At 67.8% G+C, this 56202-nt stretch carries 53 protein-coding genes and 1 tRNA gene (2 of these 54 cut by a window edge); 35 read left to right on the top strand and 19 right to left on the bottom strand.

Translation table 11 applies throughout. From position 1 onward, the window contains the following. The 3 genes from D5084_RS11910 to D5084_RS11920 all read right to left on the bottom strand — a co-directional run. Positions 1–196, bottom strand: the start of a protein-coding gene (locus tag D5084_RS11910; protein WP_128515714.1) for a VOC family protein. It extends 419 nt beyond the left edge of the window; 196 of the gene's 615 nt are visible here — the first part of the coding sequence; its start codon is at positions 194–196; its stop codon lies off the left edge, out of view. After that, a complete protein-coding gene (locus D5084_RS11915) occupies positions 193–1764 on the bottom strand; it encodes a Ppx/GppA family phosphatase (protein ID WP_128515715.1) in 1572 nt (523 codons plus the stop codon). The genes D5084_RS11910 and D5084_RS11915 overlap by 4 nt, the downstream gene beginning before the upstream one ends. Before the next feature lie 125 nt (positions 1765–1889). Beyond that, positions 1890–2105 carry a DUF6324 family protein gene (locus D5084_RS11920; protein WP_128515716.1) on the bottom strand — a complete coding sequence of 72 codons (216 nt, stop codon included), beginning with the start codon at positions 2103–2105 and terminating at the stop codon, positions 1890–1892. Positions 2106–2254: 149 nt separating this feature from the next. On the opposite strand from D5084_RS11920, the gene D5084_RS11925 reads away from it, so the two are divergent. Then, positions 2255–2331: transfer RNA gene (locus D5084_RS11925), tRNA-His, on the top strand. A gap of 127 nt (positions 2332–2458) precedes the next feature. On the opposite strand, the gene D5084_RS11930 is transcribed toward D5084_RS11925, so the two are convergent. The 3 genes from D5084_RS11930 to D5084_RS11940 are packed head-to-tail and all read right to left on the bottom strand — an operon-like array spanning position 2459 to position 5444. Next, the gene (locus tag D5084_RS11930; protein ID WP_128515717.1) at positions 2459–3544 is read right to left on the bottom strand and encodes a type 2 periplasmic-binding domain-containing protein; all 1086 of its coding nucleotides are present in this window, start codon (positions 3542–3544) and stop codon (positions 2459–2461) included. Between the two features lie 52 nt (positions 3545–3596). Next, entirely contained in the window at positions 3597–4934 is a 1338-nt protein-coding gene (locus D5084_RS11935; protein WP_128515718.1) for a TRAP transporter large permease, read from the bottom strand. Beyond that, positions 4935–5444: a TRAP transporter small permease subunit gene (locus D5084_RS11940; RefSeq protein WP_128515719.1), complete on the bottom strand. Its 510-nt coding sequence runs from the start codon at positions 5442–5444 to the stop codon at positions 4935–4937. It lies immediately after the preceding gene. A 360-nt stretch (positions 5445–5804) separates the two neighbouring features. Here D5084_RS11940 and D5084_RS11945 point away from each other — a divergent pair, with 360 nt between their 5' ends. From D5084_RS11945 to D5084_RS11965, 5 genes are all read left to right on the top strand, one after another. Then, the gene (locus D5084_RS11945; protein WP_202910057.1) at positions 5805–7187 is read left to right on the top strand and encodes an NAD(P)/FAD-dependent oxidoreductase; all 1383 of its coding nucleotides are present in this window, start codon (positions 5805–5807) and stop codon (positions 7185–7187) included. Further along, a complete protein-coding gene (locus D5084_RS11950) occupies positions 7180–8388 on the top strand; it encodes an NAD(P)/FAD-dependent oxidoreductase (RefSeq protein WP_128515720.1) in 1209 nt (402 codons plus the stop codon). Before D5084_RS11945 ends, D5084_RS11950 begins: the two co-directional genes overlap by 8 nt. After that, positions 8385–9818: an FGGY family carbohydrate kinase gene (locus tag D5084_RS11955; RefSeq protein WP_128515721.1), complete on the top strand. Its 1434-nt coding sequence runs from the start codon at positions 8385–8387 to the stop codon at positions 9816–9818. Before D5084_RS11950 ends, D5084_RS11955 begins: the two co-directional genes overlap by 4 nt. Before the next feature lie 115 nt (positions 9819–9933). Next, positions 9934–10953 carry a GlxA family transcriptional regulator gene (locus D5084_RS11960; protein WP_162302427.1) on the top strand — a complete coding sequence of 340 codons (1020 nt, stop codon included), beginning with the start codon at positions 9934–9936 and terminating at the stop codon, positions 10951–10953. 111 nt (positions 10954–11064) lie between these two features. After that, positions 11065–13374: a Tex family protein gene (locus D5084_RS11965; RefSeq protein WP_128515723.1), complete on the top strand. Its 2310-nt coding sequence runs from the start codon at positions 11065–11067 to the stop codon at positions 13372–13374. Between the two features lie 57 nt (positions 13375–13431). Here the strand turns inward: D5084_RS11965 and tldD are convergent, their stop codons facing one another. Continuing rightward, complete coding sequence (gene tldD / locus D5084_RS11970; RefSeq protein ID WP_128515724.1) at positions 13432–14853, bottom strand: metalloprotease TldD; 1422 nt, start codon at positions 14851–14853, stop codon at positions 13432–13434. 50 nt (positions 14854–14903) lie between these two features. After that, entirely contained in the window at positions 14904–15713 is an 810-nt protein-coding gene (locus D5084_RS11975) for an alpha/beta hydrolase (RefSeq protein WP_162302428.1), read from the bottom strand. Positions 15714–15888: 175 nt separating this feature from the next. Here D5084_RS11975 and coxB point away from each other — a divergent pair, with 175 nt between their 5' ends. The 11 genes from coxB (at position 15889) to D5084_RS12030 (ending at position 26064) form a co-directional block, all read left to right on the top strand. After that, positions 15889–16800 carry a cytochrome c oxidase subunit II gene (coxB, locus tag D5084_RS11980; RefSeq protein WP_128515726.1) on the top strand — a complete coding sequence of 304 codons (912 nt, stop codon included), beginning with the start codon at positions 15889–15891 and terminating at the stop codon, positions 16798–16800. Between the two features lie 69 nt (positions 16801–16869). Further along, entirely contained in the window at positions 16870–17814 is a 945-nt protein-coding gene (cyoE, locus tag D5084_RS11985; protein ID WP_128515727.1) for a heme o synthase, read from the top strand. A gap of 1 nt (position 17815) precedes the next feature. Next, positions 17816–18010 (top strand): cytochrome c oxidase system small membrane protein, encoded by a 195-nt coding sequence (locus tag D5084_RS11990; protein WP_128515728.1) that lies wholly within the window; start codon positions 17816–17818, stop codon positions 18008–18010. After that, positions 18007–18597 (top strand): cytochrome c oxidase assembly protein, encoded by a 591-nt coding sequence (locus D5084_RS11995; protein WP_128515729.1) that lies wholly within the window; start codon positions 18007–18009, stop codon positions 18595–18597. Before D5084_RS11990 ends, D5084_RS11995 begins: the two co-directional genes overlap by 4 nt. A gap of 28 nt (positions 18598–18625) precedes the next feature. Beyond that, complete coding sequence (locus tag D5084_RS12000; RefSeq protein ID WP_128515730.1) at positions 18626–19429, top strand: cytochrome c oxidase subunit 3; 804 nt, start codon at positions 18626–18628, stop codon at positions 19427–19429. A gap of 65 nt (positions 19430–19494) precedes the next feature. Continuing rightward, positions 19495–20163 carry an SURF1 family protein gene (locus D5084_RS12005; RefSeq protein ID WP_128515731.1) on the top strand — a complete coding sequence of 223 codons (669 nt, stop codon included), beginning with the start codon at positions 19495–19497 and terminating at the stop codon, positions 20161–20163. A gap of 10 nt (positions 20164–20173) precedes the next feature. After that, a complete protein-coding gene (gene thrC / locus D5084_RS12010; protein ID WP_128515732.1) occupies positions 20174–21562 on the top strand; it encodes a threonine synthase in 1389 nt (462 codons plus the stop codon). Between the two features lie 136 nt (positions 21563–21698). Continuing rightward, positions 21699–22958 (top strand): M16 family metallopeptidase, encoded by a 1260-nt coding sequence (locus tag D5084_RS12015; protein ID WP_128515733.1) that lies wholly within the window; start codon positions 21699–21701, stop codon positions 22956–22958. Further along, entirely contained in the window at positions 22958–23542 is a 585-nt protein-coding gene (locus tag D5084_RS12020; RefSeq protein ID WP_128515734.1) for a GNAT family N-acetyltransferase, read from the top strand. The genes D5084_RS12015 and D5084_RS12020 overlap by 1 nt, the downstream gene beginning before the upstream one ends. Positions 23543–23801: 259 nt before the next feature. Further along, positions 23802–24602: an MBL fold metallo-hydrolase gene (locus D5084_RS12025; RefSeq protein WP_128515735.1), complete on the top strand. Its 801-nt coding sequence runs from the start codon at positions 23802–23804 to the stop codon at positions 24600–24602. Positions 24603–24654: 52 nt separating this feature from the next. Further along, on the top strand, positions 24655–26064 hold the full coding sequence (locus D5084_RS12030; RefSeq protein ID WP_128515736.1) for an FAD-binding oxidoreductase: 1410 nt from the start codon (positions 24655–24657) through the stop codon (positions 26062–26064). 284 nt (positions 26065–26348) lie between these two features. On the opposite strand, the gene D5084_RS12035 is transcribed toward D5084_RS12030, so the two are convergent. From D5084_RS12035 to D5084_RS12050, 4 genes are all read right to left on the bottom strand, one after another. Beyond that, positions 26349–26888 (bottom strand): adenine phosphoribosyltransferase, encoded by a 540-nt coding sequence (locus D5084_RS12035; protein WP_128515737.1) that lies wholly within the window; start codon positions 26886–26888, stop codon positions 26349–26351. A gap of 10 nt (positions 26889–26898) precedes the next feature. Next, entirely contained in the window at positions 26899–27765 is an 867-nt protein-coding gene (locus D5084_RS12040; RefSeq protein ID WP_128515738.1) for an S-methyl-5'-thioadenosine phosphorylase, read from the bottom strand. Between the two features lie 226 nt (positions 27766–27991). Further along, positions 27992–29140 carry a benzoate/H(+) symporter BenE family transporter gene (locus D5084_RS12045; RefSeq protein ID WP_128515739.1) on the bottom strand — a complete coding sequence of 383 codons (1149 nt, stop codon included), beginning with the start codon at positions 29138–29140 and terminating at the stop codon, positions 27992–27994. A gap of 580 nt (positions 29141–29720) precedes the next feature. After that, positions 29721–29936 carry a DUF1127 domain-containing protein gene (locus tag D5084_RS12050; RefSeq protein ID WP_128515740.1) on the bottom strand — a complete coding sequence of 72 codons (216 nt, stop codon included), beginning with the start codon at positions 29934–29936 and terminating at the stop codon, positions 29721–29723. Positions 29937–30185: 249 nt separating this feature from the next. Between D5084_RS12050 and D5084_RS12055 the strand changes: the two genes are divergently transcribed. The 13 genes from D5084_RS12055 (at position 30186) to D5084_RS12115 (ending at position 43017) form a co-directional block, all read left to right on the top strand. Beyond that, positions 30186–31253, top strand: a complete 1068-nt coding sequence (locus D5084_RS12055; RefSeq protein ID WP_128515741.1) for an Mrp/NBP35 family ATP-binding protein — start codon at positions 30186–30188, stop codon at positions 31251–31253. 68 nt (positions 31254–31321) lie between these two features. After that, positions 31322–31798 (top strand): VOC family protein, encoded by a 477-nt coding sequence (locus D5084_RS12060; protein ID WP_128515742.1) that lies wholly within the window; start codon positions 31322–31324, stop codon positions 31796–31798. A 4-nt stretch (positions 31799–31802) separates the two neighbouring features. Then, positions 31803–32402 (top strand): dihydrofolate reductase family protein, encoded by a 600-nt coding sequence (locus D5084_RS12065; protein WP_128515743.1) that lies wholly within the window; start codon positions 31803–31805, stop codon positions 32400–32402. Positions 32403–32416: 14 nt separating this feature from the next. Further along, positions 32417–32872, top strand: coding sequence for a VOC family protein (locus D5084_RS12070; protein ID WP_128515744.1), 456 nt, complete (start codon positions 32417–32419; stop codon positions 32870–32872). 43 nt (positions 32873–32915) lie between these two features. Beyond that, positions 32916–33530, top strand: coding sequence for a TetR/AcrR family transcriptional regulator (locus D5084_RS12075; protein ID WP_128515745.1), 615 nt, complete (start codon positions 32916–32918; stop codon positions 33528–33530). A 663-nt stretch (positions 33531–34193) separates the two neighbouring features. Then, positions 34194–34700, top strand: coding sequence for a division/cell wall cluster transcriptional repressor MraZ (locus D5084_RS12080; RefSeq protein ID WP_128515746.1), 507 nt, complete (start codon positions 34194–34196; stop codon positions 34698–34700). A 31-nt stretch (positions 34701–34731) separates the two neighbouring features. Beyond that, positions 34732–35724 (top strand): 16S rRNA (cytosine(1402)-N(4))-methyltransferase RsmH, encoded by a 993-nt coding sequence (gene rsmH / locus D5084_RS12085; protein WP_128515768.1) that lies wholly within the window; start codon positions 34732–34734, stop codon positions 35722–35724. A gap of 1 nt (position 35725) precedes the next feature. Continuing rightward, complete coding sequence (gene ftsL / locus D5084_RS12090) at positions 35726–36082, top strand: cell division protein FtsL (protein ID WP_238382630.1); 357 nt, start codon at positions 35726–35728, stop codon at positions 36080–36082. Next, a complete protein-coding gene (locus D5084_RS12095) occupies positions 36079–37875 on the top strand; it encodes a peptidoglycan D,D-transpeptidase FtsI family protein (protein WP_128515747.1) in 1797 nt (598 codons plus the stop codon). Before ftsL ends, D5084_RS12095 begins: the two co-directional genes overlap by 4 nt. 11 nt (positions 37876–37886) lie before the next feature. Continuing rightward, positions 37887–39368, top strand: a complete 1482-nt coding sequence (locus D5084_RS12100) for a UDP-N-acetylmuramoyl-L-alanyl-D-glutamate--2,6-diaminopimelate ligase (protein WP_128515748.1) — start codon at positions 37887–37889, stop codon at positions 39366–39368. After that, positions 39368–40804 carry a UDP-N-acetylmuramoyl-tripeptide--D-alanyl-D-alanine ligase gene (locus D5084_RS12105; protein WP_128515749.1) on the top strand — a complete coding sequence of 479 codons (1437 nt, stop codon included), beginning with the start codon at positions 39368–39370 and terminating at the stop codon, positions 40802–40804. Before D5084_RS12100 ends, D5084_RS12105 begins: the two co-directional genes overlap by 1 nt. Further along, entirely contained in the window at positions 40805–41887 is a 1083-nt protein-coding gene (gene mraY / locus D5084_RS12110) for a phospho-N-acetylmuramoyl-pentapeptide-transferase (protein ID WP_128515750.1), read from the top strand. Positions 41888–41952: 65 nt separating this feature from the next. Further along, the gene (locus D5084_RS12115; RefSeq protein ID WP_128515751.1) at positions 41953–43017 is read left to right on the top strand and encodes an endonuclease/exonuclease/phosphatase family protein; all 1065 of its coding nucleotides are present in this window, start codon (positions 41953–41955) and stop codon (positions 43015–43017) included. Positions 43018–43020: 3 nt separating this feature from the next. Here the strand turns inward: D5084_RS12115 and D5084_RS12120 are convergent, their stop codons facing one another. Next, positions 43021–43827 carry an FkbM family methyltransferase gene (locus D5084_RS12120; RefSeq protein ID WP_162302429.1) on the bottom strand — a complete coding sequence of 269 codons (807 nt, stop codon included), beginning with the start codon at positions 43825–43827 and terminating at the stop codon, positions 43021–43023. 232 nt (positions 43828–44059) lie between these two features. On the opposite strand from D5084_RS12120, the gene D5084_RS12125 reads away from it, so the two are divergent. Together D5084_RS12125 and murD are read left to right on the top strand one after the other, a co-directional pair. Then, positions 44060–45604: a tetratricopeptide repeat protein gene (locus D5084_RS12125; protein WP_238382631.1), complete on the top strand. Its 1545-nt coding sequence runs from the start codon at positions 44060–44062 to the stop codon at positions 45602–45604. A gap of 93 nt (positions 45605–45697) precedes the next feature. Beyond that, positions 45698–47101 (top strand): UDP-N-acetylmuramoyl-L-alanine--D-glutamate ligase, encoded by a 1404-nt coding sequence (murD, locus tag D5084_RS12130; protein ID WP_128515754.1) that lies wholly within the window; start codon positions 45698–45700, stop codon positions 47099–47101. 77 nt (positions 47102–47178) lie between these two features. Here murD and D5084_RS12135 read toward each other — a convergent pair whose 3' ends face one another. The 6 genes from D5084_RS12135 to D5084_RS12160 form a co-directional block, all read right to left on the bottom strand. After that, a complete protein-coding gene (locus D5084_RS12135) occupies positions 47179–48237 on the bottom strand; it encodes a Gfo/Idh/MocA family protein (protein ID WP_128515755.1) in 1059 nt (352 codons plus the stop codon). After that, complete coding sequence (locus D5084_RS12140) at positions 48237–49022, bottom strand: ThuA domain-containing protein (protein ID WP_128515756.1); 786 nt, start codon at positions 49020–49022, stop codon at positions 48237–48239. Before D5084_RS12140 ends, D5084_RS12135 begins: the two co-directional genes overlap by 1 nt. Positions 49023–49080: 58 nt before the next feature. After that, positions 49081–50082 carry an ABC transporter ATP-binding protein gene (locus D5084_RS12145; RefSeq protein ID WP_128515757.1) on the bottom strand — a complete coding sequence of 334 codons (1002 nt, stop codon included), beginning with the start codon at positions 50080–50082 and terminating at the stop codon, positions 49081–49083. A 4-nt stretch (positions 50083–50086) separates the two neighbouring features. After that, positions 50087–50920, bottom strand: a complete 834-nt coding sequence (locus D5084_RS12150; protein ID WP_128515758.1) for a carbohydrate ABC transporter permease — start codon at positions 50918–50920, stop codon at positions 50087–50089. Then, the gene (locus D5084_RS12155; RefSeq protein ID WP_128515759.1) at positions 50917–51867 is read right to left on the bottom strand and encodes a carbohydrate ABC transporter permease; all 951 of its coding nucleotides are present in this window, start codon (positions 51865–51867) and stop codon (positions 50917–50919) included. The genes D5084_RS12150 and D5084_RS12155 overlap by 4 nt, the downstream gene beginning before the upstream one ends. Before the next feature lie 107 nt (positions 51868–51974). Beyond that, entirely contained in the window at positions 51975–53252 is a 1278-nt protein-coding gene (locus D5084_RS12160) for an ABC transporter substrate-binding protein (RefSeq protein WP_202910058.1), read from the bottom strand. 448 nt (positions 53253–53700) lie between these two features. Here D5084_RS12160 and D5084_RS12165 point away from each other — a divergent pair, with 448 nt between their 5' ends. The 3 genes from D5084_RS12165 to D5084_RS12175 all read left to right on the top strand — a co-directional run. Next, complete coding sequence (locus tag D5084_RS12165) at positions 53701–54819, top strand: extracellular solute-binding protein (RefSeq protein ID WP_155523134.1); 1119 nt, start codon at positions 53701–53703, stop codon at positions 54817–54819. 173 nt (positions 54820–54992) lie between these two features. Continuing rightward, a complete protein-coding gene (locus D5084_RS12170; RefSeq protein ID WP_128515761.1) occupies positions 54993–56075 on the top strand; it encodes an ABC transporter ATP-binding protein in 1083 nt (360 codons plus the stop codon). 4 nt (positions 56076–56079) lie between these two features. Then, positions 56080–56202, top strand: partial view of an ABC transporter permease gene (locus D5084_RS12175; RefSeq protein ID WP_128515762.1) — the 5' portion only. It continues 813 nt past the right edge of the window; 123 of the gene's 936 nt are visible here — the first part of the coding sequence; it begins with the start codon at positions 56080–56082; its stop codon lies off the right edge, out of view.

Genomic DNA, 56202 nt, shown 5'->3' on the forward strand with positions numbered 1-56202 from the left:
CGGGTTTCGGGGCGGCGGGGTCGATGGCGATGACTTCGAGGTAGAGGTCGCCCAGCGAGAGGAGCCGGTTGTGCGTGCCCATGTGCGGGTGCTTGCCGCCGCCTGCCAGCGGGGCGCCAAGCGCCATTTCCACCCAGGCGGCACCCTCTTCCAGCGTGGCGGCCGAGACGGCGAGGTGGTCGAGCGACAGGCTCATTCGGTGGCTTTCAGCACGACCTTGGTCGTGGCCTTGAGGGACAGGGCAAGGGCGGCGAAGCGGGCCTGGGCGACCTCGCCAAAGAGGCCGAGGCCGTCTTCGGTGAGCGCAAGGGTCAGCTGGCGCTTCTTCGGGTTCCAGCGGAGTTCCCCGGCCCTGGACGGGTCGCCGATCGAGAACATGGCGCCGAAGCGCATGGCCTTGCCCAGCGATTCGGCCGCCTGGATGTCGGTTTCGGACAGAAGGCGGAACAGGGGCTCCATCCGGCTGCCCGCGCGGCTGTTCTTGTAGCGGTGAAGAAGGGCGAGGCCCAGGAAGACGCGGCCGGGATGGTCGAGCCCGCCGAGGTTGGCGCGGGTGGCGTTGTCGAAGCAGGCCTCGGCCCGGTAGTCGGGGTGGGCGCGCCAGGTGGTGTCGTGCAGCAGGCAGGCGGCCTTGACGAGGCGGAGGCGGTCGGGGGAGGCACCCTTGAACAGGGGTTCGAGGAAGGCGAAGAGCTTTTTCCCGAAGCCGGGGATGCGGGCCTGGGTCAGTTCGGTCATCCGCGCGGCCTCGATCAGCGGATCGCGGGCGCGGAGTTTTTCCGGCATCTGTTCGTAGAGGAGACCTTCGCGGATGCCGTAGGCGGAGACGTCGATTTCCGAGGGTTTCAACACGCGGATGATCTCGCGCAGCACTTCGCAGGCGAGGGGGACAAGCTCCATCCGTTCGGCGCTGGTGCCGGTGCGGCCCCGCAGGGCGGGCAGGTCGGTCGTGGCCAGCCAGTCGAGCGTGGCCAGCAGGTTGTCGGGCGTCATGCGGTATTCGTGCAGGACGGTCAGCGGGTAGTTCCGCCGTTCCATGTCCAGACGCGCGATGACCCGCCAGGAGCCGCCGACGAGATAGATGCGGTCGTTGTCGGGCTTGATGTCCTTGACGGCGGCCTCGAGGATCGCGTCGATGTGGGCCTTGCGCTTCCTGGGCTCCGCGGAGATCTGTTGCAGCCGGAAGGGGCCGAGCGGGGTGGAGACGCGCTTGCCCACGCGGCCGTTGCCGATGCGGGCAAGCTCCATCGAGTTGCCGCCGATGTCGCAGACGATGCCGGTCGCCTCGGGCCAGCCAAGCAGCACGCCCTGGGCGGACAGCCGCGCCTCTTCGTCGCCGTCGATGACATGCAGTCTGAGGCCGGTTTCGCGCAGGACCTGGGCCTGAAACTCGGGGCCGTCCTCGGCCTCGCGGGTGGCGGCAGTGGCGACGACGGTGAAGGGGTTGATGTCCATCCCGCGCGCGAGAATCGAGAACCGCTTGAGCGCGGCCAGCGCGCGCTCCTTGCCTTCGGGGTTGAGCCGGCCGGTCTGGGCAAGCCCCTTGCCAAGGCCGCACATGATCTTTTCGTTGTAGAAATAGGCGGGCGAGCGGGCAGCCCCGTCGAAGACCACCATGCGGACCGAGTTCGAGCCGACATCCACCACGCCGACGCGGGACAGCGCGCGGACCGAGGGGTCGTCGAACAGGGGTTTGCCGAAAGGACCCCAATCGCCCGCGTCGTCGTCATCATCGGGCAGGGGGGCAGGTCCGTCTGCGGCCATGGAAGACTCCTCCGGGGTCGTGCGGCGGTATGGTGACGGGGCGAGGGGGTTCGGTCAACCGTAAGGGCGGGCCAAAACTCTTCGAAGAGTTTTGCAAATTCCTTCGAAGGAATTTGGCCCCGCGTCTAGCGTTTCTTCGGCTTGCCGCCACCGGCGCCCAGGGCGCGCGCGGCCTCGGCGGCGGCGCGCAGTTCCTCGGCGATTTCCTCGGCTTCCTCGGGGTCGAAGTCCAGCGGCAGGTCGATCCCGCCCTCGGCCTCGATGAAGATGCGCACCATGCCGGCGTCGGTGGGGCCGATCTGGAGGTTGGCGGCGATGTCACTGGGGGAGTTGATGCCCATGGGAATGCTCCGGCTTTGCCGTTCGGGTAACGGGCGGCGCGGCGCGGCGCAAGGAAAAACGTCGCGCCAGAGCGTGAGGCGCCGCCCTTTCGGCCGCTTGTATTGGCGCTTGCATTCGGTGGGGAGCGGGGCTAAATCGCGCCCCAAGTGCCGCCTTAGCTCAGTTGGTTAGAGCACCAGATTGTGGATCTGGGGGTCCCCCGTTCGAGCCGGGGAGGCGGTACCACCGAATCCAGAGGGCCCGGGCATGGCTGTCCCGGGCCCTTTGCATTGTGGCGTCCCGCGCCGGACATCCGGTCGGGCAAGGACAGGGGTGCGGGCCGCACCGGTCGGGCGCGGCCCGGGCAGGGCCCTCAGCGGTAGGGATAGCCCGCCTTCTCCATCGTGTCGGCGTATTTCTTGAACGCCGCGACCACCTTGGCCGAGCGCGGCGAGGAGGCCGCGATCTCGTCCCAGAAGCCGTTCGCGTCGGACACGACCTGCGCCCATTCCTCCTCGGGCAGCGCGGTCAGTTCCATCTTCTCGCCTTCGACGCGCAGCTTCGCCTCGCCGCCCCAGTACCAGACGTTGCGGTAGTAATGCGACTGGTCGATGGTAATCTTGAACAGTTCCTGCAAGTGCGGCGGGACCTTCTGCCAGCTGGCGGTGTTGGCGAAGTAGCTGCCGAACCAGGCGCCGGTGACCGAGTTCGTCAGCGCATATTTGCAGACATCGGCCCAGCCGACCTCGTAGGCTTCGGTGAAGCCGCACCAGGCCACGCCGTCGAGTTCGCCCGTCTGCATCGCGACTTCCACGTTGTCCCACGGGATCGTCACCGGGATGAGGCCATAGCGCGACAGGAAGCGCCCCGCGGTCGGCACACCGAAGACGCGCAGGCCGTTCATGTCGGCAAGACTGCGGATCGGCTTGTTTACGGTGAAGATGTGCAACGGGTCCCAGGCGCCGCAGGACAGCCAGGTGACGCCCTCGACCTCGGAATAGGCCTCCTCCCAGATCTCCTGCAGCCCGTAGTAGCGGAACAGCGCCGGCACATCGAGGCTGAAGCGGGTGGCGAAGGGGAAGTAGCCGCCGAAGACCGAGATATCGACCGGCGAGGCCATCGTCGCCTCGTCCGACTGCACCGCGTCCAGCGTGCCGTTCTGAAGCGCGCGGAACAGGTCGGCGGTGGGGACCAGCTGGTCGGCGTAGTAAAGCTCGATCTCCATCTCGCCGTTGGCGGCGGTGTTGAAGGCCTCGATCTGCGGCTTGATGACATGGGCGCCGAGGGGTGCGCCGGAATAGGTTTGCAGGCGCCACTTGATCGGGCCGGTCTGGGCGATCACGGCCGGTGCGGCCAGAGTGGCACCGGCCACGGCGCCGGCGCCCATCACGGACTTGCGCAGGAAGTTCCGGCGCGAGGCGAGGATCGCCTCGGACGGGCTGGGTTTCTTCTCGGTCATCGTCGTCTCCTTGTTGTTTGCGGGCTTCTTCGGCCCTTGGGTGGTGGTCTTGTCAGCCCCGCACGTTCAGCTGCTGCGGCAGCCAGAGCGCGATCTGCGGGAAAATCATCAACAGCACGATGGTCAGCACCATCATCGCCGCGAAGGGCCAGATGGAGCGGTAGATGTCGGGCAGGGTGATCTCGCGCGGGGCGAGCGAGCGCATGAGGAACAGGTTGTAGCCGAAGGGCGGCGTGATATAGGCGATCTGGCAGGTGATGGTGTAAAGCACCCCATACCAGATCAGCTGGTTGTCGAAGCCGAGATCGAGGCTGGCCACCAGCGGGATGTAGAGCGGGGCCACGATCACCAGCATCGCGGTGTCGTCGAGGAACATCCCCAGGAGCAGGAAGCTGAGCTGCATCATGATGATGATGGCCCAGGGGCTCAGGTGCCACTGGCCGATGAACAGGTTCTCGATCGCCTTCACCGCGCCCAGCCCGTCGAAGACCGCGCCGAAGGCCAGGGCGGCCAGGATCAGCCAGAGGAACATGCAGGACACCGCCAGCGTCTTCATCGAGGTCTCGCGGATCAGCCGCCAGGAGAAGCGCCCCTTCGCCAGCGCGGCGAGCGTCGCACAGGTCGCCCCCACGGCCGAGCTTTCCACAAGGCTGGTGTAGCCGGACACGAACAGCCCGGTCATGAAGAAGAAGATCAGGAAGGGGATGATCCCGGCGCGGGCGAGGGCCAGCTTCTGGCCGAAGGGCATGTTCAGTTCCTCGGGCGGGACGGGCGGGGCGAGTTTCGGGTTCAGTTTCGCGCGGATCATGATGTAGGCGATGAACATCGCGGCCATCAGAAGGCCCGGCATCAGCCCGGCGAACCACAGTTTCGACACCGGCTGCCGTGCGATCATCCCGTAGAGGACCAGCACCACCGAGGGCGGGATCAGGATGCCCAGCGACGAGCCGCCCTGCACCACGCCGGAGATCAGCACCTTGTCATAGCCCCGCCGCAGCATTTCCGGCAGGGCGATGGTTGCGCCGATGGCCATGCCCGCGACCGACAGCCCGTTCATCGCCGAGATGATGACCATGACGAGGATCGTGCCGACGGCCAGGCCCCCGGGCAGTCGGCCGAACCAGACATGCATCATCTTGTAGAGATCTTCGGCGATCCCGCTCTCGGCCAGGATGTAGCCCATGTAGATGAACATGGGCAGCGTCAGCATGGCATACCAGTTGAACAGCTTGAACACCTGGTTGTAGGGCAGTTCGATCGCCCCGTTGCCATACAGCAGCAGCGAGGCCCCCGCCGCGACAAAGCCGATGGCGGCAAAGACGCGCTGGCCGGTGACCAGCAGAAGCGCCATCGAGGCGAACATCAGCAGAGCGATCAGTTCGTAGGACATCTAGAGGCGCTCTCCACGGATGGTCGCGATGTGCTTGAACACCAGCGCGAAGGCCTGGAGCAGCATGAGGACGAGACAGACGGTCAGAAGCGCCTTGATCGGGATGACCGAGGGGTTCCACATCGAAAATCGCTTTTCATTGGTCTGGATGGCGTATTGCAGCGACGAGATCGAGCCCACCAGCATCACGCCCAGGTAGAAGATCATGCACCAGACGGTGACCAGATCCAGCTTCGCCTTCCCCCGGTCCGACAGGTTCGCGTACCACAGGTCCATCCGCACATGTTCGTTGTTCTTCATCGTGATCGGGCCGCCCATGAAGTAATAGGCCGCCAGGGTGAACTGGGTGAACTCGATGGCCCAGTGGACCGGGATGTTGAGGACGTTGCGGGTCACCGCATCCAGGAGAAGCGTCGCGCCCATGACGAAGATCAGCGCGGCGGCCAGGTAACCCACATAGTCGGACACCTTGTCGACGACCCTTACATAGGCGCGGATCACCCCCAGCACGATAGCCTCGCCGAAAGACCCCGGTTCCTGTTCATTGTTTCCGTCCTGTTTCCATCCCTGCCGTGATCCGGGTCGGGGCCGTTCGGCCAGGCGCACGGGCGACCGTCCGATGCAAGGTGACACCGCGCTGCACGCATCCGGATCAACACTTCCCCACTCTGCCAGCGACCCGTCCTGTCCCCAGACAGACGAGGGGCCGCCGATCCTTCCCTCCATAGCCGACCGCGCAAGTCGCCCGAGGTCAATCTTTTTTTGACCGCGCGGTGAAAATTCTTGCATCTCACGGCATGGCTGCGCTTGACGGAGGGGCAGGCCGTCCCTTTCATGGCGGTCAGATCCCGATGAGCCCGAGGAAGCGTCTTGCCCGAACCCCTGCCCGGTTTCGATGTGGCGGTGATCGGCGCCGGCGTGGTCGGCTGCGCCCTCGCGCGGGCCTTCACGCTGGCCGGTGCCCGGGTGGTGGTGCTGGAAAAGGCGGCAGATGTGCTGGACGGCGCCTCCAAGGGCAATTCGGCGATCCTGCACACCGGATTCGATGCGCCCGAAGGCTCGCTGGAACTGGCCTGCGTCCGCGAGGGCTATCGGCTGTATCACGAGATTCACGACCGTCTCGGCCTGCCGGTGATTCGATCCGGGGCCATGGTGCTGGCCTGGACCGAGGAGGAAGAGGCCAGCCTGCCCGCGCTGATGGCGCAGGCGGTGGCCAACGGCGTCACCGATGTCGCCCCGCTGACCGGAGCCGAAGCCCGCGCGCTGGAGCCGCAGCTTTCGCCCAGGGTGCGGGCGGGGTTCCGGGTTCCGGGCGAGCATCTGATCGACCCCTGGTCTGCCGCGCATGGCTATCTGTTGCAGGCCCTGGCCAATGGCGCGGTGCTGATGCGGCAGGCCGAGGTCGTGTCGGGCCATCGTGCGGGCGGTGCCTGGCGGCTGGCGACGACGGCGGGGACGGTCTCGGCGTCCCTGGTCATCAACGCCGCGGGGCTTTGGGGCGACGAGGTCGACCGGCGCGTGACGGGGGAAAGCTGGTTCACGATCAGGCCGCGCAAGGGCCAGTTCGTGGTCTATGACAAAAGCGCGGCAGCCTTGGCGGGACATATCCTGCTGCCGGTGCCGACGAAGATCACCAAGGGAATCGTCGTCTGCCGAACGGCCTTTGGCAACCTTCTGGTCGGCCCGACGGCCGAGGAGCAGGAGGACCGCATCCACGCCTCGGTCGAGCGCGAGACCTTGCAGGCGCTGATGCGGCGGGGCTGCGAGATCCTGCCCGCCCTGGCCGGGCACGAGGTGACGGCGGTCTATGCCGGTCTGCGGCCTGCGACCGAGGAAAAGGAATACCGCATCCGCACCGATCTGGCCGAGGGCTATATCTGCGTCGGCGGCATCCGGTCGACGGGGCTGTCGGCTGCGCTGGGCATCGCGGCCCATGTCCTGCGGCTGGCGGGGCGGGACGACGTGCCCTTGGCCGATCCGAAATGGCCGAAGATGCCCAACCTCTCGGTCGAAGGCGCGCGGGACTGGCAATCTGCGGGGCATGGCGGGGTGGTCTGCCACTGCGAGCTTGTCACCCGGCGCGAGATCGAGGCTGCGCTGACCGGCCCTCTGGCCGCGGGCAGTCTGGCGGGGCTGAAGCGGCGGACCCGGGTGACGATGGGGCGCTGTCAGGGCTTCTACTGTTCGGCCGAACTGGCGCGGCTGACCGAGGGTCGGCTGGCGCAGCCCATGCTGGGGGCGGCGCATGACTGAGGTGATCGTCATCGGCAGCGGTCCCGCCGGTCTTGCAGCGGCGACCGAACTGGCCAGGGCGGGGCGACAGGTGACGGTGCTGGAGCGTGAGGCGGAGGCGGGCGGGATTCCGCGCCATTGCGGCCACTATCCCTATGGTCTGCGCGAGTTTCACCGCCTGCTGCGCGGCCCCGACTATGCGGCCCGGCTGCGCGAGGCGGCGCTGAAGGCGGGCGTGGTGATCCGGACCCGGACCACGGTCACAGCCCTGCGGCCGGGTGGCGAGGTCGAGATCACCGACGACAGCGGCGTGGCAACGCTGGCCGCACGGGCGGTGCTGCTGGCGACGGGCGTGCGCGAGACCAGCCGCGCGGCCCGGCTGATCGGGGGCGACAAACCCGGTGGGGTCCTGTCCACGGGCGCGTTGCAGGGGATCGTCTACCTGAACCATCAGTCCCCGTTCCGCCGCCCGGTCATCCTTGGCACCGAGCTTGTGGCCTTCTCGGCCCTGCTGACCTGCCGCCATGCCGGGATCAGGCCCCTGGCGATGGTCGAACCGAACGCCCGGATCACCGCACGCTCTCCCGCCATCTGGCTGGCCCGGCTGATGGGCGTGCCGGTGCATCTGCAGTCCGACATCACCCATATCCATGGCCGCGCGCAGGTCGAAGGCGTCACTCTGGCGACACCGGCGGGCAGGCGCGAGCTGGCGACGGATGGCGTGATCGTCACCGGCGGGTTCCGCCCCGATGCGATGCTGCTGCGCGCCAGCCATCTGGAGGTCGATGCGGGCTCGGGCGGGCCGGTGATCGACCCCTGGGGCCGGCTCTCCGATCCCGCCTATTTCGCGGCGGGCAACCTTTTGCGCGGGGTCGAGACGGCAGACTGGTGCTGGGACGAGGGGCGCCGCACCGCAGGTGCCATCCTTGCCGCGCTGGAGGGCCGTCTGCCGCAGCCGGAGGGAAGCAGGATCAGCCTGGACCATCCCGCCCTGCGGCTGGCGGTGCCTCAGGTCGTTGTCGCGGGCGGGGCAGAGGTGGTGCATCGGCGGTTGCAGATAAGGCTGGACCGGCCGGTGAGGGGGCAGCTGCGCCTGATGCAGGCGGGGCGCGTGGTCAGCGCCGCGCGCGTGGACAGCCTGCCGGAGCGGCGCCTGTCGCTGGCCTTGCCGCAAGCGCCGGGGTCCGGCCCGCTGACCCTGTCGATCCGGGAGAAACCGTGAAGGTCGCCGCCATCGACCAGGGCACGACCAGCACCCGCGTCCTGCGGCTGGACGCGGGCGGAGCGTTGCACCCGGTCCTGTCCCTGTCCCATGCCCAGACCTACCCCGCCCCCGGCCATGTCGAGCAGGACGGCGAAGAGCTTCTGGCCAATGTCCGCGCCTGTCTGGAGGCGGCGGGGGCGGACGCCTTCGGGCTGGCCAATCAGGGTGAAAGCTGTCTGGCCTGGGATGCGCGCGACGGCCGCCCGATCTGCCCGGTCATCACCTGGCAGGACGACCGGACCGCGGATGTGACGGCGGCCCTGGCGCGGCAGGGCGCGGGTCCGCTGGTGATGGAGCGGGCGGGATTGCCGCTGGATCCCTATTTCTCGGCCTCCAAGCTGGGCTGGATCCTGCGCCATGTTCCGCGCGCGGCAGAGCTTGCCCGACGGGGGCAGCTTCGGCTTGGCACCACGGATGCCTTCTTCCGCGACCGGCTGACCGGGCGGTTCGAGACCGACATCGCCACGGCCTCGCGCACGTCGCTGATGCACCTTGCGACGGGCAGTTGGGACCCGGAGCTTTGCGCTCTGTTTGGCGTTCCGGTGGACTGCCTGCCGGCGATCGGCCCGACCTCGGGCGACCTTGGGGTGCTGCCGGGGGGGGCGAGGCTTGCGGCCTCGATCGTGGACCAGCAGGCGGCGCTGTATGGCCACGGCTGCCGGACGCCGGGGGATGCCAAGGTGACATTCGGCACCGGGGCCTTCGTGCAATGCCTGACGGGGGCCTTGCTGCGGCCCGAAACGCCGGGGCCCCTGCCCACGGTTGCCTGGCAGCGGGCGGGTGAGGCGGTGACCTATGCTCTGGACGGCGGGGTCTATGCGGCCGGATCGGCGGTCAACTGGGCCCGGGAGCTTGGGCTTTTTGCCGAGTTCGAGGCGCTGGGCGGTTTTGATCGCCCGCCCGCCATCGACCGGGGGATCGTCTTTGTCCCCGCGCTTGCCGGGCTGGGCTGTCCGCACTGGAACCGCGCGGCGCGGGGGGCCTGGCTGGGGATGTCGCTTGCCGACGGCAAGGCCGACCTCGTTCAGGCGCTGCTGGAAGGGATCGCCCTGCGCACCGCCGAGGTTCTTGCCGCGATGCGCGCGCTGCATCCGTTCCGGGGGCCGGTGTCCGTGGACGGAGGCCTGTCGCAAAGCGCCTATTTCGTGCAGTTCCTGTCCGAAGTGGCCGGATGCGACCTATTCCTGTCCGACGAGACGGAACAGACCGCCGCCGGACTTGCCCGCATGGCGGCCGAGGCCGTGGGTCTGGTGGACCTGCCGGACCCGCGACAGGGGCGGCAGGTGGCGGGATCGGACCGGGACCGCGCAGGCCGCCTTGCGCGCTTTGCCGCAGCGTTGCAGGCGGTCGACGCCTACGCCGGTCATGCAGCCGGTTCTTCCACCTGAGGTCCGGCATCGGCATATCGGCCTCTCTGATCCGGGCCGGACCGATTGACAGATGCCGCGCAGAGGCACAGAAGCGGGCATGTCGCATTTTTCCCGGACCGAAGGATGCCCGCCGATGACCCGTGCCGACCGCGATCCGGGCCGCGCCCGGTCCGGTGCCGTCATCCCGCGCGGGGTGGCGCATGTCCGGCTGGAGGGGCCGGTCGTCACCCGCGACTTCGCCTTTCTGGTGCTGCCGCGGTTCACGTTCCTCGCCTTCGCCTCGGCCATCGACCCGCTGCGGATCGCCAACCAGCTGACGCAACAGCCGCTGTATCGCTATCGTCTGGTCAGCATGGATGGCGGACCGGTCGAAAGCTCGGCCGGGGTGCGGGTCGAGGTGGATCAGGGGCTGGAGCCGCTGAGCCGCGAGACGACGGCGATCGTCTGTTCGGGAACCGATGCCAGTCAGGCGGCGGACAAGCGCGTGCTGGCCTGGCTGCGCGAGCATTCCCGCAAGGGCGGGGGCCTGGGGGCGATCTGCACCGGGGCCTATACGCTGGCGCGGGCGGGTCTGCTGGGCGAGGACGCCCCGGCGGTGCATTGGGAGAACCGGCCGGCCTATCGCGAGCTGTTCGACGTGGAACCGCTGGAGCAGATCTATGTCATCGGCACGCGGCATTTCTCGTGCGCGGGGGGCGAGGCGGGGGTGGACCTGATGCTGGCGCTGATCGCCCGCGACCACGGGCAGAAGCTGGCCGATGCGGTGGCCGAGATGTGCCTGCATTCGCGCCGGCGCGAGGCGAGCGCGACGCAGAAGAAGGTCTATCCTGCCCCGATGCTGGCCCGGCATCCGGCGGTGGCCCGGGTGATCGCGGCGATGCAGGCGAATATTGCGACTCCGCTGGACCGCGAGGCGCTGGCCCGTGTTTTCGGCCGGTCGCCCCGGCATCTGGAGCGTATTTTCCGGGCCGTCGTGCAGGAGACCCCGAAGAGCTATTACCTGGGTCTGCGGCTGGAAGAGGCGCGGGACCTGTTGTCGGACACGACGCTGTCGATCCTCGAGGTGGCGGTGGCGACCGGGTTCAACTCGCGGTCCAGCTTTTCCAAGGCCTACAGGAAGCGGTTCGGGCAAAGCCCGGCCCGGACGCGGTAGCGGCCCGCTCTCTGATCCGCGCGCGGCAGGCGGGGATCCGCGCGCGGCAGGCGGGGTTCACCCTGATCCGGTCGGCGGCTAAGGTGCCCGCCCCAAGTCCTGAGGATTCGCATGAGCCCGACGTCTGACTCTCCCCAGATCGCCCGCCTGATCGCCACGGAAATCGGCGCCTCGCCCCAGCAGGTCAGCGCGGCGGTGGCGCTTCTGGACGGGGGCGCCACGGTGCCGTTCATCGCACGCTACCGGAAAGAGGTGACGGGGGGCCTGGACGACAGCCAGCTGCGGAAACTGGAGGAACGGCTGGCCTATCTGCGCGAGCTGGAGGCGCGGCGGGGGGCGATACTTGCGTCGATCACCGAGCAGGGCAAGCTGACGGAGGACCTCGCGCGGGCGATTGCCGGGGCGGTGACGAAGGCCGAGCTGGAGGACATCTACCTTCCGTTCAAGCCCAAGCGCCGCACCAGGGCGATGATCGCCCGCGAGGCGGGGTTGCAGGGGCTTGTGGATGCGATCCTGGCGGATCGGTCAGCCGATCCGTCGGTGCTGGCGGGCGGGTTCCTGTCGGAGGGCTTCCCCGACGCCAAGGCCGCTCTGGAGGGGGCACGGGACATCATTGCCGAGGGGCTGGCCGAGGATGCCTCGCTGCTGGGGCGCCTGCGCGACCACATGCGCAAGGTGGGCCGGCTGGTGGCGAAGGTCGTGCCGGGGAAAGAGGCGGCGGGGGCGAAGTTCGCGGATTACTTCGCGCATGCCGAGGAGTTCTCGCGCGTGCCGAGCCACCGGGCCCTGGCGATGTTCCGGGGGCGGAACGAGGAGGTGCTGACCCTGGACCTGGAGGTCGATGCCGAGGCGCCGCGCGGGGAAAGCCCGGCGGAGCGCGCCTGCGGGGCGGCGGTCGGTGCAGGGGGCTCTGGTCCGGGCGACAAATGGCTGCGCGAGGCGGCGGCCTGGGCCTGGCGGGTGAAGATCCGCACCAGCCTGACGCTGGACCTGATGGCCGAGCTGCGCGAGGCGGCGGAGGCCGAGGCGATCCGGGTTTTCGCGCGGAACCTCAAGGACTTGCTCCTGGCCGCCCCTGCGGGGGGGAAGGCCACGATGGGGCTTGACCCCGGCATCCGCACGGGTGTGAAGGTTGCGGTGGTGGATGCGACGGGGAAGGTCGTGGCGACGGATACGGTCTATCCGTTCCAGCCGAAAATGGATGTGAAGGGCGCGCAGATGGCGCTGGCCCGGCTGATCGGCCAGCATGGGGTGAAGCTGATCGCCATCGGCAACGGCACGGCCAGCCGCGAGACGGAAAAGCTGGTGGCCGATCTGCTGTCGGTGCTGCCGGGGCCGGAAAAGCCGGTGAAGGTGGTGGTCTCGGAGGCCGGGGCGAGCGTCTATTCGGCCTCGGAACTGGCGGCGAAGGAGTTTCCCGATCTGGACGTGTCGTTGCGCGGGGCGGTGTCCATCGCGCGGCGCTTGCAGGACCCCCTGGCCGAGCTGGTGAAGATCGAGCCGAAGGCGATCGGCGTGGGGCAGTACCAGCATGACGTGGACCAGCACCGGCTGGCGAAGTCGCTGGACGCGGTGGTCGAGGATGCGGTGAACGCGGTGGGGGTGGACCTGAACACCGCCTCGGCGCCCCTGCTGGCGCGGGTGTCGGGCGTGGGGCCCGGGCTGGCCGAGGCCATCGTGGCGCATCGCGATCAGAACGGTCCTTTTGCGACGCGCAAGGATCTGCTGAAGGTCGCGCGGCTGGGGCCGAAGGCCTTCGAGCAGGCGGCGGGGTTCCTGCGGATCACCGGCGGGCCCGAGCCGCTGGATGCCTCGTCGGTGCACCCGGAAGCCTATGATGTGGCGCGCAAGATCGTCGCGGCCTGCGGGCGGGACATCCGCAGCCTGATGGGCGACGGGGCGGTGCTGAAGCGGCTGAACCCGGCCGATTTCGTGGATGACCGGTTCGGGTTGCCGACGGTGAAGGACATCCTGGCGGAATTGGAGAAGCCCGGGCGCGATCCCCGCCCAAGCTTCAGGACGGCGACGTTCACCGACGGAGTGAACGAGATCACCGACCTGAAGCCCGGCATGGTGCTGGAAGGCACCGTCACCAATGTCGCGGCCTTCGGGGCCTTTGTGGACATCGGCGTGCATCAGGACGGGCTGGTGCATGTGAGCCAGCTGTCGGACAGCTTCGTCAGGGACCCGCATGCCGTGGTGAAGGCGGGCGATGTGGTCAAGGTCCGGGTGGTCGAGGTCGACGTGGCGCGCAAGCGCATCGGGCTGACGATGAAATCGGATGGCGGGGCGAGCGCGAAGGATCAGGTGCGCGAGCGGGGGCCGGGGCCGCAGAAGCCGGTGCGGGGGCCGATGCAGAGCGGGCCGCAGGGCGGGGGGAACGCGTTCGCGGAGGCCCTGAAGGGCAAGTTCGGGCGGTAGGGGCCAAAATCCTTCGAAGGATTTTGCAAGACTTTTCGAAAAGTCTTGCGCCCTCGGTCAGGCCGCAGCGCCGCCCACGGTCAGGCCCTGGATCAGAAGGGTCGGCTGGCCGACGCCGACCGGCACCCATTGCCCGGCCTTGCCGCAGTTGCCGATGCCGGGGTCGAGCGACAGGTCGTTGCCGATGGCGCGGATGCCCTTCAGCGCGGTCGCGCCGTCGCCGATCAGGGTGGCACCCTTCACCGCCTCGCCCACCACGCCATTGCGGACGCGGTAGGCCTCGGTGCAACTGAACACGAACTTGCCTGAGGTGATGTCCACCTGGCCGCCGCCGAAGCCCACGGCGTAGATGCCGTCCCTGAGGGAGGCCACGATCCCCGCCGGGTCGTCCTTGCCCGCCAGCATGTAGGTGTTGGTCATCCGCGGCATCGGGATATGGGCGAAACTTTCCCGCCGCCCGTTGCCGGTGGGCGCCACACCCATCAGCCGCGCGTTCTGCCGGTCCTGCATGTAGCCTGTCAGCACGCCGTCCTCGATCAGGACGTTCCTGCCCGAAGGCGTGCCTTCGTCGTCGATGGAGATGCTGCCGCGCCGGTCGGGGATCGTCCCGTCATCAAGGACAGTCACGCCCTTGGAGGCGATCTGTTTCCCCATCAGCCCGGCAAAGGCCGAGGTTTCCTTGCGGTTGAAGTCGCCCTCCAGCCCGTGGCCGATGGCTTCGTGAAGCAGGATGCCGGGCCAGCCGGGGCCGAGGACCACGTCCATCACGCCGGCGGGGGCCTCGACGGCGCCGAGGTTGACGCGCGCGATGCGCAGCGCCTCGGCGATCATCGGTTTCCAGGTCTCGGGGGCCATCAGCTCGGCCAGCCCGTGCCGCCCGCCCTTGCCCATGCCGCCCTGTTCGCGGCGGCCGTTTTCCTCGATCATCACCGAGACGTTGATCCGGGCCATCGGGCGGATGTCGGACAGACGCGTGCCTTCGGGGCGGAGGATCTCGACCTCTTGCAGGCTGGCCGAGAGGGTGGCCGAGACCTGCACCACGCGGGGGTCAAGGGCCCGGGCATAGGCGTCGATCTCGCGCAGAAGCTCGATCTTCACCGGGAAGGCGGCATCGGCCATCGGGTCGTCGGGGCGGTAGAGGCGGGTATTGGTGCCGCGCGGCGGGGGGGCGAGGGTGCCGCCACCGGCGCCCACCGCAAGGCGGGCGGTTTCCGCGGCGCGGCGCAGCGCGGTTTCGGTGATCTCGGTCGAATGGGCGTAGCCTGCGACCTCACCCCTCACCGCGCGCAGACCGAAGCCCTGAGAGGCGTCATAGGTCGCCTGTCGGATGCGGCCGTCGTCCAGCACGATCGATTCTGCCCGGCGCCGTTCGAGAAACAGCTCGCCATCGTCGGCCCCGTCGGTCGCGGCGCGCAGGGTGGCAAGGGCGGCAGCCTCGTCCAGATGGGTGTCGAAGGGGCGGAAGGGGGCGTCGGTCATGGGGGCCTCGTCAGGTCAGGCGTCAGAGATGGGCCGGAGCGGGGGCAGGGTCAAGGACCTGTGGTCCGGTCGAGGAATTCGACCTCATGCGCCCAGGTGGCGGGCGAGAACAGCGCCTCGTGGCCGACGGGGCCGAGGGACAGGAAGGTCTTCGGTTCGCGGGCCAGATCGAACAGGCGCTTGCCGAAGCCCTGCGGGATCACCCGGTCTGCCTCGCCGTGCAGGATCAGGAGGGGGGCGTTGATCGCGGCGATGTGGTCGCGGGAGCGGTACTGGTCCTTCATCAAGAGGCCCACCGGGGCCCAGGGATAGGCGCGGCGGGCGATGTCGACGGCGGCGGAATAGGGCGCCTCGAGGATCACGGCACCCACGGGGTTCGCGGCGGCGGTCATCACGGCGGGGCCGGTGCCGAGGCTTTCGCCGACAAGGACGATGCGGTCCGGCGGCAGGCCCTGCGCGCGCAGATGGTCGTAGGCGGTCTTGGCGTCGATCAGAAGCCCGGCTTCCGTAGGCCGCCCGGAGGAGCCGCCATAGCCGCGCCAGCTGACAAACGCCGTGCCGTATCCGCGCGCCTGGTAGAAGGCCAGCCGGTCGGCACGGTCGGCGATCTCGCCCGCGTTGCCGTGCAGGAAAAGGATGGTCGGCCGGTCGCCGGTGGCCGGACTTTGCCACAGCACCAGCGTCTCGCCATCGGGCGTGGTCAAGGTGACGGGGGTCACGCCGGTCAGCCCGACAGCCCCGGGCGCAGGATCGCGGCGCGTGGGAAAATACTGCAGGTCGCGCTGGAAGGCATACATCCCCGACAGGGCCACGGCATAGACCAGGCCGAAGGTGACGAGGGTCAGCTTGACGAAGGACACGGGCATCATCCCTGGGCCTTGGGCGCGACGGCAAGCGCGGATTTGTCGCGTCGGTTTTGCTTGTCGCGGCCAAGCTAATATGGTTTGAGGACCAAGGGAAACATCGGGATTCCGACCGTCGGATCGGGGTTCCGGGAAAGCGGCGAAAAGTCGCGACGTGAACGGGAACAAAAACATGCGTCTTTCGAACGTGATCGGCGGAATCGCCTCGGCAGGGTTGACCTCTTTCGTGGCTGGGCAGGCCCTTGCACAGCAGGCCCTTGAAATCATCGGCCAGCCCCAGCCGGGCGGGATGGGCTTTCAGCCCTCCGGGACCGAGCTCAAGCATGACATCGTCTGGCTGGACACGATGATAAACTACATCATCGCCGGCATCGTCATCCTCGTGACCTCGCTGATCATCTACACGATGGTCCGGTTCAACCGCCGCGCCAACCCGACCCCGGCGCGCTTTACCCACAACAGCCCGCTGGAAGTGGCCTGGACCCTGATCCCGATCGTGATCCTGGTCTTCATCGGCGCCTTCTCGCTGCCGATCCTGTTCAAGCAGCAGGAAATTCCGGTGGGCGACGTGACGATCAAGGCCACGGGCAACCAGTGGTACTGGTCTTACGAATATGTGGACGAGGGGATTGCCTTCGACAGCTACATGATCGGCTCTCCGGCGACCGGCGGCGCGAACATGCTGACCCCCGAGGTCGAGGCCCAGCTGAAGGAGGCGGGCTATTCGAAAGAGCAGTTCCTGCTGGCCACCGACACGGCGGTCGTGGTTCCGGTGGGCAAGGTCGTCGTGGTGCAGGTGACCGCGACCGACGTGATCCATTCCTGGAAGATCCCGGCCTTCGGCGTGATGCAGGACGCGGTCCCGGGCCGCACCGCCGCGCTGTGGTTCAAGGCGGATCGGGAAGGCATCTACTTCGGCCAGTGCTCGGAGATCTGCGGGCAGATGCATGCCTACATGCCGATCACCGTGAAGGTCGTCTCCGAGGCGGCCTATGCGGAGTGGCTGGCAAAGGCCAAGGCGGGCGATGTGCAGCTGTCGCATCTGGCCCAGCCGACCGAAACCAGGGTCGCCGCGAACAACTGAGCCTTCGGCCAGCCTTCCGGGTGCGGCCCGGCCGGACGGTCGGGCCGACCCGCCTGAAATGGAACAAGCATGAGCGACACAACCGCATATCAGGGCGCGACTGCCACCCCGCATGAGCCGGGGTTCGGCGATTATGTCCAGCTTCTGAAGCCGCGCGTGATGTCGCTGGTGGTGTTCACGGCGCTGGTCGGGCTTCTGGTCGCGCCGGTCGGGCTGCACCCGGTCGAGGCCTTTGCGGCGATCCTGTTCATCGCGCTGGGGGCAGGGGCCAGCGGCGCGCTGAACATGTGGTGGGATGCCGACATCGACGCGGTGATGAAGCGGACCGCGCGGCGTCCGGTGCCGGACGGCCGCGTCCAGGCGGGCGAGGCGCTGGCGGTGGGTCTGGGCCTGTCGGGGATCAGCGTCGTGATGCTTTGGCTGGCGACCAACTGGGTCGCGGCGGCGCTGCTGGCCTTCACAATCTTCTTCTATGCCGTCGTCTATTCCATGTGGCTGAAACGGACGACGCCGCAGAACATCGTGATCGGGGGGGCGGCCGGGGCCTTTCCGCCGATGATCGGCTGGGTGGCGGCGACGGGCAGCGTCTCGGTCGAGGCTTGTCTGATGTTCGGCCTGATCTTCATGTGGACCCCGCCGCATTTCTGGGCGCTGGCGCTGTTCATGAAGGAAGACTATCACACCGCAGGCGTGCCGATGCTGACGGTGACGCATGGCCGCAAGGCGACGCGGGCCCATATCCTGGTCTACACGCTTCTTCTTGTGCCTGTGGCCCTGGGGGCGGCGCTGACCTCGATCGGCGGGCCGCTGACGCTGGCGGTGGCCGTCGCGCTGAACGCCTGGTTCGTGATCGGAGCCTGGCGCATCTGGAAGCGCGACGAAGCCGTGGCCGAGGCCGACAGATACGCGGTCGAGAAGGCGTTCTTCCGGTTCTCGCTGCTGTATCTTTTCCTGCACTTCGCGGCCTTCCTGGTGGAAGCGGCGCTGAAGTCCGCCGGACTGGGAGGCTGGTAGGATGACATTCCGCCCGGAACACGACCTGCACAAGCGCCGGTTCAGCCGGAACCTCGGGGTCGGGCTGACGCTGGCGGCCTTCGTGGCGCTGGTCTTTGCGCTGACCGTGGTCAAGGTCAAGCGCGGCGAGCCGATGCAGGGGTATGACCATACGTTCCAGCCGGCCATGCTTCCGAAACAGGAGGCCAAACCATGATCTTCCCGCGTCTCACCGGACCGAACCGGACCGCCGCGCAACTGGTGGTCGTGGCCCTGACTATGCTGGGTCTGTCCTTTGCCGCCGTGCCTTTCTACGACTGGTTCTGCCGGGTGACGGGCTACGGCGGCACGCCACAGGTGGCCGAGGTCGCCCCGGACCAGATCCTGGATCAGAAGGTGCGCATCCGCTTCGACGCCAGCGTGGAGGCCGGGATGCCATGGACCTTCAAGCCCGTGGCCCGCAGCATGGACATCCGCATCGGCGAGACCGGCCTGGCCTTCTACGAGGCGCACAATCCGACCGACCGGGTGATCGCGGGCACGGCAAGTTTCAACGTGTTCCCGGATACGGCGGGCGGCTATTTCACCAAGATCGCGTGCTTCTGCTTCACCGAGCAGGTGCTGCAACCGGGCGAGACGGTGCAGATGCCGGTGACATTCTTCGTCGACCCGACGATGGTCGATGACCCGGACGCGAAGTTTGTGCACGAGATCGTGCTGAGCTATACCTTCCACGAAACGCCGCTGCCCGAAGACCAGGCAGCCCTGCAATCCGCCGCGGACGACGCATCCGCGGTGAACTGAAGACCAGACAACGAGGGAAATCCCGGCCATGGCCCACGCAAAGAACCACGATTACCACGTCCTGCCGCCATCGATCTGGCCCCTGATGGGGGCTGTCGCAGGCTTCGTGATGCTGTTCGGCGCGGTCCTGTGGATGCACGGTTCGGGCCCCTGGATGGGCCTGATCGGTTTTGCCGGCGTGCTTTATGTCATGTACGCCTGGTGGTCCGACGTGGTGCACGAAAGCCAGGTCGGCGACCATACTCCGGTCGTGCGGATCGGGCTGCGCTATGGCTTCATCCTGTTCATCATGTCCGAGGTGATGTTCTTCGCGGCCTGGTTCTGGACCTTCTTCAAGCACCGCCTCTATCCGATGGGGCCGCAATCCCCGGCCGTCGATGGCGTCTGGCCGCCCGCGGGGATCGAGACCTTCGACCCCTGGCACCTGCCCTTCATCAACACGCTGATCCTGCTTCTGTCGGGCTGTGCCGCGACCTGGGCGCACCATGCCCTTGTGCACGAGAACAACCGCAGGGATCTGAAGAACGGCCTGATCCTGGCCATTGCGCTGGGCATCGTCTTCACCTTCATGCAGGCCTACGAATACAGCCACGCGGCCTTCGGGTTCGCGGGCAACATCTATGGCGCGTCCTTCTTCATGGCGACGGGCTTCCACGGTTTCCACGTCATCATCGGGACGATCTTCCTGACCGTCTGCCTGATCCGCGCCTACAAGGGCCATTTCACCCCGGAAAAGCATGTCGGTCTCGAGGCTGCGATCTGGTACTGGCACTTCGTCGACGTGGTCTGGCTGTTCCTGTTCGCCACCGTCTACGTCTGGGGCCAGGGCTGACCTATCTCCTTTGACCGAACCTGGCGCGGGCCTTCGGGCCTGCGCTTTCATTTCCGGGGGTCGCCATGCGCCGTTACGCCTTTCCCGTCCTGATGGGCATCGTCGGGGTCGCGGTTCTGCTGAACCTCGGCTTCTGGCAGTTGCGCCGGATGGAGGAGAAGCGGGTCTATCTGGACGAGATCGAGGCGCGGATCGGCAATGCCCCCATCCCGCTGCCTGCCGCGCCGGAGGAAGCCCGCGACAAGTTCCAGGCGGTGGTGGCCGAGGGGCGGTTCACGGGCGAATATCTGGAGGTGCTGGCGGGCCAGAAGGGCGCAAGTCCCGGGGTGCTGGTGATCGAGGCCTTCGATCTGGGCGGGGGGCGGCGGATCATGGTGCAGCGCGGCTTCATCGAGGATGACTTGCGGTCGGTTCCGCGCGCGCCGCACGAGGCGCGGGTAGAGGGCAACCTGCACTGGCCGCAGGACACCAACAGCTTCACGCCGCCCCCCGACGAAAGGACCGGGCTCTGGTTCGCGCGCGACGTGCCCGCGATGGCCAGGAAGCTGGGAACGGAACCGACACTGATTGTCGCGCGTGAGCCAACCGGTGACGGGATCGCGCCGGTTCCGGTGGACACTTCGGGTATACCCAACGACCATTGGGGCTATGCGATCCAGTGGTTCCTGCTCGCGGCGACCTGGGCGGGGATGACAGGGTTCCTGCTGTGGCGTATCAGGACGCGGAAGGTGTGAAGGCGACATGATGCAGTATATCTCGACCCGCGGTGCGGCTCCGGTTCTGGGTTTCGGCGAGGCGATGATGACGGGCCTTGCCCGCGACGGCGGGCTTTATGTGCCCGAAACGGTGCCCGTGCTGACCCGGGCCGAGATCGCCGCGCTGGCGGGGGCGCCTTATGAAGAGGTCGCGTTCAAGGTGATGCGGCCCTATCTGGGCGGATTCTTCGGGGACGATGAGTTCCGGGGGCTGATCGCCCGTGCCTATCAGGGCTTTCACCACGCCGCCCGCGCGCCGATGGTGCAGCTGGGGTCGAACCATTTCCTGCTGGAGCTGTTCCACGGGCCGACGCTGGCCTTCAAGGACTTTGCCATGCAGCTGATCGGGCAGATGATGCAGGCGGCGCTGGCGCGGACGGGCGAGCGGATCACCATCGTCGGCGCGACCTCGGGCGACACGGGCTCGGCGGCGATGGAGGCGTTCCGGGGCCTCGCCAACGTCGATGTGTTCATCCTCTTCCCGCATGGGCGCGTGAGCGAGGTGCAGCGGCGGCAGATGACGACTCCGTCCGAGGCGAATGTGCATGCGCTGGCGCTGGACGGGGACTTCGACGACTGCCAGGCCCGCGTGAAGGATATGTTCAACGACTTCGCCTTCCGCGATGGCGTGCGGCTGGCGGGGGTGAACAGCATCAACTGGGCGCGGGTCCTGGCACAGGTGGTCTATTATTTCTACGCCGGGTGCGCGCTGGGTGCGCCGCACCGCGCGGTCAGCTTTACCGTGCCCACGGGGAACTTCGGCGACATCTTCGCGGGCTATATCGCCAGGCAGATGGGACTGCCCATCGACAGGCTGGTGATTGCGACGAACCAGAACGACATCCTCGACCGGGCCTTGCGGTCGGGAGAATACCGGACGAACGGGGTCAAGCCCTCGATCAGCCCGTCGATGGACATCCAGGTCTCCTCGAACTTCGAACGCGCGCTGTTCGACGCCTATGGGCGGGACGGTGCGGCGGTGGCGACGCTGATGGGCGAGTTGAAGGCGGGGGGCTTCCGCATCAGCCAGGGGGCGATCGAGGCCCTGCGGGCGACCTTCGCCTCGGGCCGCTGCGACGAGGACGAGACGTTGGCGGTGATTGCGCGGCATTTCAAGACCACCGGGGAGCTTCTCTGCCCGCATTCCGCCGTGGGGGTGAAGGTGGCCGAGGAGCATCTGGGCGGGGCCCCGATGATTACCCTGGCAACCGCGCATCCGGCGAAGTTCCCCGATGCGGTGGAACGCGCCACGGGCATCCGGCCCGGCCTGCCGCCGCATATGGCGGACCTCTTCGACAAACCGGAACGGATGACGCGGGTGCCGAACGACCTGGGCGCCTTGCAGGCGCTGGTGCGCGACCGGATCGCTCGTCGGTGACTTCGTCCCTCCTCGCTGCGGTCGCGCCGTCCGACGAGACGCCGAAGGCGCGCCAAAAGGCGTCCCGTGCGCCCCTTTTCCTGCCCGCGCCGGGGATGTATCACCGGGCGAGCCGACCGAACTTCTGGATCCAATCTTGACCCAACGCCTGCACACCCTGCCCAACGGATTCCGCATCGTCACCGAGGCGATGCCGGGGCTGCAATCCGCCTCCGTGGGCCTTTGGGTCGAGGCCGGGGGGCGGCACGAGCGGCCCGAACAGAACGGGATCGCGCATTTCCTGGAGCATATGGCCTTCAAGGGCACCCGCCGCCGGTCGGCGCTGCGGATCGCCGAGGAGATCGAGGATGTGGGCGGCTACATCAACGCCTACACCAGCCGCGAGATGACGGCCTATTACGCCCGCGTCCTGTCGGGCGATGTGGTGATGGCGCTGGACGTGATCGCGGACATCGTCCTCAACCCCCTGTTCCGCAAGGCCGACATCGAGACCGAGCGCCATGTGATCCTGCAAGAGATCGGCCAGGCGCTGGACACGCCCGACGACATCATCTTCGACTGGCTGCACGAAGTCAGCTATCCCGATCAGCCCTTCGGACGCACGATCCTGGGGCCGGAGGAACGGGTGGCCAGCTTCCGCAAGGCGGATTTCGAGAGCTTCACGGGCGCGCATTACGGGCCGGACCAGATGATCCTGTCGGCGGCGGGGGGCGTGGACCACGATGCCATCGTCGCGGCGGCAGAGCGGATCTTCGGCGGGCTGAAACCCGTGGGCCGGTCGAAGGTCGAACCCGCTCGCTTCATCGGGGGCGAGCGGCGCGAGGTGAAGGACCTGGAGCAGGTGCATTTCGCCCTGTCCTTCGAGGCTCCGGGCTACCGCGACGACAGGGTCTACACCGCGCAGGTCTATGCGACCGCGATGGGCGGCGGCATGTCCAGCCGCCTGTTCCAGAAGATCCGCGAGGACCGGGGCCTGTGCTATTCGATCCACGCCCAGTCCGCCGCCTATGAGGATACCGGGCAGGTGACGATCTATGCCGGCACCTCCGAGGACGAGATCGGGGAATTGACTCGCCTGACGGTGGACGAGCTGAAGCGCGCCGCCGAGGACATGAGCGAGGCCGAGGTCGCGCGGGCACGGGCGCAGTTGAAGGCGGGGCTGCTCATGGGGCTGGAAAGCCCGTCCTCCCGCGCGGAACGCAACGCCCGGCTGTTGTCGATCTGGGGCCGCATCCCGGCGGTTGCCGAAGCGGTGGCGAAGATCGACGCCGTGGATACCGGTGCGGTGCGAAGCTATGCGGCGGATCTTGCGGCGGCACGGTCGGCGCTGGCGATCTACGGGCCGGTGGCCAAGGCGCCGGGCATCGACGAGGTCCGCAGGGGTCTGGGCGGCTGATGCTGGGACTGAAGCGCCGCGTCCGGGTCGAGACCGAGCGGATGACGCTGCGGCTGCCCGAGCATGGCGACTGGCGGCAATGGTCCGAACTGCGCGAGGCCTCGGCCGAGTTTCTGGTGAAATGGGAGCCGGTCTGGTCGAACGACCACCTGACGCGCCGCGCCTTCACCAACCGGGTCTACTGGGCGCAGCGGGCCGAGGCGCAGGGCACCGCGCTGCCGATGCTGCTGATCCGGCGCGCGGACCAGCAGCTTCTGGGCGCCTTGACGCTGGACAACATCCGCCGGGGGCCGTCGCAGACCGGGACCTTCGGCTACTGGATCGGCGCCCCCTTCGCCCAGCAGGGCTACATGCGCGAGGCGATCCTGGCGCTGACGCATCATGCCTTCACCCGGCTGGACCTGTCGCGGCTGGAGGCGGCCTGCCTGCCCGAGAACGTCGCCAGCCGAGGGGTGCTGGAGAAATGCGGCTTCAAATACGAAGGCGTGGCGCAGAGCTACCTTCAGATCAACGGGCGCTGGCGCAACCATGTGCTGTACGCCAACCTGCGCAGCGACCGGCGCGGGCGGACCGACGTCGGCTGAGGGCGGCGGCTGAGGGCGGCGGCGCGGGCGCTGGCCCTGCCGGGGAATGCCTGACACATCGGGTCGCGCCTGCATATGCCCGGGGGGCCATGGGCGCCCGAACCTCGCGGAGCGGCTGCCAGGGCTTGTGCCTTCGCCGACGACCGCGCGGAATCTGCGCAGGCTGGACGCCGTGGCCATGCTCGCGCATCCGTGATCCGGGCATGGCGTGACCCGGGCGCAATCCGGGTTACCCTTTGCCCGATCCCGGAGGTGACCGATGCGTCTGCTTGCCGCCCTTGCCCTGCTTGCCGCCCCGGCCTGGGGGCAGGATCGGATTACGTCGCATTGCATCGCGCTGGCGCAAGCGGAGCCCGCGGTGGTTCCGGTGGCGCTTCACGACGGGCTGGAGCCGGACGCGGTCCTCATCCGCTATATCGATCATGCAAGTTTTGCCATCGTCACGGCGGACGGCACGGTCGCGGTGACGGATTACACGGGCTATCTTGGCTCGGCGGATCTGGTGCCGGACGTGGTGACGATGAACAATGCCCATTCGACGCACTGGACCGCAGCACCCGACCCGCGCATCCCCCATGTGCTGAAAGGCTGGCCCGAAACCGGACGTCCGGCCGACCACAGGCTGGACCTGGGCGCGATGCTGGTGCGCAACGTCACCACCGACACGCGCGGGCCGTTCGGCGAGGGCGCGCGGCGGGACGGCAATTCGATCTTCATCTTCGAGGCCGGGGGGCTGTGTATCGGCCATCTTGGCCATCTGCACCAGATCCCCACGGACGCGCAATATGCCGCGATCGGGCGGCTGGATGTGGTGATGGTGCCGGTGGACGGCGGCTATACGATGCGGCTTCAGGACATGACGGGGGTTGTCAGGCGCCTGCGGTCCTCGGTGGTGATTCCGATGCACTGGTTCAGTCGCGGATCGCTGGACGCCTTCCTGTCCGACATGCAGGGCCAGTTCACCGTGGTCGAGACCGGCGGGGCGCAGATCGCGCTGTCGCTGGGCAATCTGCCGTCGCAGCCGACGATCATGGTGCTGGAGCCGGCCTATATCGACTGATCTCTGGCCCCCGCTGGCTGTGCAGGCTAGCAAGGCGCAAGGAGGCCCCCCGATGCTGAACCCCTGCGATCGCGCATTCATCGACCGTCTTGCCCGGGACTTGCCCGAAGGGGTGCTCTCGGCGCCCGAACCGCGGCATCTGGAAGAGCCGCGCGGGCGGTGGACCGGGCAGGCGGGTGTCTTGGCGCGGCCGCGGACGACCGCGGAGGTGGCGGCGATTGTAAGGGCCTGTGCGACGGCGCGGGTCGGCGTGATCCCGTGGTCCGGGGGCACGGGCCTGGTCGGCGGGCAGATCATGACCTCGGGGCCGGCGCCGCTGCTCATGTCGCTGGAGCGGATGGCGGCCTTGCGCGGGGTCTGGCCGGAAGAGAACGCGATGGTCGTCGAGGCGGGGATGATCCTGGCCGATGTGCAGGCCGAGGCGGCGAAGGTCGGGCGGCTGTTCCCCTTGTCGCTGGCCTCCGAGGGCAGCTGTCGGATCGGGGGAAACCTTGCCGCGAACGCCGGGGGGACGGCCGTCCTGCGCTATGGCAATGCGCGGGATCTGTGCCTGGGGCTGGAGGCCGTGCTGCCCGACGGCAGCGTCTTCAACGGCTTGAGCCGGCTGCGGAAGGACAATGCGGGTTATGATCTGCGGCATCTGCTGATCGGGTCCGAGGGGACGCTGGGGGTGATTACCGCCGCCAGTCTGAAGCTGTTCCCGCAGCCCGCCGCGCGGGTGGTGGCGCTGGTGTCGGTGCCCTCGCCTGCGGCGGCGCTGGATCTCTTGGCGCTGTGCGGTGACCGGGCGGCGGGGATGGTCTCGGCCTTCGAACTGATCCACCGGATGGGCTTCGACTTTCTGGAAGAGACCGGGTTCGACCTGCGCCCGCCCTTCGATCCGGTGCCGGAGTGGCTGGTGCTTCTGGAACTGGAACTGCCCGCCGGGCTGGAGGCAGAGGCGACGATGGCGGGGCTCTATGCGGCGGCCTCGGAGGCGGGGCTGGTGACGGACGGGGTGATCGCCACGTCACAGGCGCAAGGCGCGGCGATCTGGGCGCTGCGCGAGACCATTCCGCTGGCCAACCGCAAGGTGGGGGCGGTGTCGAGCCATGACATCTCGCTGCCCCTGTCGGCAATCCCGGGGTTCATCGAGGCGGCGCCGCGCGCGATCGCGGGGCTGGGGGCGTTCCGGGTGAACTGTTTCGGGCATCTGGGCGACGGCAACCTGCACTGGAACGTCTTTCCCGAACGCGGTCACGGGAAGGCCGAGCATGAGGGGGTGCGGGACCAGGTGAAGCGGGTGGTGCATGACCTGGTGCACAGCCTGGGCGGGTCGGTCGCGGCAGAGCACGGGGTCGGGCGGCTGAAGGTTGCGGACCTTGCGCGCTATGGCGATCCGGGGAAGCTGGCGGCGATGCGCGCGATCAAGGCGGCGCTGGACCCCATGGGCATCATGAACCCGGGGGCGGTCCTGGGCTGAGGGGCCGCTCGTCGTCGGCTGCGCTGCTCCTCGCCTGGGCAGGTCGGGCGGGGACAAAGAACATCCCCGCCGCAGGAAACCTGCGACGGGGTGCTTGGGGGGTGTGTGGAACACGCTTTGGGTAGAAGCGCGGCCAGGGTGGGTGGCCCTGACAAACCCTGTTCTAGGGTGATTCTCTTTCGGCAAGGTTAACGCGGTCCGGCCTGCCCACCGCGCGCCGCCGATTTCTTCGAAGAGATCGGGCCGGAGTTTTCGAGACCTCCGCTGTCCCCGGTTCTTCGGCCTTACAGCCCTTCGAACGCGCAGAGGGCGTGGACATCCATGCCCATCGCCTCCAGCTTCCTGCGGCCGCCCAGATCGGGCAGATCGACCACGAAGGCGCAGCCGACGACCTCGGCCCCGAGGCGCTCGATCAGCCGGATGCCCGCCTCGGCGGTGCCGCCGGTGGCAAGGAGATCATCGACCAGAAGCACCTTCTCGCCGGGCTGCATCGCGTCGTCGTGGACCTCGACCACCGCCTCGCCGTATTCCAGCTTGTAGGCCTGGGATATGGTCTGGCCCGGCAGCTTGCCCTTCTTGCGGATGGGCACGAAGCCGGTGGAGAGCTGATGCGCCACGGCCCCGCCAAGGATGAAGCCCCGCGCCTCCAGCCCCGCGACCTTGTCGATCCGCTGGCCGGCATAGGGGGCCAGAAGCTGATCCACGCACATGCGGAAGCCGCGCGGATCGGCGAAAAGCGTGGTCACGTCGCGGAAGAGGATGCCCTCGTGCGGGAAGTCGACGATGGTGCGGATGTAGTCCTTGACGGTCTTTTTCGGGGTCATCTGGGGTCTCTCAAAGGACGCGTCCGGCGACGGCGTCGAGTTTGGCAAGAAGGTCGGGGTCGCGCTTTTCCGGGGCGGTCATGATGGCGTGTTGGAGGGCGCGGTCGCAGCCGTGGGGGCAGGGCTGGCGGTCGGGGCTCAGGAGGGCGGGCAGGCGGGCGACAAGGCCGCGGGCGGCGGCGGCGTTGGCCTGGACGACGGCGATCACCTGCGCCACGTCCACCGCGCCGTGGCTGTCGTGCCAGCAGTCGTAGTCGGTGACCATGGCGAGCGAGGCGTAGCAGAGCTCGGCCTCGCGCGCGAGGCGGGCTTCGGAAAAGCCGGTCATCCCGATCACGTCGGCGCCCCAGGTCCGGTACATCCGGCTTTCCGCGCGGGTGGAGAACTGGGGGCCCTCCATCGACAGGTAGGTGGCGCCGGTGTGGACGCTCAGGCCTGCGGCGCGGGCGGCCTGAACTGCCAGCGCGCCGAGGCGCGGGCAGGTCGGGTCGGCGAGGCTGACATGGGCGACGCAGCCGGGGCCGAAGAAGCTGGGGGCCCGCTGGGTGGTGCGGTCGATGAACTGGTCGACGAGGACGAAGTGGCCGGGCTCAAACTCCTCCCGCAGGCTGCCGACGGCCGAGACGGCGAGGATGTCGGTGCAGCCCAGCCGCTTCAGGGCGTCGATGTTGGCGTGGTAGGGGACGGAGGTGGGGGAGTGGACGTGGCCGCGTCCGTGGCGGGGGAGGAAGGCCACGGGGAGGCCGTTCAGGCGGCCGACCAGAACCTCGTCCGAGGGCTTGCCCCAGGGGGTCTTGACCTTCACCCAGCTGGCCCCTTCAAGGCCGTCGATCTGGTAGACCCCCGATCCTCCGATCACGCCGAGCATGGTCTGCATGGGGGGCCTCTCGCTGGTTGGACGGGGGGAGGATAGCGGGGCGGGGCGGGTGTGGGAAGGGGGTGCGCCGCGCGCGGCGCGTTTTGGAAGGTGAGGGATTTCAGGGAGTTGGCCGTGGGCGTTAGGGAATTGTTAGGAATTTCGCGCCGGGCGGCTCGTCGTGCGCTTCGCTTCTCCTCGCGGGGCCGACCCATGCGACGAAGAGACGAAGTCGAACGAGGAGCGGTCAGGCCTGGCGTGGCTTCAGACGGTCAAGGCCCCAGACCAGAAGCCCCACGACCAGCCCCCAGAAGGCCGCCCCGATGCCGAATGCGGCCAGGCCCGAGGCGGTGACCACAACGGTCAGCGCGGCGGGCAGGCGTTGGTCGGGCTGGGCGAAAGCGCCGGTCAGCGCCCCGGTCAGGGGCGACAGAAGCGCGAGGGCGACGAGGGCGGCCACCACCTCGGACGGCAACGCGGCGATCAGGTCGAGGACCGTCGGGCTGAGCAGGCCGAGGAGCGTCCAGGCCAGGGCATAGGCGAGGCCCACCAGCCAGCGGCGGTCGCGGTCCGGGTGGACATCGGGGCCAAGGCAGATCGCGGCGGTGATCGCGGCCATCGAGACAGTGTGCGCGCCGAAGAAGGCGGTGACGGTGGAGATCACCCCGGTCGTGGTCAGGGCGGCGCTGACGGGCGGCTCATAGCCCGCCGCCCGCAGGGTGGCGAAGCCGGGCAGGTTCTGCGAGGCCATGGTCACAAGGTAGAGCGGCAGGCCAAGGCCGAGGATCACCGACAGACGGAAGGCGGGGGCCACGGGTTCCAGTCGGGGCCCGGCAAGGTGGACGGCGGAGAGGTCCGATCCGGTGGCAAGCGCCAGCACGATCCCGGCTGCGAAGGCGGCAAGGACGGCGAAAGCCGGGTTCCAGAGCCGGACGATCAGAAAGACCGCGACCATCGGCAGGACGAGGGCGGGGGCGCCTTGCGCGGCGGTGGCACCTTTCAGGCAGAAGGGCAGGAGGACCCCGCCCAGCATGGCGGCGGCGATGCCGTCGGGGATGCGGGCGACAAGGGCGCCAAGCGGGCGGATCAGCCCGGTTGCGGCGATCAGGAGGCCCGCTGTGACGAAGGCCCCGACGCCCTCGGCGAAGGTCATGCCGGAGGTTGCGGCGATCAGGGCCGCGCCGGGGGTGGACCAGGCGAGGACGACCGGCACCTTCGATCTGAACGACAGGAGGGCGGAGCCGACGGCCTTGCCCAGGCTGATCGCCAGAAGCCAGCTTGCCGTCTGCGCCGGGGTCGCGCCAAGCGCCGTGGCGGCGGCCAGCAGGATGGCGACCGAGGAGGCATAGCCCACCAGGGCTGCCACGGTCGCGGCCGAGATCATGGAAAGGCGCATCCTGTCCCCTGGGCGTGCCGGATGATCCGGTCGGCGGACTATTCCGCGCCAGCTTTCGGGCCGCAAGGGGGGAAAGGGCGGCGGCTCCCAGGGAGGAGGAGGGGGGAGCCGCCGCAAAGTCGGTCATCCCGGGAGGAGGATGGGACGCCCGATACCGGTCGGGCCTCTTGCGGCCCGGAATTCAGCGCGGCGGTGCCCAGGGAGGAGGGGGGGCACCGCCGCATGTACCAGGCAACCCGGGAGGAGGGTGGGCGCCCGATGGCCTGGGCCCTTCGGCCCGGAATGGGGGCGGCGATGCCCAGGGAGGAGGAGGGGGGCATCGCCGCGGGATCACAGGACCCAAGGGAGGAGGAGAGGGCCCCGGATTTCAGATCGGACCTTGCGGCCCGGAGATTTGCGCGGCAGCGCCAGGGAGGAGGGAAGGCGCCGCCGCTTTACCAGAGGACCCGGGAGGAGGTGGGTCATCCGATGCTTGTGGGGCTGTCTGGCCCCGGATAGGGGCGGCGATGCCCAGGGAGGAGGAGGGGCATCGCCGCGTATCGCTTCGGTCCCAGGGAGGAGGAGGGGACCTCACGAATTCTTACTTGCCGTAGGCGGCCTCGCGGGCGATTTCGGCAATCCGAAGCCGCGAGATGCCGAGGTCGGCCAGTTCGCGGTCGGTCAGGGCATTCAGCTCGGCCACGGTCTGCGCATAGACGCGGCGCTGGGCGATCGCGGTCAGGACGGCGTCCTTCACAAAGGCCAGGCGGTCGGCGAAACCCTTGCGGGCGATGGAAGTGGTGTTTGCATAAGCCATGTCACTCAAGCCTCTTCAGTTCGGTCAGCAACGTTCTGTCGCGCTGTTAGGGGTAACATGGTCCGATTGCTGCAGATGCACAATAGCGGGCCGCAGCAATGCTGCCATGCAGCATGCGCATGACTGACGTCACGGAAATGTCATGATTTCCCAAGGTCTTCGCCGAAATTTTGAGCATCTGGTCAACGGACCTTGCCCTTGCGCCGAAACGCTACGACCTTAGTGCAAATCTTCAGCGGAGTTGAAACGATGGCAGTGGATCGGGACCAGGTGATGGGCGTCTTGGCGGGGGTCGGGCACCCCGGCGGCGGCGATCTTGTCAGCCGCGATCTGATTCGGGCGCTGAGCGTCGAGGGGGGCGTCGTGCGCTTTGTGATCGAGGCGGCGACGCCCGAGGAGGCGCGCGCGCTGGCTTCGGCGCAGGCCGAGGCGGAGGCGCGCTTGCGCGCGCTGCCGGGGGTGACTTCGGTGCAGGTGGTGATGACGGCGCATGGGCCGGCGGCGAAGGCTCCGACGCTGAAGATCGGGCAGCATCCGACGCCGCAGCAGGGCGGGCCGCAAAGGATTTCGGGGATCGACCGGATCATCGCGGTGGCCAGCGGCAAGGGGGGCGTGGGAAAATCGACGGTGGCGTCGAACCTGGCGGTGGCGCTGGCGCGGCGGGGGCGGAAGGTCGGGCTTCTGGACGCAGACATCTACGGGCCGAGCCAGCCGAAGATGATGGGGGTGTCGAAGCGGCCCTCCAGCCCCGACGGCAAGACCATCGAACCTCTGGTCGCGCATGGGGTGACGATGATGTCGATCGGGCTGATGCTGAAGGAGGACGAGGCCGTGGTCTGGCGCGGTCCGATGCTGATGGGGGCCTTGCAGCAGCTTCTGGGGCAGGTGGCCTGGGGGAAGCTGGATGTGCTGATCGTCGACCTGCCGCCGGGGACGGGGGATGTGCAGCTGACGCTGTGCCAGCGGACGCAGCTGACGGGGGCGATCGTTGTCAGCACGCCTCAGGACGTGGCGCTTCTGGACGCGCGCAAGGCGCTGGACATGTTCGCCAAGCTGAAGACCCCGGTGCTGGGGCTGGTCGAGAACATGTCCACCTACATCTGCCCGAACTGCGGGCATGAGGCGCATATCTTCGGCCATGGCGGGGTGGCGGCCGAGGCGGCAAGGCTGGACCTGCCGTTCCTGGGGGAGCTTCCGCTGGCGCTGGATGTGCGGGTGGCAGGCGACAGCGGCATGCCGATTGCCGCAACGGATGGCCCGCTGGCCGAGCCCTACCTGCGGCTGGCCGACCGGCTGATCGCGGGCGGGATGGGCTGAGGGCCGCAGATCAGGCTTGATTACATACCGATTGGTATGTAAGGTTCCTTCGGCAAAGGGAGGAGCCAATGACCCACAGCATCCGCACGTGTCTCTGGTTCGAGGATGGCCGCGGCCCGGAAGCCGCCGCCTTCTATTGCAGTCTGATCCCCGACAGCCGGGTGGAGCGCAGTTTCGCCTTCGACAGCAGGCAGGGCTGGCAGTCGTCGGTCACGGACTTCCTGCTGGGGGGCGTGCCATACCGGATCCTCGACGCGGGGCCGTACTTCAAGCTGACCGAGGCCGTGTCGATCAGCGTCGAGACCGGGACCCAGGCGGAAAGCGACCGGCTTTGGGATGCGCTGACGGCGGATGGGGGCGCGGAGAGCATGTGCGGCTGGCTGAAGGACCGATATGGCGTGTCCTGGCAGGTGTTTCCCAGGCGGCTGACCGAGCTGACGCTGCACAGCGACCGGAAGGTTGCCGGGGCGGCGATGGCGGCGATGATGCAGCAGAAGCGGATCGACATCGCCGCGATCGAGGCCGCCGTCGCGGCGGTGGCGTGACGCGATGCGGACCGTCAGGATCATCGAGCACATCTCGCTGGACGGGGTCATCCAGGCGCCGGGCGGGCCGGAGGAGGACCGGGACGCCAGGTTCGACTTCGGCGGCTGGGCCTTCCCGTTTCATGACGACGAGGCAGGCGCCGCCATCGACCGGGCGCAGGGGCAGGGGTTCGACCTCCTCCTGGGCCGCAAGACATATGACGTCTTCGCCGGATACTGGCCAAGGCAGGCCGGGCCGATGGCCGACAGCCTGAACGGCGCGCGGAAACATGTGGCGACGCACCGGCCCGAAAGTCTGGACTGGGGGCCGGCGGAAAGCCTGGGGGCCGACATCGCGGCGGGCATCGCGCGGGTGAAGGCGGGCGACGGGCCGGACCTGATCGTCTGGGGCAGTTCGACGCTGACACCCATGCTGATCGCCGAAGGGCTGGCGGACGAGGTGGTCCTGATGGTGTTCCCGGTGATGATCGGGCGCGGCAAGCGGATTTTCTCTGACCTGGTCCGCCCAGGCGAGCTGACCTTGATCCAAAGCAAGGCGACGCCTTCCGGCGTCATCCTATCAACCTACAAGCCCGCCGGCGCCCTGCGCACCGGCAGCTTCTGACCGGGGAGGGCCAGATGAACGACGCGTCCGCAGACCAGCGCTATCGTCCCGAGGATCGGATCATGCATGGGGTCATCCCCTATCTCGCCCTGCCCGGCCAGGCGGGGGCGGCGGCGGACTTCTACATGAAGGCCTTCGGTGCCAGAGACATCGGGCGGATGCCCTTCGAAGGGCGACCCGGCCAGTTCATGCATGTCCAGGTCGAGATCAACGGCGGTGCGCTGATGCTCACTGACGAGGAGGGCATGTCCAGCGTCGCTGCGACCGGCAACCCGATGCCGCAGGGCCACTTGCAACTGGTGGTTCCCGACGGGCAGGACTGGTGGGATAGGGCGATGGCGGCGGGCTGCACGGTCGTCGCCCCGTTCGAGCGCCAGTTCTGGGGGGATACCTGGGGCCTTCTGGCCGATCCCTTCGGCCTGAAATGGGCGATCTTGACACCCGATCCCGCTCTCATCGACAAGGGGTGATGATATCCGCGAGCCCAGTTTGACCGCAGAGACCCGCGTCCCTTTGCTGCGTGTCCCAAGGGGAGAGGCGCGCGCGCGGCTGATCGAGGCCGCGCGCAATCTTGTCCGCCGCAAGGGCTTTGCCGCGACCAGCGTCGATGACCTGTGCGCGGCGGCGGGGGTGACGAAGGGGGCCTTCTTCCACCACTTCGCCAGCAAGGAGGCGCTGGGCGTGGCGCTGGTGGACGACTGGACCGAGATGACCGGGGCCATGTTCGCCGCCCACCCCTACAACGCCAAGGACGACCCGCTGGACCGGGTCCTTGCCTATCTGGACCTGCGGCGCGCGCTTCTGGAGCAGCCGCTGCCCGACTTCACCTGCGTCGCAGGGACCACGGTGCAGGAGACCTACGAGACCTCGCCCGCGATCCGCGCAGCGGCCGAGCGGAGCATAAGGTCGGGCTTCGACCATGTGCTGCCGCATCTTGAACAGGCGCTTGCCGCGCATCCGGTGCCGGGGGTGACGGCGGAAAGCCTGGCGCAGCAGTTCCAGGTGGCCACCCAGGGCGGGATCATCCTGGCGAAGGCGATGGGCGACCCCGCCCCCGCCCGTGCGGCCTTCGATCATCTGGAGCGCTATCTGCGGCTTCTGTTCGACCGGCCGGAAAACGCTGCATGAGTCGGTCGCGGGCCTGATCCCCGGGCCTTCGGCAGAGGCGAGCCGGCCCGGGTGCCGGGCGGATGACCGCTGAGTCTTTCGAATCACAGGTGCCGGGAAATCACGGGAGAGCGCCGTTTGCGCTGGCTCCAGCGCGCTGAGTCGCGCAGATTCGCGGAGCTGGCGGCGGGAATGTCCCCGGCTGCGACTGTGTGGTGGAATTTTATGGGAAATCACGGGACCGTTATCTGTCGTGAGTTTTTCACTACATCTAGAGGAGTGCGGCGCAAGGTTTGGCTATAGATTGAAGTCTGCGGGCAGTTTCGGGCACAAAATCCTGCTCTTTGACCCCTGCGGATACAAGATGCAGCCCATCCTGTCCCAATTTTTTCCTTGCTATCCCATGAAATCCCATGCACCTTGAGCTCACGACGATGAGATGGGCAGCGAAAGTCAGGGGCGGACCAAAGACCCCGAACAAGGCGTAAGGCAGCTTCATACAGGCAGCCCCTTTCATCGGCGCACAGAGATCCGGCGCGCAAGCGAGCAGCATCTCCCCCAAGGTGGCAAGCGTAGCTGGACGCCCAGCGATGGGACAGCGGCGGATCGGGTAGTGGCAGCAACCCGATCCGCCTTTTTCTGTTCATCGCCCCGGGCTTGACGTGGATTTCAGAAGGCCGGGCGATGGCAGAGGCGTTCAGAGGCGAGTTCTACCAGAAGGTAGACGGGAAGGCGCGGGTCTCGATCCCGGCGGCCTTTCGCGCCATTCTGATTGCCGACGATCCGCTGGCCGCGAACACCCAGCGTCCGCGCCTCTACATGGTCTACGGCGGCAAGACGCGGAACTTCGTCGAATGCTATTCCAAGCTGGGCGCGGACCGGCTGGCCGAGGATATCGAATCCATGGAGCTTGGCTCGAAGGAGCGGACCCGGGCGGAACGCGACCTCATCAGCCGGTCGGTGATGGTCGAGGTCGATGGCGAGGGGCGCATCGTCCTGCCGCCGCAAGTGCGGGAAAAGATGGGATTTCACGGCGACGATCTGGCAGGCGGCGGCGAAGCGGCCTTTGCCGGGTTCACCAACCGCTTCCGGCTGTATCGCCGCGAGGTCTACGAGGCCGAACTGGCCGAGGATGACGACGATGACGTGGACCCGCTGACCCTTGTCGGGCGGCACAAGCGGACGGGGTAGGCCGATGAAGGGTCCGCTGCCAGCCCGCCCGATGCCAAGCCAGACCTCCGATGATCCCCATGTCCCGGTCCTGATCGAGGCGATCCTGCGGGAATGTGCCCCGGTTTCCGGCGTCTGGCTGGATGGGACCCTCGGGGCGGGGGGCTACACGCGCGCCCTGCTGGCGGCGGGGGCAGCGCGGGTGATCGGGGTGGACCGCGATCCGCTGGCCTTGCAGATGGCGGCGGACTGGGCGGCGCCCTACGGCGACAGGCTGCGGCTGGTGGCGGGGACGTTCTCGGATCTCGACACGCTGGCCGGGGAACCGCTGGACGGGGTGGTGCTGGACCTTGGCGTGTCGTCGATGCAGCTGGATCAGGCCGAACGCGGGTTTTCCTTCATGAAGGACGGGCCCCTGGACATGCGGATGAGCCAGTCCGGGCCGTCGGCGGCGGATCTGGTGAACACCGCCGACGAGGGCGTGCTGGCCGACATCCTGTATCACTACGGCGAGGAACGCGCCTCGCGGCGCATCGCCCATGCCATCGTGGCGGCGCGGGCGGTGGAGCCGATCCGGACCACGGCGAAGCTGGCCGAGATCGTCTCGAAATGCCTGCCGCGCCCCAAACCGGGGCAAAGCCACCCCGCGACGCGCAGCTTCCAGGCGATCCGCGTTGCGGTGAACACCGAGTTCCAGGAGCTGGCCGAGGGGCTGAACGCCGCCGAACGGGCGCTGAGGCCGGGGGGCCTATTGGCGGTGGTGACGTTCCACAGCCTGGAGGACCGCATCGTGAAACGGTTCTTCCAGCTGGCCAGCGGTCACGAGGCCAACGCCAACCGCTATGCGCCCGCCCGCGCCGACACCACCGCGCGGTTCGAGATGGTCACGAAGAAGGCCGTGGCGCCGGATGCGGCCGAAGTGGCCCGCAACCCGCGCGCGCGGTCCGCCAAGCTGCGGGTCGGGCGGCGGACCCATGCCCCGGCACAGATGCTTGCCCCGGCCGAGCTTGGCTTGCCGGAAATCCAGAAGAAAGGACGCCGCTGAGATGCGCCCCGTGTTGTATGTCCTGTCCTTCCTTGGCCTGATCGCGCTGGGCTTCTGGGCCTACCGCGAGAACTACGCGACCCAGGCCGCGCTGAAGGAGGTGCAGGCTCTGCAACGCCAGATCGTCGGCCTGCGGGAATCGCTGTCGGTGCAGCGCGCGGAATGGGCCTATCTCAACCGCCCCGACCGGCTGCGCCAGCTGGCCACGGCCAATTTCGACCGGCTGGGCCTGTTGCCGATGGATCCGTCGCAGTTCGGCACCGTCGCACAGATCGTCTATCCGCAAGCCAAGCTGCCCGCGATCAGTTTTGCCACCGACATCCAGGGCACGATTGCCGAACCCGAGGAGGGGCTATGACCCTGCGCACGCCGCTTCGCCCTCTGGCCCGGATCCTGCAAGCCCGGCAGGACGGGTTGAACCCCGACAGCATCGAGAAGGAAAACCTGCGCCTCCGGCACGAGGCGATGCGGGAAAAGGCGCGGGGCCGGGCGCAGTTCCGGCTGGTGATCCTGTGTGCCAGCTTTGTCGTGGCCTTCGGGGCGATCGGTGCGCGCATGGGGCTGATGGCCGCGACCGAGCCGCAGGAGCCGCGCGCCAGTGCGCCGGGCGCCGAGATCATCGCGCAGCGTGCCGACATCACCGACCGCAACGGCCGGGTGCTGGCAACCAACATGACCACGCATGCGCTTTATGCCCATCCCAAGGTGATGGTCGATCCCAGGGGCTCGGCCCGGAAGCTGGCGGAAATCTTCCCCGAACTGGATGCCAAGGCGCTGGAGCGGCGCTTTACCGACGGGCGCAGCTTTGTCTGGGTGCGCAAGGTCCTGTCGCCCGAACAGATGCAGGCCGTGCACGAGATCGGCGATCCCGGCCTGTTGTTCGGCCCCCGCGAGATGCGGCTTTATCCGAATGGCACGCTGGCCGCGCATGTGCTGGGCGGGACCTCCTTCGGGGCCGAGGGGGTGCATTCGGCGGAAGTGATCGGCACGGCGGGGATCGAAAAGGCGATGGATGCGCGGCTGCGCGACCCGGCGCAGGGCGGCAAGCCTCTGACGCTGTCGCTTGACCTGACCTTGCAGGCGACGGTCGAGGAAGTGCTGGCCGCCGGGATGGGAATGCTGAACGCCAAGGGCGCGGCGGCGATCCTGATGGATGCGCGGACCGGCGAGATCCTGGCGCTCGCCTCGCTGCCGACCTTCGATCCGAACAACCGACCCAATCCGCTGGTGGACAAGGATGCCGAACCCGGCGACAGCCCCCTGTTCAATCGCGCGGTGCAGGGGGTGTATGAGCTTGGCTCGACCTTCAAGATCTTCGCGGCGGCGCAGGCGATGGAACTGGGGCTTGTCACCCCTGAAACGATGGTCGATGCCAATGCGCCGATGATCTGGGGCAAGCACAAGATCAAGGAGTTCGAGGGCAAGAACTACGGCCCGCTCTTGTCGGTCTCGGACGTGATCGCCAAGTCGTCGAACGTGGGCACGGCGCATATCGCGCTGATGATCGGGCCCCTGCGGCAGCAGGCGTTCCTGAAATCGCTGGGGTTCTTCGAGCCGACGCCGGTGGAACTGGTCGAGGCCCCGGGGGCAAAGCCGCTGATCCCGAAGAAATGGCCCGAGATCGTGACCATCACCACCTCTTACGGCCACGGCATGTCGGCCAGCCCGATGCATCTGGCGGCGGCCTATGCGGCGATTGCCAACGGGGGCGTGATGATCAAGCCGACGCTTCTGAAGCGGGAAGGCCCCACCACGGGCGTCCGGGTGATGAGCGAGAAGACCGCGATGGAGGCGGTCAGGATGCTGCGGCGCGTGGTGACCGAGGGGACGGCAAGTCTGGGCGATGTGCCGGGCTATGAGGTCGCGGGCAAGACCGGCACGGCGGACAAGCCGAAGAAGACCGGCGGCTATTACAAGGACAAGGTGGTGAACACCTTTGCCTCGATGTTCCCGGCGTCGAACCCGCAATATGTGCTGATCGTGACCCTGGACGAGCCGCAGGACGACACCCTTTCGGTCACGCGGCGCACGGCGGGCTGGACGGCGGTTCCCGTCGCGGCCGAGATCATCCGGCGCGTGGCCCCGCTGATGGGGCTGAGACCCAAACTTGAACCCCCTGCCGCGGATGCGGTAACAGCCGCCAGCAACTGACGGGGGTTTTCATGGCAGCGCGCGCGATACGGCTTTCCGACCTTGGGCTGACGGCCCGGGCAGGCCGCGACCCTGCGCTGTCGGGGCTGACGGCGGACAGCCGGGCCGTACGGGCGGGGATGCTGTTTGCCGCCCTGCCGGGGACCACGGTGCATGGCGCGACGTTCATCCCGGCGGCGCTGGAGCAGGGCGCGGCGGCGGTGCTGACCGATGCGGCGGGTGCCCGGATTGCCGCCGATGCCTTGGCCGACACGGACGTGGCGCTGGTGGTGGCCGAGGACCCGCGTGCCGCTCTGGCCTGCGCCGCGGCGCTGTGGTTCGGCGCGCAGCCCGAGGTCATGGTCGCGGTGACGGGGACGAACGGCAAGACCTCTGTCGCGACCTTCACCCGGCAGATCTGGGCGGCTCTGGGGCGCGAGGCGATCAACATCGGCACCACGGGGATCGAGGGCGCCTGGACCGCCCCGTCCGGCCACACGACGCCCGATCCGGTGACCTTGCAGAAGCTGCTGGCCGCTGCGGCGCAGGCGGGCGTGACCCATGCGGCGATGGAGGCCTCATCCCACGGCATTGACCAGCGGCGGCTGGATGGCGTGCGGCTGACGGCGGCGGGCTTCACCAACCTGACGCAGGATCACCTGGACTATCACGGCACGATGGCGGCCTATTTCGACGCCAAGGCGCAGCTGTTCGCGCGGCTGCTCCCCGAAGACGGGGTGGCCGTGGTGAACCTTGACGGCGCGCGCGGATCGGACATGGCGGAACTGGCGCTGAACCGGGGGCTCAGGGTGCTGACCGTGGGCAAGGGGCAGGGGGCGGATCTGCAGATCGCCGCGACCCGGCCTGACGCGACGGGGCAGGAGGTGCGCTATCTGTGGCAGGGCCGCGCGTTCCAGACCCGGCTTGCGCTGATCGGGGCGTTCCAGGCCGAGAACGTGGCCGTCGCGGCGGGGCTGGCCATCGCGGCGGGCGAGGCGCCCGAGGCGGTGCTGGGCGTCCTGCCGCGTCTGACGGGCGTCAGGGGCCGGATGCAGCTGGCCGCGACCCGGCGGAACGGGGCGGCGGTCTATGTCGATTACGCCCATACCCCCGATGCGATGGAAACCGCTTTGCGCGCGCTGCGGCCGCATGTGATGGGGCGGATCATCGTCGTCTTCGGCGCGGGCGGCGACCGGGACCGGACCAAGCGGCCCCTGATGGGTGCGGCGGCGAAGGCCCATGCCGATGTGCTTTATGTCACCGACGACAACCCGCGCACCGAGGATCCGGCCTCGATCCGCCGCGCCATTCTGGAAGCCTGCCCCGAGGCGAACGAGGTCGGCGACCGGGCCGAGGCGATCCTGCGGGCGGTGGATTCGGCCCAGCCGGGCGATGCGGTCCTGATCGCGGGCAAGGGCCATGAAAGCGGGCAGGTGATCGGCACCGACATCTATCCCTTCGACGATGTGGAACAGGCAAGCGTCGCGGTGGCGGCTCTGGACGGGGTGATCTGATGCTGTGGACCTCTTCCGATGCGGCCCAGGCGACGGGCGGGCGGGTGACGCGGGCCTGGGAGGTTTCGGGCGTGTCGATCGACACGCGGACGCTTCAGCCCGGCGATCTGTTCGTGGCGCTGAAGGACGTGCGCGACGGGCATGATTTCGTGGCCCAGGCGCTGGAAAAGGGGGCGGCGGCGGCCTTGGTCAGCCGGGTTCCAGAGGGCGTGGCGCCGGAGGCTCCTCTGCTGATCGTGCCGGACGTGTTGCGGGCGCTGGAGGCGATGGGGACCTTTGCGCGGGCGCGGACCAGGGCGCGGGTGGTGGGGATCACCGGCTCGGTCGGCAAGACCTCGACCAAGGAGATGCTGCGGCAGGTCCTGTCGGGGCAGGGCAGGACCCATGCCGCCGAGGCCAGCTACAACAACCACTGGGGCGTGCCGCTGACGCTGGCAAGGATGCCTGCCGATGCCGATTATGCCGTGATCGAGATCGGGATGAACCATCCCGGCGAGATCGCGCCGCTGGCGCGGCTGGCACGGCTTGACGTGGCGATGGTGACGACCGTGGCCCCGGCGCATCTGGCGGCGTTCGACAGTGTCGAGGGGATCGCACGGGAGAAGGCCTCGATCTTCGACGGGTTGAAGCCGCAGGGCGTCGCGGTCTTCAATGCCGACATCGAGTGGACGCCGCTTCTGCGCGAAAAGGCCGTGGCGGTGGGGGCGCGCGCAATCGGGTTCGGCGCCACCGAGGGTGCGGACTGGCATCTGCTGGAGGCGCGGATCTGCGACGATACGACGGTGGTGCGCGCGGCGCGGGCGGGCACGCCTCTGCTTTTCAAGGTGTCCTCTCCGGGCAGGCACTTCGTGCTGAACGCGCTGGGGGCGCTTGCCGTGGCCGAGGCGCTGGGGGCCGACCCGATGATCGCGGCGCATGACCTTGGCCGGTGGACGCCGCCGGTGGGGCGCGGCCAGCGCGAACGCATCGTGCTGGATGTCGTGGAAGAGACCTATGTCGACCTGATCGACGATTCCTTCAACGCCAATCCCGCCTCGATGGCGGCGGCGCTGGATGTGCTGATCGCTGCCAGACCCACCGACGGCATCGGCCGCGTGGGCGACGGGCGGCGCGTCGCGGTTCTGGGCGACATGCTGGAACTGGGTCCGACGGAAGGCCGGCTTCACGCCGAGATCGCCCGCCATCCCGGGCTGGAGGCGGTGGACATCATCCATTGCGTCGGCCCGCGCATGAAGGCGCTGTACGAGGCCCTTCCGCGCCGCCAGCGTGGCGACTGGGTCGAGACCGCGACGGAACTTGCCGCGCGTGCCCGCACGCTGGTCGATGCCGGCGACATCCTTCTGGTGAAGGGCTCGAAGGGGTCGAAAGTCAGTCTGGTCGTTGACGCCCTGCGCAAAATGGGGCAGGGCACCCCGCCGACAGAAGGATCCGAGTAAATGTTCTACTGGCTCACCGAGTTTTCCGATGGCGGGGACCTGTTCAACCTGTTCCGCTATACCACCGTCCGCGCCGGGGGGGCCTTTGTCACCGCGCTGATCTTCGGCTTTCTGTTCGGCCGCCCGCTGATCGACTTCCTGCGGAGAAAGCAGGGCAAGGGCCAGCCGATCCGCGATGACGGGCCGCAAAGCCACATGGCCAAGGCGGGCACGCCGACGATGGGGGGCCTTCTGATCCTGTCGGCACTCATCTTTTCCACCCTCCTCTGGGCGCGGCTGGACAGCCCCTATGTCTGGATCGTCCTTCTGGTCACGATCGGCTTTGGCCTGATCGGCTTTGCCGACGACTATGCCAAGGTGACGAAGCAGAACACCCGGGGTGTTCCGGGCCGCATCCGGATGGGTCTGGGCCTGCTGATCGCGGCGCTGGCGGCCTATGCGGCATCCATGTTCCACCCGCCGGAGCTGACGAACCAGCTGGCTTTCCCCCTGTTCAAGGATGCGCTGGTCAACCTTGGCTGGTTCTTCGTGCCTTTCGGCATGGTGGTGATCGTGGGCGCGGCGAATGCGGTGAACCTGACCGACGGGCTGGACGGGCTGGCGATCATGCCGGTGATGATCGCGGGCGGGACGCTGGGGATCATCTCTTACGTCGTGGGCCGTGTGGACTATACCACCTTCCTGGGCGTCCACTATGTGCCCGGCACGTCCGACCTGATGGTCTTTGCCGCAGCCCTGTTCGGCGCGGGGCTGGGGTTCCTGTGGTACAACGCCCCCCCGGCGGCGGTGTTCATGGGCGATACCGGCTCGCTGGCCCTGGGCGGGGCGCTGGGGGCCATCGCGGTCTGCACCAAGCACGAGATCGTGCTGGCGATCGTGGGCGGGTTGTTCGTCGTGGAAGCCCTGAGCGTCATCATCCAGGTCCTCTACTACAAGCGGACCAAGAAGCGGATCTTCCTGATGGCGCCGATCCACCACCATTTCGAGAAGAAGGGCTGGGCCGAGCCGCAGATCGTCATCCGGTTCTGGATCATCAGCCTGATCCTGGCGATGATCGGGCTGGCGACACTGAAGGTTCGCTAGCTTTTCACGGCGACTCCATCCGTTTCGTGCTAGGGTTGCGGCATTGAACCGGAAAGGATTTTGCCATGAAGCTGCGTGCCTTGGACATTGCCACCTTCAACCTTCTGAACCTCAACGAACCCGGCCTGCCGCTGTATCGCGATGACGACGCCTGGCCGCAGGATGTCCATGATCTGAAGATCGACTGGACGGCCCGGGTCATGACCCGGCTGAAGCCGCATGTGATGGGGTTTCAGGAGCTGTGGCATCGCGCCTCGCTGGAGCGCGCGGTGGCGGCGGCGGGGCTGGCCGCCGACTATGACCTTCTGATCCCGCCCGATGCCGACGGCACGCGCATCGTCTGCGCGGCGATGGTGGCCAAGGGGCTTCTGGTGGGTGCGCCGGAATGGATCACCGACTTTCCCGAGGCCTTTGTCCTGGAAAGCCGGGGCGACGATCCGCAGACCGCAGCGATCAGCGTCAAGCTGCGCAGCTTTTCCCGGCCCGTGCTGCATTTCACCATCCGCCCGCGCGACGACCAGCCTCTGGTTCATGTCTTCGTCTGCCATTTCAAGTCGAAGGCCCCGACCAAGGTCTTCCGCGAACGCTGGTTCAACGCCGACCGCGAGACCTACAAGCCGCATCAGGGCAACCTTGGCGCGGCGCTTTCGACGATCCGGCGCACGGCCGAGGCCTCGGCGCTGCGCTTCCTGCTGACGGGCCTCATGCGCGGCAACGATGCGCCGGTGATCGTGCTGGGCGACATCAACGACGGCCAGCTGTCCAACACGGCGAACATCCTGACCGAACAGCCGCGCTATCTTGTCGGCGACAGTGTGGGAGGAGGCGATGCAGCACTTTACACCGCGCAGACCTTGCAGGAATACCGCAACACGCGGGATGTCTATTACACCCATATCCACCAGGACATGATGGAAAGCCTGGACCACATCCTTGTCAGCCAGGAGTTCTACGACAACAGCCGCAAGCGGGTCTGGCTGTTCGACGGGATGGTGGTCATGAACGACCATCTGAACTGGGACGACCACAAGATCAGCGGCACGAACGACCACGGCATCATCTCGGCCCGGTTCAAGTACCGCCCGATGAAGGCCGAGGCGCGGGCCATGGTGGCGGGTCCGGTCGCCTGAGGGTCACGCGAGGGGGCGCAGCTCGCCCGGAAGCGAGGAGGGCAGGCTGCGGCCGGGCGGCAAGGCGATCAGCGCGCTGCCCCCGGCATCGGGCGCGAAGATGTTGGCCGGTTCGCCGCGCGCATTGGCGGGGCGGAAAAAGCGGGTGTGGTGCAGGATCAGGCCGTAGCCCAGCGGCTTGAGCAGGACGTGCAGACGCCGCAGCTTCTCGCGGTCGTGCACCTCGATGTAGAGGACCGGGCGCAGGGTCTTCAGCGTGTGGCGGGCACCGGCCACGACGCGGTCCTCGAAGCCTTCGGTATCCACCTTGATGAGATCGCAACGCTCCGGTGCCAGGCTGTCCACCGTGATCAGCGGCACGGTATCGGTCTCCGGGTCGGTCGCAGGGTCAAGCGACACCCTGGTCGCCCCGGCATTGTGGCGCCCCGTCGGATCAAGCCGCGGCACGCCGCACAGCCCCGGCGCATCGCCCACGGCGGCGCGGATGCAGTTCACCGTGGTCAGCTGGTTGGCCGTCACATTGGCGCAGAGCAGCTGGAAGCAGAACCGCTGCGGTTCAACCGAGGTGACCTGCCCGGAGGGTCCCACCGTCCGGGCCAGGGCCAGCGTGTGAAACCCGATGTTCGCCCCAAGATCCAGCACATGGTCACCGGGGCGCACGAAGGACAGGATGCTGTCCACCTCATCGCCTGCGAACTCGCCATAGACCCGAAGCGACCGGCTGATGACCGCGTCGCCCTGCAAGGTGAACATCCGCCCGAAGCGGGTTTCGACGACCGGAAAGACCGGCATGGCAGCGGTGGGGTCCAAGGGGTGGCTCCGTCTGACGGACGCGGCAAGGGTGAGTTGTGGTCGTATCCTACGGATACGCCTTGTCTCGGGAACAGGAAAGCCGGGGACAGTCGGCCCCTGTGTGGCCGGATGTCGTCGCCTTGCCGATCTGCGAAGGGGAACCCGGGCAACTCTTGCGGGAATGGCCTGCGTCCCCTACACCATTCGGGATCGTCACAGATCGGCGGTCCGCGACACTGGCAGGAACGACGTGGCGCAACCGCACCAGACGGCAGCTTTCGCAGCGGCCCCGGACCCCGGGCGCGCCGAGGCTGCGCCGGACCCTGGCCTGGTGCATCTGACCGCGCGCGAGACCCTGCTGCGCGACCGGTGCGAAAGGCTGTTCGTCCAGTTGCGCAGCGCAGACCCCGTCACGGCCGAGGCGCTGCGTGCCGATCTGGCGCTGGCGCACGACGCGCTGATCGCAACGGTGCACCAGATCGCCAACCAGCCGTGGGAGGGCCATGCCCGAGCCGAACGGCTGGCGGAAATCGGCGAGGCCCTGGCCGAGGCGGCGCGCAAACCGGGTCAGGTCGGCGTCGTCCGGCTGACCGAGGCGATGTCCGCGCTGCGGGACGGGGCGTCGGGGCCGGCGGCAGAGGTCCTGGCCGAACTTGCCGCCGCCAGCACGCTTCCGGCCGACGAGGCGGCGCGTCTGGCCTTTGCCCAGGGCCAGATCGCCGAAGCCGCCCTGCGCTGGCATGAAGCCGCGCGCCACTATGCCCGGGCGGCGCGGCTCGACCCCGACCTGCGGTCCTTGCAGAAGGCGCGGGACCTGGCCTGCCGGACGGGCGACCTGACCGGCGCCTTCCGGCTGGGGACCGCGCTGATGGTGCTGGCCGAAACCTCGGGCGCGCCCGAGGACCGGGCGATGGCGATGGCCGACCATGCGCTGACGCTGGAGGCGCAGGACCGGCTGCCCGAAGCCGAAGGCTATCTGCGCAAGGCCGCAGCACTTGGCCGGTCGGTCGGGCCGGGACCGGACCAGGCCCAGCGGCTTGCGCAGCTGGCGCGGGTGATCGAGGCGCAGGATCGCTTTGCCGATGCCGAGGGCCCGCTGCGCAAGGCGACCGAGTTGACGCGGGCCACGCTGGGCGAACGGCATCCTGACACCTGCGCGCGGCTGAATGCGCTGGGGCTGAACCTGCAGGCGCAGGACCGCGACGCCGAGGCCGAGCCCCTGCACCGCAAGGCGCTGGACCTGGCGCGCCAACTGCCCGTCGCGGCGCATCCGGTGACGGTCGACTGCCTGACCGGACTGGCGCAGCTGGCCGAACGGCAGGGGCGGCTGGATCAGGCCGAACATCTGTACCGGCAGGCTCTGGACCTGGAGCAGCGGCTGATCGGCCGGACCCATCCCGACTTTGGCGGGCGCATCTTCGCGCTGGCCGAAGTGGTGCGCGCGCAGCGCCGCCTGCCCGAGGCCGAGACCCTGTTCCGCAAGGCGCTGGAGATCGACCGCGCCACCATCGGCGAGGCGCACCGCGACTTCGGCATCGGCCTGAACAACCTGGCCGGCGTGGTCGAGGCCCAGGGCCGCCCCGCCGAGGCCGAGGCGCTCTATGCCGCGGCGCTGGCGATCTTCCGCGACCGGCTGGGCGATCTGCACCCGGCGACGCAGAAGGTGGTGCGCAACTTCCGCGCGCTGATCGCCGCGCAGCTGCCCGGCTCGGCCCATCGTCCGGGGGTCGAGGCGCTCTGGTCGCTGGGGCAGGCGGGCGCCCCGGGCCCTGGCGGCGGATGCGTGTCCGGCTGAGGCGGTCATGGGTACGACAGGACCGACCCCACGGCCCCCCTTTCCCTTCCGCCTGCCCTGACCTATCCCTGTCACAGCGCAAGGGGGGAAAGCATGATCCCGGTCAAGGGTTACAAGGGCGAGCGGGTGGCAGTGCTGGGTCTGGGCCGGTCGGGGCTGGCGACGGCCGCCGCGCTGCGGGCCGGGGGGGCCGAGCCGCTGCTGTGGGACGACAGCCCCGAGGCGCGCGCGAAGGCCGAGGCGGAGGGCTTCGCGCTGACCGACCTGACGCGCCACGCGAGCCTGGAGGGGGTGGCCTGTCTGGTGACCTCGCCGGGCATCCCGCATCTCTATCCCGCGGCTCATCCGGTCATCGCCCGCGCGCTGGAACTTGGCGTGCCGGTTGACAACGACATCGGCCTCTTCTTCCAGAGCGCCGCCGGAACCGAGTGGGACGAGATGGAGACCCCGCCGAAGATCGTGGCGGTGACGGGTTCGAACGGCAAATCCACGACGACGGCGCTGATCCACCACATCCTCCGCGAGGCCGGAAAGCCCACGCAGATGGCCGGGAACATCGGCAAGGGGGTCCTGTCGATCGACCCCCCCGCCGACGGCGAGGTGGTGGTGCTGGAACTGTCCTCCTACCAGACCGAGCTTGCCCGCGCCCTGACGCCGGATGTGGCGGTCTTCACCAACCTCTCGCCCGACCATCTGGACCGGCATGGCGGGATGGGCGGCTATTTCGCGGCCAAGGCGCGGCTGTTCACGATGGGCGGGCCGGACCGGGCGGTGATCGGCGTGGACGAGGTCGAGGGGCGGTATCTGGCGGGCGCTCTGGCGCAGGGGGCGCAGGACGACCGGGTGATCCGGGTGTCGTCGGGCTCGAGGCTGGAGGGCTTCGGCTGGTCGGTCTTCGCGCGCAAGGGGTTTCTGGCCGAGTGGCGCAAGGGGCGGCAGGTGGCCGCGATCGACCTGCGCGAGGTGAAGGGGTTGCCCGGCGCGCACAACCACCAGAACGCCTGCGCGGCCTATGCGGCCTGCCGGTCGCTGGGGCTGGCGCCGAAGCAGATCGAGGGCGCCCTGCATTCCTTCGCGGGCCTGCCGCATCGCAGCCAGCTGGTGGGCGAAAGGGCCGGGGTGCGGTTCGTGAATGACAGCAAGGCGACGAACGTGGATTCGGCGGCCAAGGCCTTGCAGGCCTTTCCGCGCATCCGCTGGATCGCCGGTGGCCTTGGGAAAGAGGGCGGGATCGCCAGCCTGAAGCCGCTTCTGGGGTCGGTGGTGAAAGCCTATTTCATCGGCCATTCGGCGCGGGATTTCGCCTTGCAGGTGGGCGAGACGCCGCATGAGATCTGCGAGACGATGGAGCGTGCCGTGGCCCGTGCGGCCGAGGAAGCCGAGGCGGGCGAGGTCGTGCTTTTGGCCCCGGCGGCGGCGAGTTTTGACCAGTATCCGAATTTCGAGAAGCGCGGCGAGGATTTCACTGCCCGGGTCAAGGCGCTGATCGGATCCTGAGCGCCGATTTATTTGAAGAAATCGGACCGGAGCCTTTGAAGGCTCCGATCCGGACTTTTCGAAAGGTCCGCCGACCGTCAGACCGCCAGCAGCCTGCCGTCCTGCGCCGCCGAGGCTTCGGCCTTGTCGAGCAGCACCTGAAGCGCGGCACCCCGGGCGAAGTCGGGCTCCATCGGACCTTCGCCGCGGATCGCTGCGATGAAGCGCTGATAGATCGTGGGCACGGGCGGGCAGTCCACCTCGTGCCAGAGGCCTTGCTTCATCGCCTCGGCCCCGAGGCAGGCGCGCAGATGGCTTTCGTTCTTCTCGAACCGCACCTCCAGCCCGCCGGTCAGACCGTAAAGCCGCAGCCGCAGGTCGTTCAGGTGGCCGCTGGCAAAGCGGGTGGCCGCGACCGTGCCAAGCGCGCCATTGGCCAGCCGCAGCTGCATCGTCGCGCTGTCGTTGGCGTCCAGCACATAGTCGCCGATCTGCCCGCCTGGCGCCTTGTCGAAGGTCTGCAAGAGGCAGGAAATCTGCGTCGCATCCATGCCCGCGATGAAGGTCGCGAAGTCGAGGATGTGGATGCCCACATCGCCCAGGACGCCTTTTGATCCGTGCCTGGTGGACAGCCGCCAGAGCCATTGCGGCTCCTTGTCCCAATGGCCCCAGGCGGGCTGGGTGAGCCAGCTTTGCAGATAGGAGGCCTCGAAATGCCGGATCTCGCCGATGGCGCCCTCGCGGACCATCCGGGCGGCCTGTTGCAGGGCCGGGACGTTGCGGTAGGTGAGGTTCACCATGTTGACCACGCCCGCCTTCGCGGCGGCCTCGGCCATTTCCTGCGCATCGGCGGCGTTGGTGGCGAGCGGCTTTTCGCACAGCACATGTTTCCCCGCCGCAAGGAAGGGCATGGTCGTGGCGTGATGCGCCGCATCGGGGGTGACGTTGGTGACTGCGTCGAACTCGCCCCAGGCGATGGCATCCTGCACAGAGGCAAAGCCGTGCGGGATGTTGTGTGTGGCCCGGAAGGCCGCGAGTTGTTCGGGCCTTGTGTCGATCCCGGCGACAAGGGTGACGCCGGGGATCGCGGCGAATTGTTCGGCATGGTTCTTCGCCATGCCGCCGGTGCCAAGGATCAGGAGGCGGACGGGTTGCATCAGCGATACCCCGCCTCGCCGTCATGGTGCAGGCGCGGACCGCGTTCGGTGAGCGGCTCCAGAGTCTTGCCGATGGGCCGGTTCGGCGCGTCGGTGGGTTTCTCCAGCCGTCCTTCCGGGTTGTAGGCCCAACGGACGCCGTTCGCGATCACCTTCTGCACCATCGGCTGGTGATAGGTCGGATAGGTTTCGTGCCCCGGGCGGAAGTAGAAGATGTTGCCCGCCCCGCGCCGGTAGGTGAGGCCCGAGCGGAACACCTCGCCGCCCTGGAACCAGCTGACGAACACCGTCTCCAGCGGTTCGGGGACGCCGAAGGGTTCGCCATACATTTCCTCGTATTCGATCTCGAAATGGTCGGGGATCCCCCGGGCGATGGGGTGCTGGCGACTGGTGACCCACAAACGCTCTCGCTCCCCGGCCTCGCGCCACGAGAGGTTGCACGGTGCGCCCATGAGCCGCTTGAAGGGCTTGGAGAAATGCGCGGAGTGCAGGAAGATCATGCCCATGCCGGACCAGACGGCCTCGGCCACGCGTTCGACCACTTCGTCCTTGACCTCGCCGTGGGCGGCATGGCCCCACCAGATCAGCACGTCGGTTTCGGCAAGTTTCGCAGCGGTCAGGCCATGCTCGGGGTCCTGCAAGGTCACGGTCGAGGCGGTGATCCCGTCTTCCCTGTTCAGGAATTCGGCAATCGTGCCGTGCATGGTCTTGGGATAGACCTCGGCCACCACCTTGTTCTTCTGTTCATGGACGTTCTCGCCCCACACGGTGACGCGGATGGTCATGGGTAGTCTCCTTGGAATGAATGCGCGCCCGGAAGGGCCCGGGGCGCGCGGGAAGGGGTCAGCGGACGGGCCTGCCGTCGGCGTCGAAGCGGTAGAGGTGATCGGCACGCGGGGCGATGGACACTTTCGCCCCGACCGCGATGTCGGCCTTGCCGGGGCGACGGACGATGATGGGCTCGTCGCTGCCGATCTCGACAAAGAGGAAGTGGTCGGAGCCCAGGTCCTCGACATGCAGCACCTCGCCCGACCAGGGGCCGTTCGGCACAACGTCGATATGTTCGGAGCGCACGCCCAGCGTGGTGCAGCCCTCGGCCTCGGCGAATTTCCCGGTCAGGAAGTTCATCTTCGGGCTGCCGATGAAGCCGGCAACGAACAGCGAGTTCGGGTTCTCGTACAGCTCCGCCGGGGTGCCCGCCTGTTCCAGCCTCCCGTCGCGCAGGACGGCGATGCGGTCGGCGAGCGTCATCGCCTCGACCTGGTCGTGGGTCACATAGATCATCGTGACATTGGACATCGAGTGGTGGAGCTTGGCGATTTCCAGCCGGGTCTGCACCCGCAGCGCGGCGTCGAGGTTCGACAGGGGTTCGTCGAACAGGAACACGCGCGGGTCGCGGACGATGGCGCGGCCGATGGCGACACGCTGGCGCTGGCCGCCCGAAAGCTGCTTGGGCAGGCGGTCCAGCAGGTGGTCGATCTGGAGAAGCTTCGCCGCGTTCTCCACGCGCTTGCGGATCTCGGCGTCGCTCGTCCTGTCCAGCTTCATCCCGAAGGCCATGTTGTCATAGACCTTCATGTGCGGATAAAGCGCGTAGCTTTGGAACACCATGGCGATCCCGCGTTTCGACGGGATCAGGTTGTTCACCCTTTCGCCGTCGAACAGCATGTCGCCGGTGGTGATCTCCTCCAGCCCCGAGATCAGGCGGAGGAGCGTGGACTTGCCGCAGCCCGAAGGCCCGACGAAGACCATGAATTCGCCCTTCTCGATGGTCAGGTCGATGCCCTTGATGACCTGGACGGCGCCATAGGACTTGGTGACGTTCTTCAGTTCGATCTTTGCCATGATGTCAGCCCTTCACGCCGCCCGCGGTCAGCCCCGCGACGATCTTGCGTTGGAAAATGAGGACGAGGATGATGAGCGGCACGGTCACGATGACGCTTGCCGCCATGATCGGACCCCAGGGAATTTCCTGCTGGCTTGCGCCGGACAGAAGCCCGATCGCCACCGGCACCGTCCGGGTCGTCTCGGACGAGGTGAAGGTCAGCGCGAACAGGAATTCGTTCCAGGCGCCGATGAAGGCCAGAAGGCCGGTCGTGACCAGCGCGGGCCACAGAAGCGGCAGGAACACCTTTGTGATGATGACCCAGGGGGTGGCACCATCGACGATGGCGGCCTCTTCGATTTCCACGGGCAGATCGCGCATGAAGGTGGTCAGCACCCAGACCGTGAAGGGCAGGGTGAAGATCACATAGGACAGGATCATCGCCCAGGGCGTGTTGAAGATGCCGAGGAAGCGGACAAGCTCGAACAGGCCCGCAAGGACGGCGATCTGCGGGAACATCGACACCGCAAGGATCATCATCAGCAGAAGGCCGCGCCCCCGGAACCGCACCCGGGCCAGCGCGTAGGACGCGGTGACGGCGAGGAACAGGGCAAAGACCACGGTGGTCGTGGCGATGAAGACCGAGTTCCAGATCGAGCGCACGAAGTTGCGCCCGCCCAGCACGGTTTCGTAGTTCGCCCAGGAAAACGCCTTGGGCCAGTAGTTGACCTTGAACAGCTCGGTTCCCGTCGCGAAGGAGGTGACGATCGCGTAGTAGAACGGGAAGACCGAGAAGACGACGATCACCACGACCAGCGCGTAGAAGGCGATGGTGGACAAGAGTTTCTGCGCGGTCATCTCTGGCCCTCCCCGGAAAGATCGACCTTGCCCAGCCAGATGTAGAGGCTGACGAAGACGGCGATGATGGCGAACAGCAGCGTGGACTGTGCCGCGCCATAGGCGAACTTGTCGAAGTCGATCATGTTCTCGCGGCTGATGACCGACATGGTCTTGGTGGCCGCACTGTTCGGTGTCAGCACATAGACCAGATCGAAGATGCGCAGGGCGTCGAGCATCCGGAAGATGATCGCGACGGCCAGCGCCGGGCGGATCAGCGGCAGGGTGATCCTGAAGAACACCTTCACCGGGTTGACGCCGTCCAGCCTTGCCGCCTCGAAGATGTCGCGCGGCACCATCTGGAGACCGGCAAGGATCAGCAGCGCCATGAAGGGCGTGGTCTTCCAGATGTCGACCATCAGCACGGCATACATCGCGGTGTCGGTCGAGGCCGTCCAGGCGATCTTCTGGCTGATGAGGCCGAGATTCAGCATGATGTCGTTGATGATCCCGAACTGGTCGTTCAGCATCCAGGCCCACATCTTCGCGCTGACGATGGTCGGGATCGCCCAGGGGATCAGGATCGCGGCACGGACAAGGCCGCGGCCCTTGAACTCGGCGTTCAGCACCAGGGCGACGATCAGGCCCAGCAGGGTCTCGAAGAAGACCGACACGACGGCAAAGCGCACCGTGTTCCAGACCGCGTTCCACCAGGCCGGATCGACCAGCGTCCCGCGGTAGATGACGCGCCCCGACTCCAGCACGCGGATCGACAGGTAGTTGTCGAAGCCGATGAACTCGCCGCCGTAAAGGTCGGACAGAAGCGTGTTGGTCAGCGAAAACCAGATCGTGCGCAACAGCGGCCAGGCGGCCACGAAGAACAGCGCAGCCAGCATCGGCGCCAGAAACCAGAAGGCCGCGCGTTGCCGTTGCTGCGAGAGGCTGAGCCCCCCGTCATTGCTTGCCATGATACCCTCCCCTTGTCCGGGTCCCCCCTCGGGCCCGGTTGGATGTGACGGGCGGCCCCTGTCTGCCAGAAGCCGCCCGCCATGGGGTCAGTCAGGTCCGGGAGGACTTACCAGCCCGACCCCTTGATGTCGTTCAGTTCGACTTCGAGAAGCTCCAGGTTCTCGGCCGCCGAGCCCTGACCCGACAGCGTGTTGTGCACGGCCGACCAGAACTTGGCCGAAACCTCGTTGTATTTGCCCTTGGTGGGCGCCGAGGGCCGCGGCACGGCGTTCAGGAACACCTCTTTCCACTGCGGGATGATCGGCTGGGCAGCGGCGATGTCGGGATCTTCATACAGCGCCATGATGGTCGGCAGGTTCGATTCCGCGATGGCACGCTGCTTCTGCGCTTCGGGGCCGGCGAGGTAGAGCGCCAGGCTGATCGCCGCTTCCTGCTTGGTCGAATATTTCGACACCGCCACGTTCCAGCCGCCCAGCGTCGCCGCCGACGGGTCGCCTTCCTTGCCGACCGGCAGGGTGGTCACGGCGAACTTGCCCTTGACGGCCGAATCGTCGCCATTGCCCAGGCCATAGGCATAGGGCCAGTTGCGCATGAAGACCGCGTTGCCGGTCTGCCAGACGCCACGGGACTCCTCTTCCTGGTAGGCCAGAACGCCATCGGGGCTGATCGTGCCGACCCAGGACTTCGCCTGTTCCAGCGCGGCCACGGCGTTCGGGTTGTTGATCGAGATCGTGCCATCGGGCTCCACGATCTGGCCGCCGCCATGCGACTTGACCCATTCCAGAGCGTCGCAGGTCAGGCCCTCATAGGCGTTGCCCTGCCAGACGAAGCCCCAGATGTCCTTGTTGCCTTCGGCGCGCTCGGCGTCCTGGATGAACTTGGCCGTCTCGGTCAGCTCGGCCCAGGTCTTGGGCGGCTGCTTGCCGTATTTCTCCAGCAGGTCGGTGCGGTAGTACAGCGCCGGCGCGTCGGTGAAGATCGGCAGCGCGACCAGCTTGCCGTTCACGGTCTGCGATTCGATGATCGAGGGGAAGTGCTGCGGCGCCAGGTCCTTGGCCGCCTCGGTCAGGTCGACGAAGTGGTCGGCCAGCTGCGGTGCCCAGATCACGTCGGTCTGGTAGAGGTCGATGTCGGTGGCCCCTGCGGCCAGCCACAGGCGATACTGGCCGAACTGGTCGGTGGTGGACGCCGGCATCGGCACCAGCGTCACGGTGTTGCCGGTGGCTTCTTCCCACGGCTTGACCAGCGCCTTGAAGTTCTCGACCGCGTTGCCGACGGCGCCAGAGACATAGAACAGCTCTTCCGCCATGACGGGGGCGCCGAACACGGCAAGCATGGCTGCGGTGGCGGTCGCGCGAAGGGCGCGGCCTTTCATGATCTTCATTGGTTTTCCTCCCTGGTGCCGCCCTGACTGGCGTCCACTTTCCATTCAAAACGCTTTGGAAGCGAGGCCAAGCCTCTGCTTGCCGTCCAAAACGTTTTGAAAGAAATAGTCCCCAAAGCGCTTTCGGTCAACGATTCGATCTGCGCCGCCGCACCGGACCCTTCGCCTCGCCTTGCGCCTGCGACCTGCCCTGCGCCGGGGCGCGCTGCCGGGAAATCCGCCGCGCCCGCGCGGTTGTCCACCCTCGGGTTGTATCTGCGCAGACTCCCGTTGACAGCCCCATCAGATACCGGGCTAAGGTCACCGGGTGAAGCGATCCGGTGCGGCTGACAAGGTCCTGTTACGCAAGACCGGCACAACCGCATCCGGCGCGCTCGCATGACCGAAGAATTCGGGGAAAACCCGCGCTTGGCCGAACGACAAACCAGGGAGACATATCGTGAAACACATGAAATCCGCCTTCAACCGCCGCCGGTTCCTGCAAGGGTCCGCAGCCGGCGCGGGCCTTCTCGCCGCTCCGGCGATCATCTCGTCGAAGGCGCTCGCCTCGTCGGGCGAAGTGAACTTCGTGGGCTGGGCCGGCTATCCGGTTCTTACCGAAAAGGTCTTTCCGGCCTTCGAGGCCGCGACCGGCATCAAGGTGAACTTCAAGGAACTTCCCGACCAGGACACCATGTTCGCGGAAGGCAAGGTCGCGCTGGAAACCGGCGGGATCGACGTGATGGAGCCGACCATCGACCGCTGGGGCGGCTGGAACTCGAACGGCCTTCTGGGGGCCTGGGATCCGGCCAAGCTGGCGATGGACAACTACCTGCCGGGCCTGGCTGACGGTTCGGCGGGCGAACGCTCGCGCGATGGCGACAAGCTGATGTATGTCCCGTCGAACTGGGGCACCGAGGCGCTGGTGGTGAACGAAGCCGAGGCCAAGCTCTCCTCGCCCCCGTCGCTGGGCGACCTGTTCAACCCGGAAAACCCCGCCGTGCTGCGTCCGCATTCGACGCTGGCCGCCATGGGCCGCTGGCTGGATGCCCAGGGCAAGCTGCCGCGTCCGTGGATGGACGGCTATACCGACATGGCCGCGATGGCCGAACTGTGGGACATCGCGCTTGCCGAGGCGATCAAGGCCAAGGGCAACGTCGTGCAGTGGTGGTCGGGCGAGAACGAGGCCAATGCGGGCTTCACCGCCAACGGCGCGACCATCGGCCTGTGCTGGGATTCGACCGGCTTCAACCTGCGCAACGACGGCTACAAGTACATCGCCCCGGTCGAAGGCGCCTTCGCCTGGCACCAGGGCTTCGTGCTGATGAAGAACGCCAAGAACGTCGACCAGGCGCATGAATTCGCAAAGTTCGTCTCGACCCCCGAAGGCTCGGCCATGTGGGCGACCGCGTTTTCGTCGAACCCGGTGGGCAAGGGCTCGGCCGAGTTCATGTCGCCGGACGTCGCCGCCTACTACAACGGCACCTTCGACGATGCGGCGCTGGCCAAGCTGTGGTGGTGGCCCGAGCAGACCGCCGAGTTCATCGCCAAGCGGTCGGAATACGCCGACAAGTACAAGGCGGCCTGACGGCGCGTCCGACGCGGAACGCGCCGGGTCCGAAAGGGCTCGGCGCGACCCTTCAGGCAGTTGAAAGACGATCTGGACCGAAAACCGGCCCGAGTCTGGCGATACCCATTGCGGGGGCCCGACGGCCTGCTAGCCTGCAACAAAAAGAATGAACTCAGGGGGACCACGCGACCATGAGCGCGGGAATTGATCTGGAAAACGTCTGCTGCGACTTCGGCAGCTTCCGGGCCGTCGACAACGCCAGCGTGTCGATCAGACCGGGCGAGTTCTTCTCGTTCCTCGGTCCGTCGGGCTGCGGCAAGACCACGATCCTGCGCATGGTGTCGGGCTTCATCGAGCCGACGGAAGGCACGATCCGCATCGGCGGCAAGGATGTGAAGGGCACCCGGCCCAACCAGCGCCCCACCGCGCTGATCTTCCAGAATCTGGCACTGTTCCCCCTGATGCCGATCTGGGAGAACATCTCCTTCGGGCTTGAGGTGCGTGGGGTCGACAAGGCCACCCGCCGCAGACGCGCCGAGGAGCTGTTGACGCTGGTCGATCTGCCCGGCGCCGCCGACAAGATGGTCAGCCAGCTGTCGGGCGGCCAGAAGCAGCGCGTCGCCATCGCCCGGGCGCTTGCGGTCGAGCCGCAGGTGATGCTTCTGGACGAACCGCTCTCGGCGCTGGACCTGAAGCTGCGCCAGCACATGCGGGCGGAACTGCGCGCGATCCAGAAACGCACCGGCGTCACCTTCATCTACATCACCCACGACCAGGGCGAGGCGCTGGCGATGTCGGACCGGGTGGGCGTCATGTCGCAGGGCCGCATCCAGCAGATCGCCGCCCCGCGCGACATCTACGACAACCCGGTCAATGGCTTCGTGGCCAGTTTCGTCGGCGAAAACAACATCTTCGAGGGCGAGGTCGGACCGGTGTCGGACGGCATGGCCGGGCTGTCCGGCCCGCATGGCCGTTTCCGCGCCCGGATCACGCCCGAGGCGCAGGGCAAGCAGGTCCGGCTTTACGTCCGCCCCGAACACACCCGGCTGACCGGCACGGCCGCCGCCGAGAACTCGGTCGAGATGGAAGTGACCGAGGTTGCCTTCGAAGGCGCCTTCATCTCGGTCCACGGGGTCGCCGCCGGGGGCAAGCGCCTGTCGGCCGAAGTGAAGAACGACGGGGTGACGCAGGTGCCCGAAGTCGGTGCCAGGGTCTTTGCGACCTTCGACGCCGCCCGCGCGCTTCTGTTGCCCGACGCCAACGTGCGGGGGTAGGGCGATGCACGACCTCATCCGCCGCTACGGAACGGGGCTGACCACGCTCTTCTGCCTGCTGGTCGCCTTCTGGCTGCTCGTCCTCATCATCCTGCCGAACTTCTCGATGCTGTTCGAGAGTTTCTTC

Origin of the sequence: Tabrizicola thermarum, assembly GCF_003574395.1 — a bacterium.
GTDB lineage: Bacteria > Pseudomonadota > Alphaproteobacteria > Rhodobacterales > Rhodobacteraceae > Tabrizicola > Tabrizicola thermarum.

What these genes read in the sequence shown, in the direction of transcription:
- D5084_RS12105 (WP_128515749.1), top strand. Translation starts at nt 39,368, where the DNA reads ATGCTGTGGACCTCTTCCGATGCGGCCCAGGCGACGGGCGGGCGGGTG.
- D5084_RS12095 (WP_128515747.1), top strand. Translation starts at nt 36,079, where the DNA reads ATGACCCTGCGCACGCCGCTTCGCCCTCTGGCCCGGATCCTGCAAGCC.
- D5084_RS12070 (WP_128515744.1), top strand. Translation starts at nt 32,417, where the DNA reads ATGAACGACGCGTCCGCAGACCAGCGCTATCGTCCCGAGGATCGGATC.
- D5084_RS11960 (WP_162302427.1), top strand. Translation starts at nt 9,934, where the DNA reads ATGACCCGTGCCGACCGCGATCCGGGCCGCGCCCGGTCCGGTGCCGTC.
- D5084_RS11920 (WP_128515716.1), bottom strand. Translation starts at nt 2,105, where the DNA reads ATGGGCATCAACTCCCCCAGTGACATCGCCGCCAACCTCCAGATCGGC.
- D5084_RS11930 (WP_128515717.1), bottom strand. Translation starts at nt 3,544, where the DNA reads ATGACCGAGAAGAAACCCAGCCCGTCCGAGGCGATCCTCGCCTCGCGC.
- D5084_RS12115 (WP_128515751.1), top strand. Translation starts at nt 41,953, where the DNA reads ATGAAGCTGCGTGCCTTGGACATTGCCACCTTCAACCTTCTGAACCTC.
- D5084_RS12165 (WP_155523134.1), top strand. Translation starts at nt 53,701, where the DNA reads ATGAAATCCGCCTTCAACCGCCGCCGGTTCCTGCAAGGGTCCGCAGCC.
- D5084_RS11915 (WP_128515715.1), bottom strand. Translation starts at nt 1,764, where the DNA reads ATGGCCGCAGACGGACCTGCCCCCCTGCCCGATGATGACGACGACGCG.
- D5084_RS12170 (WP_128515761.1), top strand. Translation starts at nt 54,993, where the DNA reads ATGAGCGCGGGAATTGATCTGGAAAACGTCTGCTGCGACTTCGGCAGC.
- thrC (WP_128515732.1), top strand. Translation starts at nt 20,174, where the DNA reads ATGCAGTATATCTCGACCCGCGGTGCGGCTCCGGTTCTGGGTTTCGGC.
- D5084_RS12000 (WP_128515730.1), top strand. Translation starts at nt 18,626, where the DNA reads ATGGCCCACGCAAAGAACCACGATTACCACGTCCTGCCGCCATCGATC.
- D5084_RS12080 (WP_128515746.1), top strand. Translation starts at nt 34,194, where the DNA reads ATGGCAGAGGCGTTCAGAGGCGAGTTCTACCAGAAGGTAGACGGGAAG.
- D5084_RS12150 (WP_128515758.1), bottom strand. Translation starts at nt 50,920, where the DNA reads ATGACCGCGCAGAAACTCTTGTCCACCATCGCCTTCTACGCGCTGGTC.
- D5084_RS12020 (WP_128515734.1), top strand. Translation starts at nt 22,958, where the DNA reads ATGCTGGGACTGAAGCGCCGCGTCCGGGTCGAGACCGAGCGGATGACG.
- coxB (WP_128515726.1), top strand. Translation starts at nt 15,889, where the DNA reads ATGCGTCTTTCGAACGTGATCGGCGGAATCGCCTCGGCAGGGTTGACC.
- D5084_RS12100 (WP_128515748.1), top strand. Translation starts at nt 37,887, where the DNA reads ATGGCAGCGCGCGCGATACGGCTTTCCGACCTTGGGCTGACGGCCCGG.
- murD (WP_128515754.1), top strand. Translation starts at nt 45,698, where the DNA reads ATGATCCCGGTCAAGGGTTACAAGGGCGAGCGGGTGGCAGTGCTGGGT.
- D5084_RS12155 (WP_128515759.1), bottom strand. Translation starts at nt 51,867, where the DNA reads ATGGCAAGCAATGACGGGGGGCTCAGCCTCTCGCAGCAACGGCAACGC.
- D5084_RS12050 (WP_128515740.1), bottom strand. Translation starts at nt 29,936, where the DNA reads ATGGCTTATGCAAACACCACTTCCATCGCCCGCAAGGGTTTCGCCGAC.
- D5084_RS11935 (WP_128515718.1), bottom strand. Translation starts at nt 4,934, where the DNA reads ATGTCCTACGAACTGATCGCTCTGCTGATGTTCGCCTCGATGGCGCTT.
- D5084_RS12065 (WP_128515743.1), top strand. Translation starts at nt 31,803, where the DNA reads ATGCGGACCGTCAGGATCATCGAGCACATCTCGCTGGACGGGGTCATC.
- D5084_RS12030 (WP_128515736.1), top strand. Translation starts at nt 24,655, where the DNA reads ATGCTGAACCCCTGCGATCGCGCATTCATCGACCGTCTTGCCCGGGAC.
- D5084_RS12035 (WP_128515737.1), bottom strand. Translation starts at nt 26,888, where the DNA reads ATGACCCCGAAAAAGACCGTCAAGGACTACATCCGCACCATCGTCGAC.
- D5084_RS11995 (WP_128515729.1), top strand. Translation starts at nt 18,007, where the DNA reads ATGATCTTCCCGCGTCTCACCGGACCGAACCGGACCGCCGCGCAACTG.
- rsmH (WP_128515768.1), top strand. Translation starts at nt 34,732, where the DNA reads ATGCCAAGCCAGACCTCCGATGATCCCCATGTCCCGGTCCTGATCGAG.
- tldD (WP_128515724.1), bottom strand. Translation starts at nt 14,853, where the DNA reads ATGACCGACGCCCCCTTCCGCCCCTTCGACACCCATCTGGACGAGGCT.
- D5084_RS12140 (WP_128515756.1), bottom strand. Translation starts at nt 49,022, where the DNA reads ATGACCATCCGCGTCACCGTGTGGGGCGAGAACGTCCATGAACAGAAG.
- D5084_RS12055 (WP_128515741.1), top strand. Translation starts at nt 30,186, where the DNA reads ATGGCAGTGGATCGGGACCAGGTGATGGGCGTCTTGGCGGGGGTCGGG.
- D5084_RS12135 (WP_128515755.1), bottom strand. Translation starts at nt 48,237, where the DNA reads ATGCAACCCGTCCGCCTCCTGATCCTTGGCACCGGCGGCATGGCGAAG.
- D5084_RS12025 (WP_128515735.1), top strand. Translation starts at nt 23,802, where the DNA reads ATGCGTCTGCTTGCCGCCCTTGCCCTGCTTGCCGCCCCGGCCTGGGGG.
- D5084_RS12045 (WP_128515739.1), bottom strand. Translation starts at nt 29,140, where the DNA reads ATGCGCCTTTCCATGATCTCGGCCGCGACCGTGGCAGCCCTGGTGGGC.
- mraY (WP_128515750.1), top strand. Translation starts at nt 40,805, where the DNA reads ATGTTCTACTGGCTCACCGAGTTTTCCGATGGCGGGGACCTGTTCAAC.
- D5084_RS11965 (WP_128515723.1), top strand. Translation starts at nt 11,065, where the DNA reads ATGAGCCCGACGTCTGACTCTCCCCAGATCGCCCGCCTGATCGCCACG.
- D5084_RS12040 (WP_128515738.1), bottom strand. Translation starts at nt 27,765, where the DNA reads ATGCAGACCATGCTCGGCGTGATCGGAGGATCGGGGGTCTACCAGATC.
- D5084_RS12160 (WP_202910058.1), bottom strand. Translation starts at nt 53,252, where the DNA reads ATGAAGATCATGAAAGGCCGCGCCCTTCGCGCGACCGCCACCGCAGCC.
- D5084_RS12060 (WP_128515742.1), top strand. Translation starts at nt 31,322, where the DNA reads ATGACCCACAGCATCCGCACGTGTCTCTGGTTCGAGGATGGCCGCGGC.
- D5084_RS11990 (WP_128515728.1), top strand. Translation starts at nt 17,816, where the DNA reads ATGACATTCCGCCCGGAACACGACCTGCACAAGCGCCGGTTCAGCCGG.
- D5084_RS12005 (WP_128515731.1), top strand. Translation starts at nt 19,495, where the DNA reads ATGCGCCGTTACGCCTTTCCCGTCCTGATGGGCATCGTCGGGGTCGCG.
- D5084_RS11950 (WP_128515720.1), top strand. Translation starts at nt 7,180, where the DNA reads ATGACTGAGGTGATCGTCATCGGCAGCGGTCCCGCCGGTCTTGCAGCG.
- cyoE (WP_128515727.1), top strand. Translation starts at nt 16,870, where the DNA reads ATGAGCGACACAACCGCATATCAGGGCGCGACTGCCACCCCGCATGAG.
- D5084_RS12145 (WP_128515757.1), bottom strand. Translation starts at nt 50,082, where the DNA reads ATGGCAAAGATCGAACTGAAGAACGTCACCAAGTCCTATGGCGCCGTC.
- ftsL (WP_238382630.1), top strand. Translation starts at nt 35,726, where the DNA reads ATGCGCCCCGTGTTGTATGTCCTGTCCTTCCTTGGCCTGATCGCGCTG.